The organism is Salipiger bermudensis (assembly GCF_017309175.1).
GTDB lineage: Bacteria > Pseudomonadota > Alphaproteobacteria > Rhodobacterales > Rhodobacteraceae > Salipiger > Salipiger bermudensis.
This window is the reverse complement of record NZ_JAEKJV010000023.1, coordinates 1-56,361: the sequence shown is the minus strand read 5'-3', so window position 1 is coordinate 56,361 and position 56,361 is coordinate 1. Positions and strand designations below refer to the sequence as shown.

The 56,361-nt window shown below is 65.7% G+C and carries 51 protein-coding genes and 1 pseudogene (1 of these 52 only partly in view); 17 read left to right on the top strand and 35 right to left on the bottom strand.

What is annotated here, in order from left to right; genetic code table 11:
- From iolD to JF542_RS22295, 10 genes are all read right to left on the bottom strand, one after another.
- On the bottom strand, nt 1-1,746 hold the 5' portion of the coding sequence (gene iolD, locus JF542_RS22340; protein WP_207077500.1) for a 3D-(3,5/4)-trihydroxycyclohexane-1,2-dione acylhydrolase (decyclizing). It extends 108 nt beyond the left edge of the window; 1,746 of the gene's 1,854 nt are visible here — the first part of the coding sequence; its start codon is at nt 1,744-1,746; the stop codon falls past the left edge of the window.
- A gap of 102 nt (nt 1,747-1,848) precedes the next feature.
- Entirely contained in the window at nt 1,849-3,762 is a 1,914-nt protein-coding gene (locus JF542_RS22335) for a bifunctional 5-dehydro-2-deoxygluconokinase/5-dehydro-2-deoxyphosphogluconate aldolase (RefSeq protein ID WP_207077499.1), read from the bottom strand.
- Nucleotides 3,763-3,815: 53 nt separating this feature from the next.
- Entirely contained in the window at nt 3,816-4,100 is a 285-nt protein-coding gene (locus JF542_RS22330; RefSeq protein ID WP_207077498.1) for an antibiotic biosynthesis monooxygenase, read from the bottom strand.
- 22 nt (nt 4,101-4,122) lie between these two features.
- Nucleotides 4,123-5,064: a sugar phosphate isomerase/epimerase family protein gene (locus tag JF542_RS22325; RefSeq protein ID WP_207077497.1), complete on the bottom strand. Its 942-nt coding sequence runs from the start codon at nt 5,062-5,064 to the stop codon at nt 4,123-4,125.
- 14 nt (nt 5,065-5,078) lie between these two features.
- Nucleotides 5,079-6,101 carry a Gfo/Idh/MocA family oxidoreductase gene (locus tag JF542_RS22320; protein WP_207077496.1) on the bottom strand — a complete coding sequence of 341 codons (1,023 nt, stop codon included), beginning with the start codon at nt 6,099-6,101 and terminating at the stop codon, nt 5,079-5,081.
- Nucleotides 6,098-7,003 carry a sugar phosphate isomerase/epimerase family protein gene (locus JF542_RS22315; RefSeq protein WP_207077495.1) on the bottom strand — a complete coding sequence of 302 codons (906 nt, stop codon included), beginning with the start codon at nt 7,001-7,003 and terminating at the stop codon, nt 6,098-6,100. The genes JF542_RS22320 and JF542_RS22315 overlap by 4 nt, the downstream gene beginning before the upstream one ends.
- A gap of 58 nt (nt 7,004-7,061) precedes the next feature.
- Nucleotides 7,062-8,096: a Gfo/Idh/MocA family protein gene (locus tag JF542_RS22310; RefSeq protein WP_207077494.1), complete on the bottom strand. Its 1,035-nt coding sequence runs from the start codon at nt 8,094-8,096 to the stop codon at nt 7,062-7,064.
- 123 nt (nt 8,097-8,219) lie between these two features.
- Nucleotides 8,220-9,038 (bottom strand): ATP-binding cassette domain-containing protein, encoded by an 819-nt coding sequence (locus JF542_RS22305; protein ID WP_207077493.1) that lies wholly within the window; start codon nt 9,036-9,038, stop codon nt 8,220-8,222.
- 3 nt (nt 9,039-9,041) lie between these two features.
- On the bottom strand, nt 9,042-10,097 hold the full coding sequence (locus JF542_RS22300; protein ID WP_242533893.1) for an ABC transporter permease: 1,056 nt from the start codon (nt 10,095-10,097) through the stop codon (nt 9,042-9,044).
- A gap of 111 nt (nt 10,098-10,208) precedes the next feature.
- Nucleotides 10,209-11,177, bottom strand: a complete 969-nt coding sequence (locus JF542_RS22295; protein ID WP_207077492.1) for a substrate-binding domain-containing protein — start codon at nt 11,175-11,177, stop codon at nt 10,209-10,211.
- Between the two features lie 404 nt (nt 11,178-11,581).
- Between JF542_RS22295 and JF542_RS22290 the strand changes: the two genes are divergently transcribed.
- On the top strand, nt 11,582-12,607 hold the full coding sequence (locus JF542_RS22290; protein ID WP_242533892.1) for a LacI family DNA-binding transcriptional regulator: 1,026 nt from the start codon (nt 11,582-11,584) through the stop codon (nt 12,605-12,607).
- A gap of 12 nt (nt 12,608-12,619) precedes the next feature.
- Here JF542_RS22290 and JF542_RS22285 read toward each other — a convergent pair whose 3' ends face one another.
- Nucleotides 12,620-13,513, bottom strand: coding sequence for a LysR family transcriptional regulator (locus tag JF542_RS22285; RefSeq protein ID WP_207077490.1), 894 nt, complete (start codon nt 13,511-13,513; stop codon nt 12,620-12,622).
- A gap of 185 nt (nt 13,514-13,698) precedes the next feature.
- Between JF542_RS22285 and JF542_RS22280 the strand changes: the two genes are divergently transcribed.
- Genes JF542_RS22280 through JF542_RS22270 form a run of 3 tightly spaced genes read left to right on the top strand, consistent with a single transcriptional unit; the run spans nt 13,699 to nt 15,904 of the window.
- Nucleotides 13,699-14,220 carry a VOC family protein gene (locus JF542_RS22280; RefSeq protein WP_207077489.1) on the top strand — a complete coding sequence of 174 codons (522 nt, stop codon included), beginning with the start codon at nt 13,699-13,701 and terminating at the stop codon, nt 14,218-14,220.
- 1 nt (nt 14,221) lies between these two features.
- Nucleotides 14,222-14,923 (top strand): SDR family oxidoreductase, encoded by a 702-nt coding sequence (locus JF542_RS22275; protein ID WP_207077488.1) that lies wholly within the window; start codon nt 14,222-14,224, stop codon nt 14,921-14,923.
- Between the two features lie 27 nt (nt 14,924-14,950).
- Entirely contained in the window at nt 14,951-15,904 is a 954-nt protein-coding gene (locus JF542_RS22270; protein WP_207077487.1) for an aldo/keto reductase, read from the top strand.
- 51 nt (nt 15,905-15,955) lie between these two features.
- Here the strand turns inward: JF542_RS22270 and JF542_RS22265 are convergent, their stop codons facing one another.
- The 11 genes from JF542_RS22265 to JF542_RS22215 form a co-directional block, all read right to left on the bottom strand.
- Entirely contained in the window at nt 15,956-17,659 is a 1,704-nt protein-coding gene (locus tag JF542_RS22265; RefSeq protein ID WP_207077486.1) for a dihydroxy-acid dehydratase, read from the bottom strand.
- 13 nt (nt 17,660-17,672) lie between these two features.
- Nucleotides 17,673-19,118, bottom strand: coding sequence for an NAD-dependent succinate-semialdehyde dehydrogenase (locus JF542_RS22260; protein WP_207077485.1), 1,446 nt, complete (start codon nt 19,116-19,118; stop codon nt 17,673-17,675).
- Between the two features lie 43 nt (nt 19,119-19,161).
- Entirely contained in the window at nt 19,162-19,707 is a 546-nt protein-coding gene (locus tag JF542_RS22255) for a TRAP transporter small permease (protein WP_207077484.1), read from the bottom strand.
- Nucleotides 19,708-19,709: 2 nt separating this feature from the next.
- On the bottom strand, nt 19,710-20,996 hold the full coding sequence (locus tag JF542_RS22250; protein ID WP_207077483.1) for a TRAP transporter large permease: 1,287 nt from the start codon (nt 20,994-20,996) through the stop codon (nt 19,710-19,712).
- 77 nt (nt 20,997-21,073) lie between these two features.
- Nucleotides 21,074-22,093 (bottom strand): TRAP transporter substrate-binding protein, encoded by a 1,020-nt coding sequence (locus JF542_RS22245; protein WP_207077482.1) that lies wholly within the window; start codon nt 22,091-22,093, stop codon nt 21,074-21,076.
- A gap of 96 nt (nt 22,094-22,189) precedes the next feature.
- A complete protein-coding gene (locus JF542_RS22240; protein ID WP_207077481.1) occupies nt 22,190-23,023 on the bottom strand; it encodes a TIM barrel protein in 834 nt (277 codons plus the stop codon).
- A gap of 91 nt (nt 23,024-23,114) precedes the next feature.
- The gene (locus JF542_RS22235) at nt 23,115-23,558 is read right to left on the bottom strand and encodes a GlcG/HbpS family heme-binding protein (RefSeq protein WP_207077480.1); all 444 of its coding nucleotides are present in this window, start codon (nt 23,556-23,558) and stop codon (nt 23,115-23,117) included.
- A 1-nt stretch (nt 23,559) separates the two neighbouring features.
- Entirely contained in the window at nt 23,560-24,447 is an 888-nt protein-coding gene (locus JF542_RS22230; RefSeq protein ID WP_207077479.1) for an NAD(P)-dependent oxidoreductase, read from the bottom strand.
- 62 nt (nt 24,448-24,509) lie between these two features.
- Nucleotides 24,510-26,414: a thiamine pyrophosphate-dependent enzyme gene (locus tag JF542_RS22225; RefSeq protein WP_224888489.1), complete on the bottom strand. Its 1,905-nt coding sequence runs from the start codon at nt 26,412-26,414 to the stop codon at nt 24,510-24,512.
- Nucleotides 26,415-26,418: 4 nt separating this feature from the next.
- Complete coding sequence (locus JF542_RS22220; RefSeq protein ID WP_207077478.1) at nt 26,419-27,213, bottom strand: IclR family transcriptional regulator; 795 nt, start codon at nt 27,211-27,213, stop codon at nt 26,419-26,421.
- Between the two features lie 343 nt (nt 27,214-27,556).
- Nucleotides 27,557-28,222 (bottom strand): TetR/AcrR family transcriptional regulator, encoded by a 666-nt coding sequence (locus JF542_RS22215; protein WP_207077477.1) that lies wholly within the window; start codon nt 28,220-28,222, stop codon nt 27,557-27,559.
- Nucleotides 28,223-28,351: 129 nt separating this feature from the next.
- Between JF542_RS22215 and JF542_RS22210 the strand changes: the two genes are divergently transcribed.
- The 5 genes from JF542_RS22210 to JF542_RS22190 all read left to right on the top strand — a co-directional run bounded on the left by JF542_RS22210 (nt 28,352) and on the right by JF542_RS22190 (nt 34,087).
- The gene (locus tag JF542_RS22210) at nt 28,352-29,251 is read left to right on the top strand and encodes a shikimate dehydrogenase (RefSeq protein WP_242533891.1); all 900 of its coding nucleotides are present in this window, start codon (nt 28,352-28,354) and stop codon (nt 29,249-29,251) included.
- A gap of 17 nt (nt 29,252-29,268) precedes the next feature.
- On the top strand, nt 29,269-30,279 hold the full coding sequence (locus JF542_RS22205) for a DctP family TRAP transporter solute-binding subunit (RefSeq protein WP_207077476.1): 1,011 nt from the start codon (nt 29,269-29,271) through the stop codon (nt 30,277-30,279).
- A gap of 87 nt (nt 30,280-30,366) precedes the next feature.
- Nucleotides 30,367-30,894 (top strand): TRAP transporter small permease, encoded by a 528-nt coding sequence (locus tag JF542_RS22200; RefSeq protein ID WP_207077475.1) that lies wholly within the window; start codon nt 30,367-30,369, stop codon nt 30,892-30,894.
- Between the two features lie 3 nt (nt 30,895-30,897).
- Nucleotides 30,898-32,172 carry a TRAP transporter large permease gene (locus JF542_RS22195; RefSeq protein ID WP_207077474.1) on the top strand — a complete coding sequence of 425 codons (1,275 nt, stop codon included), beginning with the start codon at nt 30,898-30,900 and terminating at the stop codon, nt 32,170-32,172.
- A gap of 25 nt (nt 32,173-32,197) precedes the next feature.
- Nucleotides 32,198-34,087, top strand: coding sequence for a bifunctional sugar phosphate isomerase/epimerase/4-hydroxyphenylpyruvate dioxygenase family protein (locus JF542_RS22190; protein ID WP_207077473.1), 1,890 nt, complete (start codon nt 32,198-32,200; stop codon nt 34,085-34,087).
- A gap of 369 nt (nt 34,088-34,456) precedes the next feature.
- Here JF542_RS22190 and JF542_RS22185 read toward each other — a convergent pair whose 3' ends face one another.
- The 7 genes and pseudogenes from JF542_RS22185 to JF542_RS22155 all read right to left on the bottom strand — a co-directional run bounded on the left by JF542_RS22185 (nt 34,457) and on the right by JF542_RS22155 (nt 39,735).
- Nucleotides 34,457-34,747 (bottom strand): CcdB family protein, encoded by a 291-nt coding sequence (locus JF542_RS22185; RefSeq protein WP_207077472.1) that lies wholly within the window; start codon nt 34,745-34,747, stop codon nt 34,457-34,459.
- Entirely contained in the window at nt 34,735-34,989 is a 255-nt protein-coding gene (locus tag JF542_RS22180; RefSeq protein WP_207077471.1) for a type II toxin-antitoxin system CcdA family antitoxin, read from the bottom strand. Before JF542_RS22180 ends, JF542_RS22185 begins: the two co-directional genes overlap by 13 nt.
- A gap of 376 nt (nt 34,990-35,365) precedes the next feature.
- Complete coding sequence (locus JF542_RS22175; protein WP_207077470.1) at nt 35,366-36,199, bottom strand: alpha-hydroxy acid oxidase; 834 nt, start codon at nt 36,197-36,199, stop codon at nt 35,366-35,368.
- 43 nt (nt 36,200-36,242) lie between these two features.
- A pseudogene (locus JF542_RS24550) lies at nt 36,243-36,551 on the bottom strand (trimethylamine methyltransferase family protein); the annotation flags it as partial.
- A 21-nt stretch (nt 36,552-36,572) separates the two neighbouring features.
- Nucleotides 36,573-37,661, bottom strand: a complete 1,089-nt coding sequence (locus JF542_RS22165) for an FAD-binding oxidoreductase (RefSeq protein ID WP_207077469.1) — start codon at nt 37,659-37,661, stop codon at nt 36,573-36,575.
- A 3-nt stretch (nt 37,662-37,664) separates the two neighbouring features.
- Complete coding sequence (locus tag JF542_RS22160) at nt 37,665-38,921, bottom strand: aromatic ring-hydroxylating oxygenase subunit alpha (RefSeq protein WP_207077468.1); 1,257 nt, start codon at nt 38,919-38,921, stop codon at nt 37,665-37,667.
- A gap of 181 nt (nt 38,922-39,102) precedes the next feature.
- Nucleotides 39,103-39,735 carry a TetR/AcrR family transcriptional regulator gene (locus JF542_RS22155; protein WP_207077467.1) on the bottom strand — a complete coding sequence of 211 codons (633 nt, stop codon included), beginning with the start codon at nt 39,733-39,735 and terminating at the stop codon, nt 39,103-39,105.
- 157 nt (nt 39,736-39,892) lie between these two features.
- Between JF542_RS22155 and hpbA the strand changes: the two genes are divergently transcribed.
- Together hpbA and JF542_RS22145 are read left to right on the top strand one after the other, a co-directional pair.
- A complete protein-coding gene (hpbA, locus tag JF542_RS22150) occupies nt 39,893-41,929 on the top strand; it encodes an N-methyl-L-proline N-demethylase HpbA (RefSeq protein ID WP_207077466.1) in 2,037 nt (678 codons plus the stop codon).
- A 285-nt stretch (nt 41,930-42,214) separates the two neighbouring features.
- Nucleotides 42,215-42,535 carry a PRC-barrel domain-containing protein gene (locus tag JF542_RS22145; RefSeq protein WP_207077465.1) on the top strand — a complete coding sequence of 107 codons (321 nt, stop codon included), beginning with the start codon at nt 42,215-42,217 and terminating at the stop codon, nt 42,533-42,535.
- A gap of 644 nt (nt 42,536-43,179) precedes the next feature.
- On the opposite strand, the gene JF542_RS22140 is transcribed toward JF542_RS22145, so the two are convergent.
- Complete coding sequence (locus JF542_RS22140) at nt 43,180-43,743, bottom strand: carboxymuconolactone decarboxylase family protein (RefSeq protein WP_207077464.1); 564 nt, start codon at nt 43,741-43,743, stop codon at nt 43,180-43,182.
- A gap of 144 nt (nt 43,744-43,887) precedes the next feature.
- Here JF542_RS22140 and JF542_RS22135 point away from each other — a divergent pair, with 144 nt between their 5' ends.
- A complete protein-coding gene (locus JF542_RS22135; protein WP_007801473.1) occupies nt 43,888-44,502 on the top strand; it encodes a TetR/AcrR family transcriptional regulator in 615 nt (204 codons plus the stop codon).
- 43 nt (nt 44,503-44,545) lie between these two features.
- On the opposite strand, the gene JF542_RS22130 is transcribed toward JF542_RS22135, so the two are convergent.
- The gene (locus tag JF542_RS22130; RefSeq protein ID WP_207077463.1) at nt 44,546-45,433 is read right to left on the bottom strand and encodes a LysR family transcriptional regulator; all 888 of its coding nucleotides are present in this window, start codon (nt 45,431-45,433) and stop codon (nt 44,546-44,548) included.
- Nucleotides 45,434-45,535: 102 nt separating this feature from the next.
- Here JF542_RS22130 and JF542_RS22125 point away from each other — a divergent pair, with 102 nt between their 5' ends.
- The 3 genes from JF542_RS22125 (at nt 45,536) to JF542_RS22115 (ending at nt 47,765) form a co-directional block, all read left to right on the top strand.
- Nucleotides 45,536-46,033 (top strand): lactoylglutathione lyase family protein, encoded by a 498-nt coding sequence (locus JF542_RS22125; RefSeq protein WP_207077462.1) that lies wholly within the window; start codon nt 45,536-45,538, stop codon nt 46,031-46,033.
- A gap of 125 nt (nt 46,034-46,158) precedes the next feature.
- Nucleotides 46,159-46,770, top strand: coding sequence for a TetR/AcrR family transcriptional regulator (locus tag JF542_RS22120; protein ID WP_207077461.1), 612 nt, complete (start codon nt 46,159-46,161; stop codon nt 46,768-46,770).
- A gap of 14 nt (nt 46,771-46,784) precedes the next feature.
- Nucleotides 46,785-47,765: a zinc-binding dehydrogenase gene (locus JF542_RS22115; protein ID WP_207077460.1), complete on the top strand. Its 981-nt coding sequence runs from the start codon at nt 46,785-46,787 to the stop codon at nt 47,763-47,765.
- 300 nt (nt 47,766-48,065) lie between these two features.
- On the opposite strand, the gene JF542_RS22110 is transcribed toward JF542_RS22115, so the two are convergent.
- From JF542_RS22110 to JF542_RS22095, 4 genes are all read right to left on the bottom strand, one after another.
- Complete coding sequence (locus tag JF542_RS22110) at nt 48,066-48,836, bottom strand: sulfite exporter TauE/SafE family protein (protein WP_207077459.1); 771 nt, start codon at nt 48,834-48,836, stop codon at nt 48,066-48,068.
- A gap of 19 nt (nt 48,837-48,855) precedes the next feature.
- Nucleotides 48,856-49,509 (bottom strand): EthD family reductase, encoded by a 654-nt coding sequence (locus tag JF542_RS22105; protein WP_207077458.1) that lies wholly within the window; start codon nt 49,507-49,509, stop codon nt 48,856-48,858.
- 61 nt (nt 49,510-49,570) lie between these two features.
- On the bottom strand, nt 49,571-50,578 hold the full coding sequence (locus JF542_RS22100; protein WP_207077457.1) for an ABC transporter permease: 1,008 nt from the start codon (nt 50,576-50,578) through the stop codon (nt 49,571-49,573).
- Nucleotides 50,575-53,052, bottom strand: a complete 2,478-nt coding sequence (locus JF542_RS22095; protein ID WP_242533890.1) for an ATP-binding cassette domain-containing protein — start codon at nt 53,050-53,052, stop codon at nt 50,575-50,577. The genes JF542_RS22100 and JF542_RS22095 overlap by 4 nt, the downstream gene beginning before the upstream one ends.
- Before the next feature lie 395 nt (nt 53,053-53,447).
- Here JF542_RS22095 and JF542_RS22090 point away from each other — a divergent pair, with 395 nt between their 5' ends.
- The gene (locus JF542_RS22090) at nt 53,448-54,203 is read left to right on the top strand and encodes an SDR family NAD(P)-dependent oxidoreductase (RefSeq protein ID WP_207077456.1); all 756 of its coding nucleotides are present in this window, start codon (nt 53,448-53,450) and stop codon (nt 54,201-54,203) included.
- A 12-nt stretch (nt 54,204-54,215) separates the two neighbouring features.
- On the top strand, nt 54,216-55,925 hold the full coding sequence (locus JF542_RS22085; RefSeq protein ID WP_007801456.1) for an FAD-dependent oxidoreductase: 1,710 nt from the start codon (nt 54,216-54,218) through the stop codon (nt 55,923-55,925).
- Nucleotides 55,926-56,361 lie beyond the last annotated feature (436 nt).

Here is a 56,361-nt window from a genome sequence, read left to right as displayed (position 1 = left end):
ATGCTCGCCGGCGCTGGTCTCGAGACCGGTGCCGGGGAAGTCCTTGGCGACGGTTTCGATCACCAGCACTGTGGGGATGTCGCGGCTTCGCGCCGCCTTCAGTTCCGCCTCGAGCTGGTCGGTGCCCGAGACCTTAACCGCGTGCGCCCCCATCGAGGCCGCGTGCATGGCGTAATCGATCTCGGGCTGCACCTCGACATTGCAGTCGACATACATGTTGTTGAACGGCTCGCCGCCGCAGCCCATGGTCTGCAACCGGTTGATGCAGCCGTAACCGCGGTTGTCGGTCAGAACCACGGTGAAGGGGATGCGCCGCATCACCGCCGTCGCGAGCTCGGAATTGGCCAGCATGTAGGAGCCGTCGCCCACGAAGCAGATCACGTCGCGCTCCGGCGCACCGAGCTTCAGCCCCATGGCGCCGGCAACCTCGTAGCCCATGCAGGAATAGCCGTATTCCATGTGATAGCCGCCCTGGCTCGGCTTCCACAGCAGCTTCAGCGCGCCGGGCATGGTGCCCGCGGCGCACATCGCGACCGCATCCTCGCCGGTGGCGCGCTGTACGGCGCCGATGACCTGCCCGTCGGTGGGCTTGGCGGCCTGATCCTCGGGCCGGGCGCAATAGGCATCCACCGCGCGCAGCCAGTCCTCGCGGGCGGCCGCATCCGGCTCCTCGGCGCGATAGTCTCCGAGCCGCTCCGACAGCGCCTCGAGCGTGACCTTGGCGTCGCCCACCAGGCTCTCCGCGCCGTGTTTGGCGGCGTCGTAGCCGTGGATGTTGATCGAGACCAGTTTTGCGCCCTCGCCGAAGAGGGTGCGCGAGCCGGTGGTGAAATCCTGGAACCGGGTGCCCACGCCGATCACAAGGTCGGCCTCCTGCGAGGCGGCATTAGCCGCCGCCGAGCCGTCGACGCCGGAGGCGCCGAAGTTCATCGGGTGGTCCTGCGGCAGGCCCGACTTGCCGGCCTGGGTTTCGGCCACCGGGATGCGGTGCGCGCTGGCGAACTCGGCGAGGGTCGCTTCGGCCTGCGCATAGACCGTGCCACCACCGGAGATGATCACCGGACGCTTTGCTGCGCGCACGAGGTCGGCCACCCTCTCGAGCTCGGCGAGGTCGGGACGCGGGCGGCGGATGTGCCAGACGCGCGGCTCAAAGAACTCCACGGGGTAGTCATAGGCCTCGCACTGCACGTCCTGGCAGAAGGCGAGCGTGGCCGGGCCGCAATTGGCGGGGTCGGTCATCGTGCGCAGCGCGCGCGGCAGCGCGGTGAGCAGGTGCTCGGGCCGGGTGATGCGGTCGAAATAGCGCGACACCGGGCGGAAGCAGTCATTGGCCGAGACCGTGCCGTCGTCGAAATCCTCGACCTGCTGCAGCACCGGGTCGGGCCGCCGCGTGGCAAACACGTCGCCGGCAACGATCAGCAGCGGCAGCCGGTTCACATGCGCCAGCGCCGCCGCCGTCACCACGTTGGTTGAGCCCGGCCCGATGGACGAGGTCACCGCCATGGCGCGGGTGCGCTTCTTCGCCTTGGCATAGGCGATCGCGGCATGCGCCATGGTCTGCTCGTTCTGCCCGCGCCATGTCGGGAAGACATCGCGATAGGTGTGCAGCGCCTCGCCTATCCCGGCCACGTTGCCATGGCCGAAGATCGCCCACATGCCGTCGATGTAGCGCTCCCCCTCAGGGGTCATCTGCACGCTCAGCCATTTCACCATGGCCTGCGCCGCCGTCAGCCTGATCGTGCTCATCTCGCACATCCTCCCAAGGGCGCCCTGCCCTTCTTTACGTTCCAAATACTCCGGGGGAGTCCGCGCCTGCGCGGACGGGGGCAGCGCCCCCGCACCCCCCTCTCAGGCCGCATTGAGCCGGGCCCCGTCGCGCGCCGCGTCCCAGATGCCGCAGAGCCGCTCGAAGCGTGCCGCCATCTGCGCCACCGCATCCGCATCGTTCATCTCGCCCCGCATCCAGGCCCGCGCCGCGTCGCCAAAGATCGTCCGCCCCACGGCGAAGCCCTTGACCAGCGGCTGTTTTGCGGCAAGCGCGAAGCTCTCCGCCAGCTCGGCCTCCGGCGCGTCGAGGCCGAGGACCACGATGCCCCGGGTGCGCGGATCGTTGCGCTCGATGGCGTCGACCGCCTTCTGCCAGGCTTCTCCGGTGCGGAACGGCTCGAGCTTCCACCAGTCGGGGTACACCCCTGCATCGTAGAACTGCTGGATCAGCACCGCGGTGGTGTCGTCATCCACCGGGCCGACCTTCGAGGGGATCACCTCGAGCAGGAATTCCAGCCCGTTGCGCCGCGCCGCGGTAAACAGCCGCTTCACGCGCTCTTCCTGCAATTCGCGCGTCGCCGCGTCGTCGTCGGGGTGGCAGAAAACCAGAAGCTTCACCACGTTCTCCCGCGCCCATTCGCGGAACTGGCCGAAATCCTCGCCAAGCTCGGGCTCGAACCGGATCGGGCGCGAGCCCGGAAGCTCGGTGGGCCGCCCGATCCAGAGCCCGGTACCGCTGGCCGCCTGCAGCGCAGACCGTCCGATCCGGTTGTCGCAGAGGATGCCGTAGCCGCCCTGCCCGTCCTGCACCCTGAGCGCCGCCTGCAGGCAGAGCTCCTTGAATGCGCCGCCCTTCTCGGGCGTGTAGCCCTCCATCACCTCGAGTTGCATGCGGTGGTCGAAAGCGAAGGTCCGAACCGTCGACCAGTCGCCGTGGCGGTTGGTGGCCCAGTGCACCTGCTCGAGCTCGCCATCGTTGCGCAGGTCGGGTCGGACGATGCCGCGCTCGAAGAAGAACTGAAGCTCCTCCCAGCTCGGATAGGCCGGGGTGCAGCCGTGGCGCGAGACCGCGAAGGCCCCGCAGGCATTGGCGTATTTCAGCGCCACCGGCCAGTTCTCGCCGTCGAGCCAGCCCTTGAGCAGGCCGGACATGAAGCCGTCGCCCGCGCCCAGCACGTTGAACACCTCGATGGGAAAGCCCGGGCCGGTCTGGCCGTCGTCGAGGCTGTGGGGGATCTCGCCCTCGAAAGCCACCGCCCCCATCGGTCCGCGCTTGCAGACCAGCGTCGCGCCCGAGACCGCGCGCACCGCGCGCAGCGCTTCGATCGTGTCCGTTGAGCCGCCGGCGATATGGAATTCCTCTTCGGTGCCGACGATCAGGTCGAAATGGTGCAGCACCTCCTGCAGGCTCTCGGTCACCCGCGCGCTCTCGACAAAGCGGCTCTCGCCGTCGCCATGGCCCGCCACGCCCCAGAGGTTCGGGCGGTAGTCGATATCGAGCGCGGTCTGGCCGCCATGTTTCTTCGCCAGCTCCAGCGCCTTCAGCACCGCCGCGCGCGGCGTGGCGTGGGCGAGATGGGTGCCGGTGGCGACCACGGAGCGGGCCGAGGCCACGAGCGCTTCGTCCACGTCCTCCTCGCACAGCGCCATGTCGGCGCAGTTCTCTCGGTAGAAGATTAGCGGAAACTGCTCCTGGTCCCGGATGCCGAGGATCACCAGCGCGCTCAACCGATCGGGGTCGGTCTTCACGCCGGCGACCTCGACCCCGTGGCGCACCAGCTCCTCGCGGATGAAGCGCCCCATGTGCTCGTCGCCCACGCGCGAGATCAGCGCCGAGCGCATCCCGAGCCGCGCGGTGCCGCAGGCCATGTTGGTGGGCGAGCCACCGATATACTTGTCGAACGAGCCCATATCCTCGAGCCGCCCGCCGATCTGCGCGCCGTAAAGGTCCACCCCCGCGCGGCCGATGGTGATGACGTCCAGTCTCTTGTTCATGGTCTCCCCCTCTCTTCGGGTGCCGCCCAGAGCCTTGGGTGGCGGAAATGGTCTCAGCCCGCGACGTTGATCGTCTCGAAGGTCAGGCTGCGGTGGAATTGCTCGTGAAAGGCGATGAAGTCTCGGGTGTGGGCCTGCTCCATGTGAAAGGCATGCGCCGCCTCGTCGGCCCAGCTCTCGACAAAGACCAGCCGATCGGGATCGTCGGTGCAGGTGAAGAAGTCATAGGCGATGCAGCCCGGCTCGGCGCGCGTGGCGCGCTGCGCCTCGGGCGCCCGCGCGAGGATTTTCGCGCGGGTGCCGGGCTGGCAGTCGATGGTGATGATGAACTTGTACACTTTGTCCCTCCCGGCCTGCCTGTCAGCGGATGATCGTGGCCTGAAGCGCGTCGATCGAGGACTGGATGCCGGCATTGGTCGACATCGTGAAATCCTCCATCTCGAGGCTCACCCAGCCGTCGTACCCCATCATTCCGACCACGGAGAAAAACTCCTTCCACCATTGCAGGTCTTGGCCGGCGCCGACGGCGACGTAGTTCCATGCGCGGTTGGCGACGTCGGTCACCTCCTTCAGCTCGAGAAGGCCGTTCACGTCGCACAGGCCGCGCTCGATGCGGGTGTCCTTGCCGTGCACGTGGTGGATCGCAGGACCGAGCGCGCGCGCCACGGCGATCGGGCAGGCGCCTTTCCAGAACAGGTGGCTGGGGTCGAGATTCATGCCCACCATCGGGCCCACCTCGTCTCGCAGGCGGAACAGCGTCTCGGGGTTCCAGACCAGCATGGCCGAGAAGTTCTCGAGGGCGTATGTCTCGACGCCGACCTCGGTGGCAAGCTTGACCAGATCGTGCCACAGCGGGAAGGCGCGGTCTTCCCACTGGTAGCGGTCGCGCTCGGGCATCTCGTCGGGCCAAGACTTGGTGTAGACCAGCCAGTTCGGCACCATGTCGCCGGGCGCCGCCTCGGGCAGCCCCGACATGGTGACGATCTTCTTGACCCCGATCTCGCCGGCGAGGCGGATGGTGTCTTCCATCTCCTTGCGGTGACGGGTGCCCATGGCACCCGGATCGAGCGGGTTGGCAGAGCAGTTGAGCGCGGCGATCTCGAGACCACGGGCCTCGATCTCCTTGAGGCGCGTCTTCAATTCGCCCCTGTCGGCCAGCAGCGTTTCGGCGCGGAAATGCGGCGCAGGCGACCAGCCGCCGCCGGTCATCTCGATGCCCTCGACGCCAAGCGCCACGCATTTGTCGAGCATGTCGGTGAAGGAGAGATCCCCCATCACGTCGGTGCAGATGGACAGTTTCATGTTCCGACCCTTCCTCAGGCGGCCTGCGACACCGGCTGCGCGTAGAGCGCCGGCTTGTCGCGCATGGTGATGGCTTCGCGCTGTCCGCTCTCGACGGCGCGCAGGGCTGCGTCGGCGACCAGCGTCGCGGCATAGCCGTCCCAAGTGGATGGGCCGGTGGCAGTGCCCTGCCCGGCCGCGACGATCCACTCGCGGAATTCCTGGTCGTAGGCCTCGATGAAGCGCTCGCGCCAATCCTCGGGGATCGCCTGGCGGATGCCATGGGCATCGCTGATCACCGTGGCGGGGCGGTTCGGCAGCGCCGCGATGCCCTTCTCGCAGGAGGCCTCGCCGCGGATGTCGTAGCCGTAGGAGACGTTGACCGAGATCTCGACATCGACGATCGCGCCGCCCGCCATGTGCAGCAGCACAATATGCGGGTCGCGCAGATCGCCTCCCTGGCGCGACCGGCGCGGCAGGCGCACCTCGACCCCGGCGATCTCGTCCGAGAGCAGCCAGCGCGAGATGTCTGCGTCATGCACCAGCGTGTCGTTGAGCGGCATGTCGGACGTGTAGAGCCCGACCGGCACGGAGGCGTTGCGGTGCACCGACTTGTACATCAGCGGCAGCCCCAGCGTGCCGCCGTCGATCACCGCCTTGAGGCGGCGGTAATCGGCGTCGAAGCGGCGCATGAAGCCCACCTGCACGAGACGGCGGCCAAAGGCGACCTCAGCATCCATCACCCGCAGCGCGGACTCCGACGAGGTGACCAGCGGCTTCTCGCAGAACACCGGCTTGCCCGCGTGGATGCAGGCCAGCAGCTGCTCTTCATGGGCAGGGCCCCATGAGCAGATCACCACCGCATCGACGGTCTCGGAGGTGATCAGCGCCTGCGGCGTCTCGAACACCTGGCACCCCTCGGGCGCGGCCGAGGCCGCACGCTCGGGGTCGATATCCGTGACCCCGGTCACGGTGACACCCGACAGCACCTTGGTCAGGCGGCGAATGTGGTCCTGACCGATCATCCCGGTCCCGATGACTCCGACCCTGAGGCTCATTTTCCAACTCCGTACTTGTCGACGAGACGCTGCATCTCGGCGCGCATGAACTTGCCGCTCTCGTCGGCCTTCTCTTCCCAGGCAAAGACGCAGGCGGTCATGATGCCGTCGAAGCCGATCTCGGCCAGGGTGCGGTAGAAATCGTCCCACGGCACTTCGCCCTGCCCGATGTTGAGGTGCTGGTGCACCCGGGCGTTGGTGCCCGGCGGGTTTAGGATGTAGCGCAGGCCAGAGCTGGCCTTGTGGTTGAAGGTGTCGGCGATGTGGACATGCGCCAGCACGTCGGCGCATTCGCGCAGCATCGCGACGGTGTCGTCACCGAAATAGAAGGTGTGCGGCGTGCAGTAGAGGAACTTGACGCGCGGGCTGTTGACGGTGCGGATGAGGTCGACGGACGGCTGCAGGGTCTCGACCCAATCCTCCGGGTGCGGCTCGATATGCAGGTTGATGCCCTCGTGCTCGAACACCGGCACCAGCTCTTCCATCGAGCGCCACCACGCGTCCTCGCAGGCCTCGATCATCGAGCCGGTATGGCAGCAGTAGCAGGTGCCCTTGTCCGGATGCGGACCGCGACCGAATTCCGAGTTCATCGTGTCGACGCCAAGCTCGACGGCGATCTCGATGGCGCGCTTCCAATGCCGCACGGCGGCCTTGCGCTCGTCTTCGTCATTCGAGGCCCAACGATACATCGGCAGCAGTGTGGCGATCTCCACGCCGGAATCCGACAGCGCTTTCTTGAAGCTCTTGATGCGATCCGGGAACACGCGCGGCGCCTTGAACCACTCGAGGAAATCCGCGCGCGGGCTCAGTTCGATATGCTCGTAGCCCAGTTCGGCAACCTTCGACGGAAGCTCTTCGAGGCTCAGGTGGCGATGCATGAAGGGGTCGAGTGCGATCTTCATAGGGTCCTCCCAAAGGTCTTGATGGTCGGCGCCCCTCCTCAGGGCGCGCGCGGGGTGGTCAGGTGAGGGCGACGGAGCGCCCGATGTCTGCGCTGAGCCGCGCCGCGTCGAGCACCGCGATGGTGCGCGAGGCGGCCTCGGCGGTGACGGGCGGCGGCGTGCCGTCGCGCACCGCGAGGGCAAAGGCGGTGTAGTAATCGTGGTAGCGGCCCTGTTCGGAGGGCAGCCGGCGCGCGCCCTCGGTGCTGCGCAGGACGGGCCAGTTCTCCTCGGGCTCATAGCCCCAGGCGGCGGGATCATCGGCGGGGCGCAGCCCGGCGAAAAGCTGCTGCGCCTGGATGTCCAGCGCCTGCGAGGTGAAGCTGCCGCCCGAGCCATAGGCGCGCAGCTCGCGCAGGTGCAGGAAGTTGCATTTGCTGGCGTTGATATGGGAATGCGCGCCGCCCGCGTGGCGCAGCGTCATTGTGAAGCTGGCATCGGTCCGGCCTTCGGGCAGATCGAGGTGATCCATCTGCGCGTCCACCGCCACGACCGGCCCGAGAAGGTAGATCATCTGGTCGACGAGATGGCTGCCGAGGTCGCGCAGCAGGCCGCCGGTGGGGCCGGCCTCGAGCGTCGCGGGATCGTCGAAATCCATCCGGCTGTGGATCCGCCAGATCTCCCCGAGCGCACCCTCGCTCAGCACCTTGGCCAGCGTCTGGAGATCGGCGTCGAAGCGGCGGTTCTGGTAGACGCCGAGGGTGATGCCATTGGCCTTCGCGGCCTTGTCGAGATCGAGCGCCGCCTCTTCCGAAGGCGCGAAGGGCTTGTCGGCGATCACGTGCAGCCCGGCCTCGATGGCCTCGAGCACCAGAGCGCGGCGGGTCTGCGGCGGCGTGGTGATGGTGACCGCGTCGCAGGTCCCGGCCGCGATCATCGCCGTCAGGCTCGGGAACACCGGCACATCGGGCCAGTCGGCCCGGGCGGCAGCCACGGTCGCCTCGGCGCGGGCGACGATCCCGGCCAGCGCGCAGCCCTCGGCGGCGGCGATGAACGGAGTATGGAAATGGCGTCCGCCGGTTCCGTAGCCGACGCATCCGATCCTGAGGGTCATGATCTCGTTCCGTGGGGGTTTGGGTGTTGGGGGCGGTGGCCCGGCGGGAGGAGACAGTGCCGGGCCACCGATGCGGCGATGCAGTCAGGGAGGGAGTGCAGTCACCGTTTCAGAAGGTCATGGTCAGTGTTGCGGGGCCGGGGGATGGCCGTCATGGGTCTCCATGTAGCCCTCGATCGAGGCCTCCAGATCGGCCATGGATTCCCCGCCCGCCATCAGGTCGGCGATCTCTTCGCGGGTCTTTTCGCCCTTGCGGAAATCGGCGGCGATGGCGCCACGGATCAGCACCGCGAAGTGGTCGCCCACGGCCATCGCGTGCATCACCTGGTGGGTGATGAAGATCACCGCCAGCCCACGCCGCTTGGCCTCGTTGACGATGCGCAGCACGTGGGCGGCCTGCTTCACCCCGAGCGCCGCGGTGGGCTCGTCGAGGATCAGGACACGGGCGCCGAAATGCACCGCGCGGGCAATCGCGAGGGACTGGCGCTCACCGCCCGAAAGGCCGCCGACCAGCCGGTCGCCATCGGTGATGCGGGTGATGCCGAAATTCTGCACTGCCTCGACCGCGATGGCGTTGGCCTTCTGGCGGTCGAATACCTTGAAGGGACCGAAGCCCTTGGTGGGCTCCGCACCGACGAAGAAGTTCCGACCAACCGACATCAGCGGGTAGGTGCCGCCGAACTGGTGCACCGTCGCGATGCCAAGCTCTTGGGCCTGCTTGGGGTTGGAGAAGCTCACCGCCTCTCCGTCCATCAGCATCTCGCCGCGAGTGGGCTTGTGGACGCCCGAGAGGGTCTTGATCAGGGTGGACTTGCCGGCACCGTTGTCGCCCAGGAGGCAGAGCACTTCGCCTGCGTTGACCTTGAGAGAGATCTCGTGAAGGACGTCGATCGGGCCAAAGCTCTTGTCGACATTGCGCATTTCAAGAACGGGAGCGGTCATGGCTTACTTCCCCTTTTTCGAGGCGGACATCGTGGTCGCCATGTTGCGGAAGGTGTCGTTCATCAGGACCGCGATGAGGAGCATCACGCCGATGATGAGCGAGCTGAGGTTGCGGTCGAAGGGGGTGTAGCCGATGCCCTGCTGGACGATGGCGAGCGTGGCGGTGCCGAAGAACACGCCGGCCACGGTGCCGAAGCCCCCGGTCAGCAGCACCCCGCCCACGACCACGGCGATGATGCAGTTGAAGATCAGCGCGAAGTTGGTGGTGGTGGTGGCCGAATTCGACAGCACGGTCTCGCAGACACCGGAGAGGGCGGCGGCCATCGCGGTCAGGATGAAGAGCGAGATTTTCAGACGGTCGATCGGGATACCGGCGTTGCGGGCGCTTTCCTTGTCACCGCCGAGGGCGAGGATCCAGTTGCCCCAGGGCGACAGGTGGAGCACGTAGTAGAGCACGGCGGCGATGGCGATCCACCAGAACACCGAGGACTGGAAGCCCCAGAAGTGGTAGTCTCCGAAGAGCGACTTGGCCCAGGCCGGCGAGGTCAGCGCCTGGCTCGTGGTGTCGGTCAGCAGCAGCGACAGGAACAGCGTCAGGCCGGAGACCGCGAACAGCGTGGCGAGGGTGACGATCAGCGAGGGCACCTTGGTCCGGGTGACCAGCATGCCGTTGATCCAGCCGACCACGAAGGCGATGCCGAAGGTGATCAGAAGGCCGACGACGAAGGGCAGCCCATAATAGCCGCAGGCCACCGCCATCGACATCTTGGCCGCCGGCACCATGGCGCCGATCGAGATGTCGAGCTCGCCGGCGATCATCAGGAAGCCCACGGGGATCGCGATGATGCCGATCGTCGAGGCCATGTTGACCCAGGACGAGGTGCCGAAGGGCGACAGGAAGTTCCGGTCATAGCCGAAATAGGCAAAGAAGACGAAGACCAGCACCATGCCCATGAAGGCACCGACTTCGGGACGCCGGAACAGGGCTCCGAGCGAGAACGCCTGGCTGGTCGAGGGCCGCGCCGGCTGCGAGGTTTGTGATGTGCTTTCCATGGTCATACTGTTCTCTCTCGGCAAATGTGGGATCCGGACCTGCGGCAGCGTTGCGACACCGCGGTCAGGGAACCGGAGGCCCCGGGCACGGACGCCCGGGACCACGATTGCTGCGGCTTAGCGGGCGCCCTTCGAGACGCCGGCCAGCGCGGACTCGATGTTCGAGGCGTCGACGATGGCAGGGCCGGTCAGCACCGGATCGGTGGCCAGTTCGGTGCCGAAATCGAGATGCGCTGCGAGCATCGAGGTGGCGAGGAAGCCCTGCAGGTAGGGCTGCTGGTCGATCGCCATCTTCTGGCTGCCGGCCTGGATGCGGCTGAGCGCGGACTCGCTGAGGTCGAAGGAGCCGACCATCACGCGATCACCAGCGCCGATCTGCGCCACGGCGTTGGTGGAGGCGTCTGCGGACCAGGCGGCCAGCGAGATGACCGCGTCGATGGTCTCGTCGGCCACCAGTTCGGATTTGATCGACTCGGCGGTGCCGGTGATGTCGCCATCGAGGTTGGCCGGAGTGCGGAGGATGATCACCTCGGCGCCGCCCTCGGTGCCGCCTTCCTGAACGCCGGCGCAGCGGCTCTCGTGGTTGACCGCGCCGGGGGTGTGGATGTGGCACAGGATCTTCTTGGCGCCCTGCTCGGCCATGTAGGCACCGCCCGCCTTGCCGGCGACGAACTCGTCGGAGCCGAAGTAGTTCACGCCCTGGACATCTTCCTTCACGTCTTGGCCCGAGTTGTACATCATGATGGTGATGCCCTTCTCGGCGGCCGCCTGCAGCGCCGGAACCTGCGCCTCGGGGACCCAGACCGGGATCGCGATGCCGTCGACGCCCTGCGCCACGGCCTGGTTGATCAGGTTCACCAGATCGGGGCCGAAGTTGTCGTAGTTCGGTGTGCGCAGGTAGTTCACCGAGCCGCCATTGGCCTCGACCATCAGCGTGGCGTCGTCGACGCCCTTCTTGATCAGGTTGAAGAAGCCGTCTTCGATCGAGCCAGCGATCACCGCGATGTTGGCGGCCGATGCCGGCATGGCGGTCATCGCGAGCGCGGCGGCAGCGACGGTGGCCTTGAGGGTCTTGGTCAGGTTCATTCGGGTATCCTCCCTTGGGTCGTGATCCGCCTCTGGCGGCTATCGAGCCCGCATCTCCAATTCTGCACCACGTGCAGAGCCCTTTGCGGACATCGTCGTGAAGCGGCAGCTGCCGCGTGCCCGGCGCTAGCGCCCGGCGATGATCGGGGTGCAGGGGGCGTACGGTGCCACGATGCGCAACCACTCCTTGGCGGCGCGGCGGTCTTGATCAGGATCTCGGAACATTCGACACAGCCTCCCAACTCAGTCGATTTTCGGGATGCGGCTATGCGCCCCGGTCATAACGAGATGCCCCATTGACACAGGATGGATCAATATCCGTATTGTGTCTCATTCTGTTTCGTTTCAAAACGTCTCACGCTTCATCCAAAATGAAACAAAATGAGACGCCGGGAGGATGGATGATGCGCCCCACAATTAAGGACCTTGCGCAGGAAGCAGGCGTCTCGGTTTCGACCGTGAACCGGGTGATCAACAACGCCGAGACCGTGCGGCAGAGCACCCGCGAGCTCGTCATGGAAGCCGCTGGCCGGATTGGCTTTTACGGGCTTGGCAGCATCGAGAATTCGGTCATGCGGGCGCGCGAGACACACCGCCTCGCGATCCTGCTGCAACAGGGCAACCGGGTGTTCTATCGCGACCTCGGCAGCGCTTTGAGACGTGCCGCAGAGAGTTTCAAGGGAGCCAACGTTGCACTCGAGTTGGAATATCTCGACGACCTCTCGCCAGACCATATTTCGAATCGAATCCTGGCACTCGCCGAGAAAAACGAGTCGCTCGGACTGGTGGCGGCAGAGCATCCGATGATCTCGGACGCGATCACCTCGGTGCTCGACCGCGGCACCCCGGTCTCGGCGCTGATCGGGCCGCTCTCCGCCCGAGGAAATGTCGGCTATATCGGCCATGACAACTGGAAGAAGGGCCGCACCGCCGGCTGGGCGTTCCACCGCGTCTGCCGCAACCCGGGCAAGATCGGCGTGCTTCTGGGCAACCACCGCTTCCGCAACCAGGAGATCAACGAGAGCGGCTTCCGCTCCTATCTCCGCGAGCAGGATCTGCCCTTCGTCCCGCTCGAACCGCTCTCGACTTTTGAGTCCGCCGCGGTGGCGCGCGAGATGACCGAGCGGCTCTTCGAAGAGCATCCCGACATGTGCGGGCTCTTCGTCTCTGGCGGCGGCATCACCGGGGCGCTGGCGGCCCTGCGCGACCGCAAGCTCGACCGCAATTTCGTCTGCGTCGGCTACGAGCTCTTCGATGCCACCCGCGCGGGGCTGATCGACGGCACCCTCACCATGACCCTGTCCTATCCCTTGCAGCACTTCGCCCGCGAGATCATCGAGACCATGGTCAAGGCCAAGAAGGCCGGGCCCGATGCGGGCGCCCAGCGGGTCAACATCCCGATCGAGATCCACACCTCGGAGAATGTCTGAAGCGGGTGCCTGTCAGGCTGTCTGCCGGGCCAGTTCCGTGGTCAGGAAGTCGATGAAGCCCCGCACCCGCCGCGACTCGTAGTCGCGCGGCGGGGTCACCGCGTAGAGATTGGTAGGCTCGGCGGTGAATGCCTCGAGCGCCGTCTCCAGGCGCCCCTGCACCAGATCCTCCGCGATGTCGAAGCTCGATTTCTGCACCACGCCTGCGCCGGCGATGGCCCATTGCCGCAGCGCCTCGCCGTCGTTGACCTGCCGGTCGCCGCTTACCCGGACACGGAAGCGGTCCCCGCCTTCGCGGAACAGCCAGAAATCATGCCGCATCCCTGGCGCAGCCAGCAGCAGGCAGGTGTGAGCGGCCAGTTCGCGCGGATGTTCGGGCTTGCCGTGTCTGCGCCAGTACTCCGGTGAGGCGCAGACGCTCTTTTCCCCGCGCAGCAGCAGTCGTGCCTTCATTTCGGAATCCTGCAGCGGCCCGGTGCGGATCGCCAGATCGAACCCGCCCTCGACCAGATCCACCAGCGTGTCGGCAAAGAACATCTCCACCGTCAGACCGGGATGCCGGCGCATGAAGGCATCAACCAGCGGCGCGATGCGCTGGCGGCCGAGATCGTTGGTGGTGGTCATGCGGATGTTGCCGGTCAGCGGCCCGGCCTCGGCAAAACCGCTCATCACCTCGTCCACATCCGCCAGAATGCGCTGGCTGCGCTCGAGAAAGCGCTTGCCCTCGGGCGTGAGCGACAGCTTGCGCGTCGTTCGAACCACGAGCTGCGCCCCGAGCTGCTCCTCGAGCGCCTTCAGCCCGTAGGTCACGGTCGAGGGCGCCACGCCCCAATCCCGGGCCACCGACGAGAGATTGCCGCTCGCCGCGATGGCTCCGAAGAGGCGCATGGCCCGGATGGCATCCATTGTTCGATCCAATCGAAAGGTTTCTGCAGAATCCTATCCATTCCAATTACCTGGCGAAAGCTAGTTTGATGGCCAACAGCAATCAGGGCGCTCACGTCACGCCGCAAGAGAGAACTACGCCCCGCGTCGCAGATGCGCCCGGGTGCGCGTTGGCGGGGTGAGCTCCGGAACCGAAAGGCCCTTTCATGACCACCATTCGAGGCATCGAGCATATTGGCATCACCGTGCCGGACCACGACGCCGCCATCGCGTTCTTCAAGGCCGCCTTCGGTGCCGAGGAGATGTTCTCGCAGACCAAGACCAATGGCGGCCCCTTCCCTGCCGAACAGATCGGCCCCAAGAACGGCCTGCGTCCCGGCACCGCGATGATGAGGGTCACGGTGCTGCGGCTGCAGAACGGTCCAAACGTCGAGATCTTCGAGATCGACCGGCCGGGCGGCACGCCGGAGGCCAACATCTCGGATTTCGGCATCAGCCATTTCAGCGTCAACGTGACCGACATCGACGCCGCGATCGCGGCCTTCTGCCGGGCCGGTGGCGCGCTGCTCGAAGGCCCCTACCATCTTGCCGCGCCCGAGGATGGGCCGGGCAACAAGGGCATCTTCGGTCGCACGCCTTGGGGCCTGCTCATCGAGATCCAGCAACTGCCCGCAGCGATGACCTATTTCGACGCCGCCAGCGCCGAGCGCTGGATCCCGGAGGACTGAGATGACCTTGCAGAACAAATCCGTCCTCGTCATCGGCGGCACCTCGGGCATCGGCTTTGGCGTCGCCAAGGCGGCGCAGGAGGCCGGCGCGCATGTCACCGTCGCCTCGCGCTCCGCCGAAAAGGTGGCGAACGCGTCCACCAGGCTCGGGACCGAGGGCGTCGAACTCGACACCGGAGACGCCGCGATGCTTGAAGGCTTCTTCGCCGGGCACAGCTTCGACCACATCTTCTGCTCGGCGGCGAGCACCCGGGTCGACGCGATTCGGTCGCTGCCGCTCGAAGACGCCTACGGCTCCTTCGACTCGAAGTTCTGGGGCGCCTACCGCGTGGCGCGCGCCGCCAGCGTCAGCCCCGGCGGGTCGCTGACCTTCGTCTCGGGCTTCCTGTCGGTCCGTCCCAAGGCGGGCGCGGCGATCCAGGGCGCGATCAATGCCGGCATCGAGGGGCTGACGCGCTGCCTCGCGCTTGAGCTTGCGCCGACCCGGGTCAACTGCATCTCGCCCGGTCTGATCAAGACCGAGATGTACGACACGCTCGACGGCGACGGACGCAAGACGATGTTCGACGGCGCCGCCGAGCGCCTGCCCGTGGGGCGCGTCGGCACACCTGAGAACATCGCGACGCAGGCGCTCGCCCTGATGGCCAATCCCTACATGACTGGCAGCACGATCTTCGTCGATGGCGGCGGCGCCATCGCCTGACACACCGATATTGGAAAGGACAGCAATATGAAACGCACCACGCTTGGCACCACCGGCTTCGACATCGCCCCCATCGTCTTCGGCGGCAACGTCCTCGGCTGGACCACCAATGAGGCCGAGAGCTTCCGCGTGCTCGATGCCTTCATCGATCACGGCTTCGACACAATCGACACCGCCGATGTCTACTCGGCCTGGGCCGACGGCCACTCGGGCGGAGAGTCAGAGACCGTGCTCGGCAAGTGGTTCGCCGCCCGCCCCGGCATGCGCGACAAGGTAAAGCTCTTCACCAAGGTCGGCTCCGACATGGGCGGCCCCGGCGAAAAGGGCCTCTCCGAGGCTTGGATCACCAAGGCGGTGGAGAAGTCGCTTGCGCGGATGCAGGTCGAGACGATCGACCTCTATTTCTCGCACTGGCCCGACCCCTCGGTCAGCCACGAGGAAACCCTTGGCGCTTATGACGCGCTTCTGAAGGCCGGCAAGATCCGCGCCATCGGGGCGTCCAACTATGACGCGGCGCTGCTCACGGCGGCGCTCAAGGCATCGGAAGAGGCCGGCCTGCCCCCCTACCAGGTGGTCCAGCCGGAATATAATCTCTTCGACCGCTCGGGCTTTGAAGGGCCGCTGCAGGATCTCTGCATCGAGAAGAACATCGGCGTGGTGACCTATTTCTCGCTCGCCGCGGGTTTCCTGACCGGCAAGTACCGCAGCGCCTCCGATCTTGAAGGGCGCAAGCGGGCGGGAATGGTCGAGAAATACATGACCGAGCGTGGCATGCGCCTACTCGATGCGCTCGAGGAGGTTGCCTCGGCCCATGGCGCCAAGCCCGCCGAGGTCTCGCTGGCCTGGCTGATGGCGCAGAAGGGCGTGAGCGCCCCGATCGCCAGCGCCACCTCGGTCAGCCAGGTCGAGAGCTTCGCCAAGGCGGCGGCCCTCGATCTCTCGAGCGAGGACCTGGCTCGCCTGACCGACGCGGGCGCCTGAACTTGCGCGCCGCCCCCAAGCAAACGGGGGGCGGCGCCGCATATAGCGGACTTACTCCCGGTCGACGAGGAAGTCGAAATCGCAGCCGTCCTCGGCTTGCAGGATATGCTTGGCGTAGAGCCAGTCATAGCCGCGCCGCGCCTCCGGTTTCGCATCCGGCATCGCGCCGCGCCGCGCGTCCAGCTCCTGCTCTGACACCAGCAGCTCCAGCGTTCGGTTCGCAACGCTCATGCGAATGCGGTCCCCGGTGCGAACCAGCCCGATGGCGCCGCCCGAGGCAGCATCCGGCGAGACGTGCAGCACGATGGTGCCATAGGCGGTGCCGCTCATCCGCGCATCCGAAATCCGCACCATGTCGGAGACCCCCTGCCGCGCCAGCTTCTTCGGGATCGGCAGGTAGCCCGCCTCGGGCATCGCCGCCTTGCTGGTCGGCCCGGCGTTCTGCAGCAGCAGGATGTCTTCGGCGGTGACGTCGAGATCGGGATCGTCGATACGCTCTGCCAAATCCTCAAGCGACGAGAACACCACGGCGCGGGCCTCTGTCTCGAAGAGGCTGGGGTCCGCAGCCGAGCGCTTCAGGATTGCGCCGTTGGGCGCGAGATTGCCATAGAGCGCCACCAACCCGCCAGTCTCGCGCACGGGGGTCGAGGCGGGCGAAATCACGTTGCGATCAACCCAGTCATCCGCCGCCTTGATGCGATCGCCGATGGTTTCGCCGGTCACCGTGGGCACATCGAGATGCAGGATGTCGCGCAGCTCGCGCATCACCGCCGGAATGCCGCCCGCGTAGTGCAGGTCTTCCATGTAGAACTGCCCGGTCGGCTTGAGATCGACCAGAACCGGCGTGCGATCGGAGATCTCGTTGAGCTTGCGAAGATCGAGGTCCAGCCCGACCCGCCCGGCGACAGCCGCGAGATGCAGCACCGCGTTGGTCGAACCGCCGAGCGCCAGCAGCACGGTCACCGCGTTCTCCAGCGCTTGCTGTGTCAGGATGCTGCGCGGGCGCCGCTCGGAGCCGATCAGCTCGACCGCCAGCCGGCCGGTCTCTTCCGCAATGCGCAGGCGGTCGGCGCTGACTGCCGGGATCGCAGCGCCGTAGGCGGGCATCATGCCCATCGCCTCGGTCAGGCTGGCCATGGTCGAGGCGGTGCCCATCACCGCGCAGGTGCCGGCGGTCGAGGCGAGCTTGCGCTCGACGGTGTCGATCTCCTCCTGCTCGATCTGGCCGGAGCGGAACTGCTGCCAGAAGCGACGACAATCGGTGCAGGCCCCGAGCCGGTGCTCCTTGTGGCGCCCGGTCGACATCGGGCCGGCCACCAGCTGCACCGCCGGAAGGTTGGCCGACATCGCCCCCATGAGCTGCGCCGGGACGGTCTTGTCGCAGCCGCCCAGCAGCACCACGCTGTCCATCGGCTGCGCCCGCACCATCTCCTCGACATCCATCGACATCAGGTTGCGGAACTTCAGCGAGGTCGGCGATACGAAGACCTCGCCAAGGGAGATCGTCGGAAAATCGATTGGCAGCGCGCCGGCGGCCAGCACGCCCCGCTTCACCGCCTCGATCATCTCGGGGAAGTGGCGGTGGCAGTTGTTGAAGCCGGAGCCCGACTGCGCGATGCCGACGATCGGCCGGTCGAGCATCTCGCGGCTGTAGCCCATAGAGCTCGCGAACGAGCGGCGAAGATATTTCGAGAAGGCCGCGTCGCCGTAATTGGTCAGTCCGCGCGCGATCCCCTGCGCCTTGTCCTTGGTCATCTGCCTCTCCTGCTCAGCTGTAGCGGTATTTCACGTATTTCGGTTCGAGGTATTCGAGGATGCCGAGCTGGCCGCCCTCGCGCCCCATGCCGCTGTCCTTGATGCCGCCGAACGGCACCTCGGCGGCGGCGAGCAACATGTCGTTAACCCCGACCATGCCGGTCTCGAGCGCCGCCGCCGCGCGGTTCGCCGTGGGCAGCGAGCCGGAAAACACGTAGGAGGCCAGCCCGAAGGGCACGTCGTTTGCCCTCGCCATGACCTCGTCGAAGTCGCGGAAGGTGGAGATCGGCGCCACCGGGCCGAAGGGCTCCTCGGTCATGATGCGGGCATCCTCGGGCACCCGGCCCAGCACCGTCGGCTCGATGTAGAAGCCGCGATTGTGCGCTTTGGGTACGCCGCCGCCCGCCAGCAGCTCGGCGCCGCGATCCTGCGCGTCGCCGATCAGCTCGAGCACGCGGTCGCGGCCACGGGCGTTGGCCATCGGCCCGAAATCGACTCCGTCGTCGAGCCCGCGCCCGATGCGCGCAGCCCTCGCGACCCGCGCCATCGCTTCCGAGAACGGCGCGTAGATATCTTCGTGCACGTAGAAGCGGCTGGGTGAGATGCATACCTGGCCGGCGTTGCGGAACTTGGTCTTCGCGCAGATCTCGCCGACCGCGTCGGGATCGGCATCGGGAAACACCAGCACCGGTGCGTGGCCGCCCAGCTCCATCGAGACTTTCTTGAGCCCGCGCGCGCTCTGCTCCGCGAGCAGCCGCCCCACCGGCACCGAGCCGGTGAGCGAGACCTTGCGGATCACCGGCGAGGCAATGAGATGGGCCGAGATCTCGGCCGGGTCGCCGGTTACCACGTTGAGCACACCCGCGGGCAGCCCGGCCTCGGCGGCGCAGCCCGCGATGTGGAACATCGACGAGGGCGCCTCCTCGGAGGGTTTGATGACGATCGGACAGCCGGCGGCCAGCGCTGCGGCCACCTTGCGCGCCGGCAGCAGCGCCGGGAAGTTCCAGGCGGTGAAGGCTGCGACCGGCCCGACCGGCTCATAGCGCACGTCGAGCGTCACGTCGGCCTCGCGACCGGCCAGCGTATGGCCCCAAATGCGCCGTGCCTCGTCGGCATACCAGTCGAACTGGTCGACTGCGGCCTGCCATTCGCCCTTCGCCTCGGCCAGCGGCTTGCCGGTCTCCTCGCTCATGTCGCGCGCCGCCTGTTCGGCCCGCGCCGCCATGAGGCGCGCGGTCTCGCGCAGGATCGCGCTGCGAGTCCAGCCCGGTGTTGCACGCCACTCCGGCGCGCTGCAGGCGAGCGCGGCCAGCGCCCGGTCGAGATCTTCGGTGCCGGCGCGCGGGATGCGGCCGATGCGATCCTCGGTGGCGGGGTCGATCACGTCGAGCTCGGCACCGGCCACCGCCGGCTGCCAGTCGCCACCGATGAAGAGGCCATACCTGTCGTATAGGGTCATGAGTGTTCCCTTGATCTGAGATGTTGTGGCGATGAAGGCGCGGTCAGAGATGCTCCACCGCCGCCTTGCTGATCGGGCGATCGCTCCGGTGTTTGTGCGGCGGCTTGCCGCGGAAGAGCACGCAGACCGCCTCCAGCAGCGCCGCGGCGCTGTAGAGCGCCATCACGGCCCCTGCGGCGGGGATCGCACCGTAGTAGTAGATCTTATCGATCTGCATGAAAGCGGTGACCTCGCGGTTCATCACAGTGAAGCTGCCGCCGACCCAAACCAGCATGACCGCGAAGGCCAGCATGATGACCTGGATCGCCACCTCGGCGGGTCGGCCCAGCTTCGTAAGCGCGGCGGTCACCACGTCGACCCGATAGAGCGCGCCCTCGCGCCAGAGCGCCACTGCGCCAAGGATGATCAGCCAGACCGTCGCCAGCTCGACGATTTCGTCATAGGCAGCGAAGGGGATCTCGACGGTACGGGCGATGACCCGCGCCAGCAGCAGTGCAAAGAGCACGACAAGGCAGAGGATCACGCCGAACTTGGTCACCCGCGCGACGCAGCTGTCGAGGAAGGAAAGGGTTTTCTTGAGGATGTCCATGATCAGAACCCGAAGAGTGTGGGCACCCACATCACGAGGCCCGGAAAGAAGGTGATGAGAAGCAGCACGACGATCAGACCGACGAGGTAGATCCAGACTTCGCGAATGATCTCGAGCAGGTCGACATTCGCCACCTGCGAGACGGTGTAGAGGCAGAGCCCCACCGGCGGGGTGATCAGGCCGATCATCAGGTTGAGCACGACGACGACGCCGAAATGCACCGGGTCGATGCCCATCTGCGTGGTCAGCGGCAGCAGCATCGGCATGCAGATCACCATCACGGCGATGCCCTCGATGAACATACCCAGCACCAGCAGGATCACGTTGATCAGGATCAGGATCACCCAGGGCTGCTCACTGAGGCCAAGCAGGCCCTCGACGACGGCGTTGGGCACCTGCTGCTGCACCAGCACCCAGGAGAACGGTGCGGCGGCGGCCATGATGAACAGCACCTGCACCGCCTGGCGGCCGGTGACCCACAGCACCTCGGGCAGATCCGAGAGCTTGAGCTCGCGATAGACGAAGATGCCGATGAAGGCGGCATAGGCGGCGGCGAGCACGGCGGCCTCGGTCGGTGTGACGATCCCCATCAACAGGCCGCCGACAACAAAGATCGGCATCGCCAGTGCCGGGATGGCGCCGGCCACGGTCCGCACGCTCTCGCGCAGGTCCGGGCGCTCGGACAGCACCGGCAACCCCTTCGAGCGGGCGGTCAGCGCGATGATCACCATCATCGAGAGCCCCATCAGGAGGCCCGGCAGAATTCCGGCGAGGAAGAGCGCGCCCACCGAGACATTGGCAAGGCTGCCGTAGATCACGAAGGGAATGCTGGGCGGCACGACGGGCCCGATGGTGGACGACGCGGCGGTGATCGCGGCGGCGTAGCCCGGCTTGTAGCCGGCATCGCTCATCGCCTTGACCTCGACCACCCCGAGCCCGGCGCTGTCGGCCACCGCCGAGCCCGACATGCCCGAGAACAGCATCGAACCCACCACGTTGACATGGCCGAGCCCGCCGCGCACCCGGCCGACAAAGACCTGCGCGGTGTGAAAGATCCGGTGCGTCATGCCGCCGGTGTTCATGAGGTTGCCGGCCAGGATGAAAAACGGGATCGCGAGGAGCGAAAACGCGTTCATGCCGGAATAGAAACGCTGGATGAAGATCACCAAGAGGTCCGGCCCCGCGGCCCACCACATGGTGCCGGCGGCCAGCATGGCGAGGGCCACTGCGATGGGCAGACCCACGAGGATCAGCATCACCAGCGATGACATGATGACGAAGACGGGCATCTGGGCTCTTTCTGTCTGGCGTGAACGGATCCCCGGCGACCGCTCAGGCCGCCGGGAAAGATGGCGCCGGTCCCGGATCAGGCGACGCGCGCAGCGTCGACGAAGCCCATCCAGGTCTCCCAGGTCTCGTTGCCGATGCGTTCGCGCATCGCGGCCCAGGCCGGATCCATCATGGCACGGAACGGGGCGGGATCGGGATTGGTGATCTGCACGCCCTCGGCCTCCATCAGCTTAAGCATCTCCTCCTCGCCGGTCTTGACCTGCTGCTGGCACCATTCGCCTGCAGTCTTGGCCTCCTCGCTGACGATGGCCTGCAGCTCGGGAGAGAGTTTCTTCCAAAGCCGCGGCGAGCTCACCAGCATGAAGGAGGTGTAGATGTGCCGGGTGGTCGCGATATGCGACTGCACCTCGTAGAACTTGTTGGCGTAATCCACCGCGACCGGGTTGTCCTGCCCGTCGACCACGCCACTCGAGAGCGCCAGGTAGAGCTCGTTGAAGGCGATGGTCTGGGTATTGGCGCCGAGCGCGTCGAAGGTCGCCTTGATCGACAGCTCCGGCGGGACCCGCAGCTTCAGCCCGGCCACGTCTTCAGGAGTGTTGACAGGGCGGCGGCTGTTCGACAGCGCGCGGAAGCCGTATTCGAAATTGGCCACCCAGTTCAGCTTGTTGCGGGCAAAGAAATCCATCAGCCACTGCTGCGCGGTGCCGCCCAGCACGCGGTGCACATGTTCGTAATCGTCGAACTGGTAGGGGATCTGGATCACGTTCGCGGTCGGATCCTGGCTCTCGATGTTGGGCGGGTTAAACATCACGAAGTCCAGCGCGCCGAGCTGCGCCTGCTTCACCATGTCCGGGGGCGAGCCGAGGGCTGCGTTGGGGAACACGCTGATCTCGACCTCGCCGTCGGTGCGGGCGCTGATCTTCTCGGCCATCTGGTTCACCGCCTGGTAGGCCGGGTGGGTCTCGCCGAGCTGGTGGCCGAGCTTGAAGCTCATCGCGGCGCGGGCCTTGATCGGCACGAAGCCCATGCCGGTGGCCAGCGCGGCGGTGCCGGCGCCCTGCATGAAGGTTCTGCGGTTCAGGTTCAGTTTGGTCATGGTCGTCTCCTCCCTGGTTGGGTCGAGGCGCCGGCACGGCCCGGTCGCCTCCTCGTTATCCCCTCCGGCGCGTCCTCCCGGCCGGATGGGCAAATCTCAGGCCACGGGCTGCCTCCCGAGCGCCGCCTCGCAGAGCCGGCGGATGTCGGACAGGCCGTCCTTCAGCACCTGCGCTCCGGAGCGGGTGTCACCCGCGAACCAGTGGCTTTCATGTTCGATCGAGACCGGGCCGTCATAGCCGCTCTCGAACAGCGCGCGCATCATCGCGGGCAGGTCGATCTCGCCCTGCCCGATGGGCACGAAGCGGAAATCTGCGGGCGTGCCGGTGACGTCCTTGAGGTGCATGTGCACCGCATGCGGCGCCAGCTTGCGCGCCGCTTCAGTCACATCGTCGCCCATCGGCTTCAGGTGCGAGGCATCGAAATTGATCTTGAGGCCCGGTGCCGCCTCGATCGCGGCGAGCGCACTGGCCGCAGTGCCGATCTCACGGCCCACGATAGGCTCGAGCGCGAAGGTCAGTCCCTTGGCCTGCGCGACGTCGGCACCGCGGGCCAGGGCCCCGTAGAGGGCCGAGAGCTCGGTCTGCTCGCCTGGGATCACGTGCACCACGTCGATCCCGAGATCGACGGCGCGCGCCATCATCGCATGGGTCCAGAGCTGCGCCGCATCGCGCCGGTCGGCATCCTTCGAGCCAAAGTCGCGGTGGTGGATGCAGAGCGCGGAATACGGCCCCATCCCCGCCAGTTGCGAGATCACCGAAGCGGGCGTTTCGATGCCCAGATGGGCCTCGCCCCAAGGCAGCGTCTCGCCGTTGATCTCGGCCATGTCGTAGCCATGGTCGCGGATCATCCGCACCGCCTCGGTCACCGGCATGTCGGCCAGGAGCCCCGTGTGGAACGAGGTCTTGGGCATTTGAGACAAAGCTGTCACGGGCCATCCTCCTTGCGGTCTGGCTGGGGGTGTCGTGTCGGTTGTCTGGGGGCGGGGCGGAGCGCCCGGCGCTCCGCCCCGCCGTCCCGGCTCAGTCGAAGAGCTTCAGCGCCTCGGTGGTGATCTCGGTGTCACCTGTCCAGTGACCGCCCGAGCTGCCGATGGCGCCGGCGATCTGCCCATCGATCACGATGGGCTGGCCGCCGCCGAAGGTCATCAGCCGGTGCACCACGCCCGGCGCGCCGATGCGCAGCGGCTCGTCGTCCTTCATGATCTCCTGCCACTTGTGGGTGGCGATATGCGACACCGCCGCGGTGTAGGCCTTGTCGATGGCGATCTGGGCCGCGGCCGGGTTGGCGGCGTCCATGCGCGAGAAGGCGATCAGGAAGCCGCCATCATCAACCACCGCAATGGCGACCGTCTTGCCGATCTTCTCGGCATGGTCGAAGGCGCGCCGGATCAGTTCCTCGGCCGCCGCCTTGGTGACGACAGGCTTGCTGCGGCTCAGGGCCACGGGGCTCATGTCTTCAGGCATCTCAAGCACTCTTCTTCGCCGGAGCGGGCGCATAGGTGTCGGCGGAGAACTCGATGCGCTCCTGCATCGCCGCCTTCATCAGCTGGCTCGAGGTCGCGGTGAGCGGCAGCTCGATGCCGGCCTCGCGTCCGACCACGACTGAGTTGAACAGATCCTTGTCAAACATCCGGTAGAGATCGTCGCTGCCGGCCAGCGGGTGGTTGTGCAGCAGACGATCATAGTTGCCCCACATCTGCGCGACCCAGCTGTCGGCGGTGGTGTCGGTGGCGAAATTGGCCAGCGTCTGCTCCTCGAGCCCCAGCGCGCGGGCCAGCCGCATGCTCTCGATCGCAGCCATCCAGTTGCCGAAGGTCATCATCTGGATCGCGAGCTTGGCGCCGGCCCCGGAGCCGCGCGGGCCCATATGCTCGGTGCGGCGCGAGATCGCGTCGAAATAGTCGCGGTTGGCCTCGATATCGGCCGGATGGCCGCCGCACATAATGGCAAGATCGCCTTCACGGGCCCGGAGATCGCCGCCCGAGACCTGTGCATCGACCATCTTGATGCCGCGCGCGTCGGTTTCTTCGCCGAGCGCCTTGATGGTGTCGGGCATCACGGTCGAGTGCACGATCAGCGTGGTGCCGGGCTTGACGACATCAAGCAGGCCGCCCTCGCTGCGAAACAGCGCGTTGAGCTGCTTGTCGTTGACCACGGCGACACCGATCGTGTCGCACTCGGCCGCGAGCTGCTCGTTGCTCTCGGCAAAGCGGGCACCCGCGCCCAGGCACTCGCTGGCCTGCTCCTTGCGCAGGTCGCGCACAAGGACGTCGAGCCCTTCGCGCAGCAGCGACAGGACCATCGGCGTGCCGATATTGCCGACGCCTACGAAACCTACGGTTCTCTTGGTCATTTCTTCCTCCTCTCGTGCGGGCAACAGGCCCGCGAAGTGATAATCAGGTGTCTGGCCGGCGGTCAGAGCGACTGCCGCACCCAGCGCGATTGCACGTCCTCGACCCAGTTGCCGACGTTCCACGACCCCCAGCTGCCCATGCCGCCACGCGGATCCTCGCCGCTGTAGACCGGCACGTGCAGGACGCTGAGACCGGCATGGGCGTGGCCCTGCGCAAGCGCCTCGCGCAGCTCTTCGGCGCTGCCGCCGACGGTGATCGGAAGCACCCCGCTCACCGCGCCGGCCATCGCCGCGTAATCCACCGCGACACCGTCATTGGTGCGGAAGTCCCGGCCATATTGCGCCAGCTGCAGGCTGCTGATCGCGGCCATGCGGCGGTTGTCGAAGATCACCACCATGCCGCGCAGCTTGTGCTCTACCGCGTCGATCAGCACCTGCGGGTTCATCATGAACGACCCGTCGCCGGTGAAGGCGATCACGTAGTCGGGCCGGTCGGCCAGCGCGGAGGCAAGGATGCCACTCGAGGCAAAACCCATGTAGCTCGCGCCTGTCTCGGTATAGGTCTGGCCCGAGCGGTCGTCCTCGACCACCTGGAAGCCGTTGGCCTGCACGTCGCCGGCATCAAAATACTTCACCGCACCGACCTCTCGGGCAAAGGCATCGACGATGCCGATCGCCGCGGGCTGGGCGAGTACGTCGCGCTTCCAGACCGTGTCCTGCACCGGCGGCAGGGCAAGGCGCTCGGCCTTGAAGGCCTGCCACTCGGCCTTCTTCGCGGCGCAGGCCTCGAGCCAGCCGGCCTTGCCGGCGGCGGCGCTGCGGGCCTCGAGCGCCGCGGTCAGCCGGCGTGCTACGGCGCCGAGATCGCCGACCAGCGACAGCGTGTCATTGTAGTGCAGCGCGTCAGCCCAGTCGCCGTTGAGGTTCACCACCCTGCGCACCTTTGGGTAGCCGGTTCCCGAACAATCCGCCTGACAGACCGCCCGGGAGCCAGCCACGATCAGCAGCTCGGCCTCCTCCATCGCGTGGTTGCCGCTGATCGACCCCTTGGACCCGCCCACATGCATGTTGAGCGGATCGTCATCGGCAAGCACGCCGGTCGAGCCGGGAGAGAGCACGACCGGCGCGCCCGCCGCACGGGCCAGGGCCCGGATCTCGGCGTCGAAGCCGCGGGTGCCGCCGCCGGCCTTGAGAACGACCTTGCCCGCCGCAGCGATCTGCTCGGCCGCGGCCTCGATGAGCGCATCGCCTTCGGGCGAGAGCGGCACCGGCGCCAGGCGCGACGGCAGGGCATCGAGGTTGAACATTGCCCGCGCCGGCTGTGTGTTGATCGGCAGGTGGAGGTAGAACGGCCCGGCCTTGACGGGGTCGAAGACCCGACGCGTGCCGCGCCGCATCGCCTCGCGCAGCGCCTCGGGCGTGTGCAGGAAATAGCTCTCCCCCATGAGCGCCGTCATGCGGGCGTAAAGCTCCTGTTGCGGCTTCGGGATCTGCTGCATGTTGTAGCCTTCGCCGAAGGTGGTCTCGTCGCCGTAGACATGCCAGACGCCAACCCCGTTCGATGCCGCGGCGAGCGAGCCTGCCATGGCCTGCAGCGCTCCCGGCCCGATCGAGGTGACCAGTGCCGGCGTCTCGCCGTACTGCCAGGCCAGCGCTGTGGCGGCGTGGGCCATCTCGACCTCGTTGCGGAAGTTGAAGGTCCGCGTCACGCCCTCGCCGTCATAGATCCTGAGCACCTCGCCAAGATCCGTCGAGCCGTGGCCGAAGATCGCCAGATACTTGCGCGTGCCCTGCTTGAGCAGCGCCAGCACCAGCGCCTCGGAGAGCGTGAGCTCCAGCGTTTCGGGCAGCATCTCCGCCGCACGGGCCTCGGCCAGTCCGCCGGCGGCGGCGATCACCGCGGCGCGGGCGCGCATACCCTGCGTGCCAGAGCGGGTGACATGCGAGGAAAACTCTTGAAGGTTCATAGGCTCAAGCCTCCGGACTGTCGGAAACGTTCAGGGAAAGCGTGCGACCGGCGTCCATCACCTCGTCTCGGACGAGGGCGAGATGCTCTGGGGTGGCACGGTTGATCGGGGTCGAGACACTGATCGAGGCGATGATGCGCCCGGTGGTGTCGCGCACAGCGGCTCCGAGGCAGACGACGTAGAGCTGGAACTCCTCGCGATCCTCGGAATAGCCCCGCTCCCGGGTCTCTTCGAGCTCGGTGATCAGCGCATCGACATCGGTGCAGGTGTTGCCGGTGAATTTCTGCATGCCGTGCTCGGAGGTGATGCGGCGGATCTCGGTCTCGGGCAGCTCGGAAAGCAGGATCTTGCCCGTGGCGGTGGCGTGCATGGCGCGCGATTTTCCGATCGAGCCGCTGTCGACGCGCAGGGCATGGCGTGCCTCGCGCTTGACCAGGGTGATCATCTCGCCGCCCTCGAGCACCGCCAGATGCACGGCTTCCTCGGTGATCTGGTTGAGCGCATCGAGCACCGCCTTGGCGCGGCCCGGCAGCTCGGCCTTGACGTTCACGGCGTCGGCCAGAACCACCAGCTGAGAGCCCAGCATGTAGCGGCCGCGGGCGGTGCCGGGGCGCACGTAGTGGCGCGCCATGAGGGTCTTGATGATGTGGTGGCAGGTGGAGGCGTTGAGCGACAGCGCCTCGCTGATCGTCGCAAGTGTGACCTCTCCGCGGTGGCGCGCCATCACCTCGAGAATGGCCAGCGCACGATCCACCGACTGGATCGTCTTCTCGCCTTTCGTGTCTGTCTGAGTGTCCATCATCGTCTCCTCCGTGTCAGCATGCTTGGAGGAGGACCTGCCCTAAGACAAAAGTTTTTTCATATTGCCGTGCTGATTTCACATTGTGAAAAATGAAAGGGGCCTGGGACAAATTTCAGGATTTGCCGACCCCTGATGCGCATGACCCTGTCCTGCACCGATACCCGGCATGGGTCTCGGTTCCAGTTCGCGATCTTGTGGTGCCTTTGCACGCGTGATTGGCCCTCGCGCGCATCAGACGCATCCGGTCGATCGCCCCATGAGCTTTCTCGGCGCGCTGGATGACGCGTAGAAGGAGCCGCTACGGTCTTTGTGGCGGGCTCAGTGCGAAAGACCGCACGGTTTAGGCCCGATCCATCGTCTCAGGGTGGACCAGCACCGAGCACAGGATGCTGCGCACCGCGGCATCCTTCAGGAGCGCCTGCCCTGCCTCCTCGAACAGCGCCGCGCCGAAATTGCTCGAGAAGGTCGCGCGGTTGGCGACGTTGAAGAAGCTCACCGCCGAGATTTGCCAGTGCAGCGCCACCGGCGAGACATCCTCGCGAAAGAGTCCTGCCTCGAGCCCTGCCTCGCAGATCTTCTCGACCACGCCGATGGCGCGCAGATTCTGCCCGTGCAGCCGCGCCATCCGGTCGAGATGGCGCGCCTCGTGGATGTTCTCGATCATCACGAGGCGGATGAATTCCGGGTTGCGGCGATGGTGGTCGAAGGTGAATTCGATCAGCGCTTTGAGCGCCTTGTCCGGCGCCAGCCCCTCGAGATCGAGCTCGGCCTCGCCGGCTCGCACCTCGGCATAGCAATCTTCCAGCACCGCTTCGTAGAGCGATTGTTTGTCCCCGAAATAGTAGAAGATCATCCGCTTCGAGGTCTTGGTGCCCGAGGCGATGTCTTCGATTCGGGCACCCGAGAGGCCGCTCCGGGCAAACTCCGTCCGGGCGACACGCAGGATATCCGATTTCACCGCCTCGGGATTCTGCTTCCAGCGCCGTGATTTGGTTTCTTTTTCCATCGGATAACCCCGCCTCCCTCTCCACGCTCATTCTACCTTTTTAACCCGGCGGTTCAATTGTCTTGACGAATTTAACCGCACGGTTCATTGTCAGCGACAGAACGACACACCGCCAGGGGAGGGGCCGGTTTGGAGACCATCACCACATCCGAAGACGCTCTGCTTGCCGGCCTGATCGGCCGCGGCATCATGCTGTCGCGCACCCCCCTGATGCACATGCGCGAGGCGCAGGCGCAGGGGCTGTTCACGGTCTACGAGAAGCTCGACATGGATGCGCCCGAGCGCGCGACACTCTCGCTCACCGACATGGTGGCCGCCGCCGAGGCCGCCGGCTTCGACGGGCTCAACATCACCTACCCGTTCAAGATCGAGGTGATCTCGCTGCTCGACGAGCTGAGCGAGAACGCCCGCGCCGTGGGCGCGGTCAACACCGTGGTGCTGAAGGACGGAAAGCGCATCGGCCACAACACCGATCTCTGGGGCTTTGCCGAGAGCTTCCGTCGCGGGCTCGACGGCGCCGACACGCGCCACGCGGTGCTGCTGGGCGCCGGCGGCGCTGGCGTCGCTGTGGCCCATGCGCTGGCCGATTGCGGCGCGCAGAAGCTCTCTATCTTCGACACCGATCTGGCCCGCGCCGAGGCGCTGGCCAAGCTGGTCGCGGGCAACCGCCCCGGCACCGAGACGCAGGCGGTCTCCGACCTTGCCGCGCTTTTCGCCGCGGACCGCCCCACCGGCATCGTCAACGCCACCCCGATGGGCATGGCCAAGCTGCCGGGCATGGCGATCGAGGCCGATCTCATCGCCAGCGACCTCTGGGTCGCCGATATCGTCTATTTCCCGCTCGAGACCCAGCTCATCGCAACCGCGCGCGCCAAGGGCTGCCGCGTGCTGCCGGGCTCGGGCATGGCGGTCTACCAGGCGGTGCGCGCCTTCGAACTCTTCACGGGCCGGCCCGCCGACCCGAACCGGATGAAGGCAACATTCGACGCCTTCGATAAGGCCCCGCTCGCCACCGCGGGCAACATGTAACGCAAAGGGAGGACAACATGCGTTCCATCACCACTTCTCTGCTGGCCGTCACCGCGCTCTGCGGCAGCCTCGCAGCCACCTCGGCCATGGCCCAGACGATCCGCGTCGCGCACGTGGACCCCGACGAATGGACCGGCTCCAAGAAGGGCGCCGCGGCACAGATCTTCAAGAACATCGTCGAAGGCCAGTCGGACATGACCGTCGAGGTCTTCCCCGCCGGCGCGCTCGGCAACGAGGACGAGCTGGTCGCACAGGCGCAGGACAACCTCACGCAGGTTGTGCTGGTCTCGGGCGCGATGTCCAAGGTCTGCCCTGCGGCCTCCGTGCTCGACATCCCCTACACCTTCTCCTCGGCCACCGTGGCGTGGGACGTGCTTGACGGTGAGTTTGGCGACGCGCTCGCAGAGCACTGCCTCGAAGAGACCGGCCTGCGCACGCTGGCCTATGGCGAGACGGGCTTCCGCAACTTCACCAACGGTGTCCGCGAGATCAAGTCGCCCGCCGACATGGAAGGGCTGAAGTTCCGCGTCCAGCCGATCCCGCTCTATGTCGAGATGGTCAAGGGCCTCGGCGGCGAGCCGACCCCGATCGCATGGACAGAGCTGCCGAACGCGCTCTCGACCGGGGTGGTCGACGGCCAGGAGAACCCGGTCGGCGTGATCTACAACAACGGCCTGCACAAGCTGCAGAAATACATGACCCTCGACGGGCACGTATATGCCGCCGACTTCATACTGATCTCGGACGAGTTCTACGACATGCTCGAGCCGGCACAGCAGGAAGTGGTGGCCCGCGCCGCACGCGTCGCCGGCAACATGGGCCGTGCGATCCAGCAGTGGAACACCGCCGAAGGCGTCGGCAAGGTTCAGGAAGAGGGCATGGAAGTCTACGCCCCGACCTCTGACGAGATCGCCGCCTTCGCGGAGAAGGCACAGCCCGCCGTGGTCGAGTACCTGCGTGGCGAGCTCGGGGATGACGCAGAGTGGATCGACCGCCTGCAATCGGCCGTGGCTGACGCCACCCAGTAAGAGGCAAGCATTGCCGGGGCCGGGCCTCTGCGAGGGGGCCCGGCCTCGTTCAATTTCGCCCGTCTGTTCAATTCCGGAGGAGCCGACATGACCGCTCTTACCCGCGCCGCAAGATGGCTGTTCGGCTTCGGAGCCGGTCTATCGATGGCGCTCGTCTTCCTGATCATCTTCGTCAATTCGCTGCGGCGCTACACTATGGGCCGCTCGGTGCCGTGGGGCGAGGAACTGCCGATCTACCTGACGATCTATGGCGTCATGTTCGGGCTCGCACTGGCCTATCTCAACGACCAGCACATCCGCTTTACCGTGGTCACCGACACCCTGTCGGGCCGGGTGCGCCACGTGCTGTTCATGATCGCCGACGTGGTCACCATCGCTTCAGGGCTAGCGCTGGCCTATGCCGGCCACGTCTTCGCCCTGCGACGCGGCGGCGTCGACAGCTCCGGCCTCAAGAGCACGGCGGACTGGCTCGCCACCTCCACCGGCATCGACTGGCTGGTCTGGATCGGCAAGGTCGGGCCCTATCAATACGCCATTGCCTTCGGGGGCGCCCTCTTGGCCGTTGCCGGCGCCCTGAAGCTGGCCGAGCGCCTCACACAGAGACGGGAGTTCTGAGCCATGGTCTATGCCATCCTCATCGTGGGCCTGCTGGCGGGCGCGCCGATCGCCATCGCGATCATCGCCGCACTGCTCTACTTCATGGCCACTGGCGATGCGCCCTACACGTTGCGCATCGTGCCGACCGAGATCTTCAAGGGGCTGAACTCCTTCCCGCTGCTGGCCATCCCGCTTTTCGTGCTGGCCGGCGAGCTGATGAACGAAAGCGGCATCACCGGCCGCATCATCGCCTTCGCCAACGTGCTGGTAGGCCGCCTGCGCGCGGGCCTCGCGCTCGTGAACATCTGGGCCTCGGTGATCTTCGCCGGCCTCTCGGGCTCGGCGGTCGCCGACACCTCAGCGATCGGCCGGGTGTTCATCCCCGAAATGGAGAAGCACGGCTATGACCGCAGCTTCGCCGCCGCCCTGACCGCCGCCTCCTCGGTGATCGGCCCGATCATTCCGCCCTCGATCCCGGTGATCATCTACGCGCTGATCGTCTCAGGTGTCTCGGTGCCGGCGCTGTTCCTCGGCGGCGTGGTGCCGGGCCTGCTGCTGGCGGTGTTCCTGTCGGGCTATGTCATGCTGACCGTGAAGGTCGACCACGGCGACCAGACCGGAGACCTCGGCGGGCCGTCCAACGGCCAGGCGCTTCTGCAAGGCATCCTGCCGCTGCTGATGCCGGTGCTCGTGGTCGGCTCGATCCTCGCAGGCATCGTGACGCCCACCGAGGCCGCAAGCTTTGCCGTGGGCTACGCGCTGATCCTCGGGGTCTTCGTCTACCGCAAGATCAAGCTCTCTGCCCTGCCCCGCATCTTCTCGGGCGCGATGCGCGACAGCGCGGTGATCCTGATCATCATCGCGGCGGTGGCGGCGGCAAACTGGCTGCTGACCTACAACCGCATCCCCAACATGCTCACCGACTGGGTGCTGGGAAATGTCGACAGCAAGACCGCCTTCCTGCTTGCCGTCATCGTCCTGTTCCTCTTCGTGGGCCTGTTCCTCGAGGGCATCGCGGCGATGCTGGTGCTGGTGCCGATCCTGCACCCGATCGCGGTGAGCATGGGGGTCGACCCGACCCATTTCGGCATTCTGGTGATCTTCAACCTGATGATCGGCCTGATCACCCCGCCGCTCGGCCTCTGCCTCTTCGTGGCCGAAGGCGTGGCCAATGTCGGGATGGCGCGGCTGATCCGGTCGATCATGCCCTTCTTCCTCGTCGAGGTGCTGGTGCTGATCATCCTGACCTTCGTGCCGCAAACCGTCACCTGGCTGCCGACCCTGCTCGGCTTCTGATCCGCAACCCGTGGGAGACTCCGCCATGAAGACCTCGATCGCCACCGTCTCGATCTCGGGCGCCCTGCCCGAGAAGCTCGACGCCATCGCATCCGCCGGGTTCGACGGGGTCGAGATCTTCGAGCAGGATTTCATCGCCCATGATGGCGGCGCCCGCGAGGTCGGGCGGATGATCCGCGACAAGGGGCTGGACATCACCCTGTTCCAACCCTTCCGCGATTTCGAATGCCTGCCCGAGCCGCTGCGCGCCAAGGCCTTCGACCGCGCCAAGCGCAAGTTCGACGTCATGCAGGAGCTCGGCACCGACCTGATCCTGATCTGCTCGTCGGTGCATCCGCGCTCGCTCGGCGGCATCCAGCGTGCCGCCGATGACCTTGCCGAGCTCGGCGAGATCGCCGGCGCGCGCGGCCTGCGGGTGGGCTTCGAGGCGCTGGCCTGGGGCCGGCATTTCAACGATCACCGCGACGCATGGGAAATCGTGCGCCGCGCCAACCACGACCATGTCGGGTTGATCCTCGACAGCTTCCACACGCTGGGACGCAAGATCGACCCGGAATCGATCCGCGCCATTCCCGGCGACAAGATCTTCTTCGTGCAACTCGCGGATGCGCCCGCCATCGACATGGACCTGCTCTACTGGTCGCGCCACTTCCGCAACATGCCGGGCGAAGGCGATCTCGAGGTGCGCCGCTTCATGCAGGCGGTGATGGCGGCGGGCTATACCGGACCGATCAGCCTCGAGATCTTCAACGACCAGTTCCGCGGCTCCAACGCCAAGGCCACCGCGCAGGACGGCTACCGCTCTCTGGTGGCCCTGATGGACGATGTGCGCCGGGTCGAGCCGGAGACGAAGATCGACCTGCCCGCAATCCCGCCCCGGGTCCGCGCGGAAGATGTCAGCTTCATCGAGTTCACCGCCCGCGACGGCGAGGTCGAGACGCTGTCTCAGCTCCTGCGCACGCTGGGCTTCACCCACGCCGCACAGCACCGCAACAAGCGGGTGGCGCTCTGGCAGCAGGGCGACGTGCGCATCGTCATCAACTCCGAGACCGAGGGCCATGCCAGCCATGTCTGGAACACCCGCGGCCTCTCGGTCTGCGACATCGGCCTGCAGGTCTCTTCGGCGGAAGACACCGTGACCCGTGCCAAGGCGCTCGGCTCCACGCCCTTTTCCCAGCCCACCGGGCCGGGCGAGCTCGCGATCCCGGCGATCCGCGGCCTCGGCGGCTCGGTGCTGCACTTCATTGACGGCACCAGCGGGCTCGATAGCGTGTGGGATGTGGAGTTTGCCAAGACCGACGCCACGCCCCGCAATGACGTCGGCATCACCCATATCGACCACCTCGCGCAGACCATGTCCTACGAGGACATGCTGAGCTGGACGCTATTCTACTCGACGCTGTTCGACATGGACAAATCGCCGATGGTTGACGTGATCGACCCGGACGGTCTGGTGCGCAGTCAGGTGGTGGAAAGCGAGGACGGCCGCTTTAAGATCACCCTGAACGGGGCCGAGACACACCGCACGCTGGCGGGCCGCTTTCTCGCCTCGACCTTCGGCGCCTCGGTGCAGCATATCGCGCTGGCGAGCGACGACATCTTCGCCACCGCCGAGCAGATGGCCAAGAACGGCTTCGAGGCGCTGCCGATCCCGGCCAATTACTACGATGACCTCGCCGCGCGCTTCGACATGCCCGACGGCCTGCTAGACCGGCTACGCGCCGCGAATATCCTCTACGATCGCGACGGCGAGGCGGAGTTCTTCCAGCTCTACTCGCGCGCCTTCGCCAGCGGCATGTTCTTCGAGATCGTGCAGCGCGGGCCGGGCTACAAGGGCTTCGGCGGTCCCAACGCGCCGTTCCGCATTGCCGCACAAAAGCGCCTCGGGCCGGGCAAGGGCATGCCGAAGACCTGATGCCAGCACTGATTTTTCATGAAGTGCGCGCTCTCTCGAGCGCGGCGACCCGGTGCTACCATCCCGGTCAAATGACATGCTGGCTCCATGCTGTGGAGGTCTCCGAGCAAGGCGATGACTGTCGCGATTCTTGAGCTCGATCTCCGGCTCGTGCGCAGTCAGCCGAGAGTGTCTGCCGGCTCCCCACGCGTTCCAGCCGTTCAATAACCCTCTTGGGCGCCGAAATCCCACCGGATTTCACGCATCGTGGTTGGACCACCTCAAAGCGGCTGGCAGAGCCTTATGCTTCACATGCCAGCATGCGCCCCGAGAGCGTGTAAGCCTTGATTATCGATAGATTATGTCCGCAAGCCGTGTTGGCTGGGTAGACTAAACACCTGACATCAGGACATCGACAGCTTTCGTAACGAGATCGCCTTGATGTGCGACCGTTCCGTCTCGGCGCAAACTCGACCGTCGAACAGCCGCAATCAGCCTTGTGGCAAGGATCAGACGCTTGCCGTCATGTTGGAGCTCGGGGTTAAGATGCCGAACCGCAGGGTAGTCGGGAAGAAGGGGGATGACGACGACCGCAGGATCAGGCGGTAGAAGTTCGCTTTCGACGACGACCATGAGAACGCCATTGTATTCCGCGACATCGAAACGGCTCAACCCTTCCACGAAGATCCTCCAGGAGCGACGATGATGTCAGCCAAGGGGTGCCCGTTTCGCTCATGCCAGTCTGACTGGGCAGTGAACGCATCCGCGTTCTCGGCAAGCCATTTCTCACGTTTTGCGGCGGCGACGGCCTTGACCAACGCCGCCTCGGCGACGGCAGAGATATTGAGACCGAGCTCCTTTGCAAGGTCGAGCGCTTCAGCATCAAGGGTCAGAGACGTCTTGCGCCGGTTTTGCAATACCATCCAATCATACTCTCTTTTGATACCTTAAATATATACCGCCTCGGCCCTGACACAAGACCTCGAATGCCGACACTTCAAGTCAGCCAACACGGCATGCGGACATCCCCTTATGTGTAAGAGGCCGTGGCTTTACTCAGCAGCACGTGTCGCCTCTGCTCGGACATTTATCGTCTCAGTACACCCGTGACGCTCATGTCGCACGAGCGATAGGAGGGGCCCGGCGCTGCAAGAGCTCCGAGGCCGGGGTGACCGGACATCGGAAGCGCGCCAGAGACAAGGCCTCTGCACTCATCTCAGGGATGGTGGTCAGCCCCAGCATACCCATGTCGGCGCGCAGCTCGTTCACCAGGAGTCGGATCGCGTGATCCACTCCGGGCTACCCGGCCACCGTTGCGGCGTAATTGAAGGGCCGGCCAAGAAACACGAAAGCAGCCCCAAGGCCGAGCGCCTTCAGGATGTCGGTGCCGCGCCAGAAACCGCCATCAATCATGACCGGCATATCCGGCACCGCCGCCACGACCCTGGGCAGCGCCCGCATCGGGGACAGCGCATGGTCGAGCTGGCGGCCGCCATGGTTGGAGACGACAATCGCGTCGGCCCCGGTGTCACGCGCCCGGATCGCATCCTGTGGGTGCAGGATCCCCTTGAGAACAAGCTTGCCCGTCCATTCCCGCCGCACCTGTTCGAGCTGCGCCCAACTGAGGCGCTCGCGACCGGAAAAGTCCCGAACCGCCAGGCTCGAGAGCAGCGGCGCGCCACGCCCGGCATCGGCGTTTTCGAAATACGGCATGCCGTGCTGTGCGAAAGTCCGAAGGAAAGTGCCGATCGCCCAGCCGGGATGAGTGATCCCGTCCCAGGCCAGCTTGAGACTGGGCCGCAACGGTGTCTTGTAGCCATTGCGCACGTTGTTTTCGCGGCTCGGCACGACGGAGCTGTCGACGGTAATGACGAAGGTGCCTATGCCGGCGGCGGCCACCCGCTTGAGCAGGGCCGAGACATCCGCCGCATCCGGCGGCAGATAGGCCTGATACCAGACGCCCGGCGCAGCCTCGGCGATCTCCTCCATGCGGATCAGGGAGGCGGCGCTGATGGCCATCGGTATGCCTGCGGCCTCTGCCGCTTTCGCCAGGGCGAGATCTCCGCGATAGCCACTGAGCGAGGAGACGCCCATCGGCGCGATGCCGAACGGGCCTGAGTAGGTTCGGCCCATGAGCCAGCCCCTTTGAAGTGGTCCACCCAGGATGCGTGAAATCCGCCGGAATGGTGGCGATCAGGTCACGCACCAGCCCACGATCAAGGTAGACCCGCTCTCCAACGACCTTCGCACCGATCGCGCTCCAGTCCGCAAGGGCCTGCGGGTCACGAAAGACCACGCCAACCTGCTCAAGGATGTCCATGGAGGCCGCATCGATCCGTTCGACCATCTCGTGATCGAGGACCTCGCATGGCGGCAAGGTGTTGTGCAGACCGGGCAGCATTGCAACATCGTGCTTGCTGCGGCGCGAGCGCCGTGCGGCGCGCCCTCCGCTCCGCCCCCGATTTGCCGTGACCTCTGTCTCCATGGTTGCGCTCCGGTCTATCCCTCAGACATCGACTTCGACTTGTCCAACCGGCTTCGAGCAGCAGGCAAGGATGTAGCCGTCCACGATGTCGTCTTCCGAAATGCCGCCGTTGTGGACCATGTGCACCTCGCCCTTGGTCTTGCGGATCTTGCATGTCCCGCAAAACCCGAAGGTGCAGCCCGAGGGGATGTTCAGCCCCGCACCACGGGCGACGGCCAGGACCGTGTCCGTCTCGGTGCAGTCGGCCGTGACATGGGATCCCGCGAAGGTGATCTGCGCCGCTGCCGACTCGTCCGGCGTAACGTCATCAAGGTCCGGCAGGTCTTCGGCCGTTTCCACCGGGGCGGCAAAGCTCTCCTGACTGTAACGCGCCATGTCATAGCCGAGGCCGATCAGCATCTCGCGCACGGCATCCATGAACGGCTCCGGTCCGCAGCAGTAGATGTCGCGCTCCAGATAGTCGCCGGCGACGATACCGATCATGATCTGGTTGAGCCGGCTACGCAGGCCCGTCCAGACCTGGAACGGGTCGTCCTCTTCCACGATGAACGTGAGCTTGATTGACGGCACGCGCGACGCCATCGCGGCCAGGGAGCGCCGTCCTATGATCTCACCGGGCCGACGGGCGCAGTTGATGATACTGACGTCGATATCAGTCCCTCTGTCGTAGAGGTACGTCGTCATCGCCAGCGTTGGCGTCACGCCGGACCCGGCCGAGATGAAGAGGTACTTCTTCTTCCTTGCGGTCGTATCCAGCGTGAACTGGCCGGCCGGGCCGATTGCCTTGACCCGCATTCCGGGCATCAGTTTCTCCAGCATCCAGCGCGTCCCGATGCTGCCGGGCTGTGCTTTCACCGTGATCGACAAAGACAGAGGTCGCGAAGGTGAGGAACTGATTGTGTAGGTCCGGTAGAGCGGCCCGCCGGGCACCGGCAGTTCCAGCGTCAGGAACTGCCCGGGCTCGTACTTGAACAGGTTTCCGGAGGGAGAGACGAAGCTTATGGTGACCGTGTCCGGTGCCTCTGGAACAACGGCACAGCACTCCAGCATCTCGCTATCGGTCCAAATGCCGCTGTTCGCGGTGGCAATGAGATCAGACGTGATCGACATGGCTTATTCTGCCGCCACGGTCAGCTTGCCGCGCCGGTCCGGCCCGGTGATGGCGCGGACGATGGTCTCGGCGTACCAATCGGTGAACTGGATGTTGCCACCTTCATGGGTCGGCGAATAGGGGCCCGGTCGGTAGGCAGGGCTGAGAATGCCGCGCTGGTTATTCTCAACCACTTCGCGGTCCTCATCGTTGGTCGCGAGCCAGACCTCGGTCAGGCGCTTGACATCGTAGTCCTGGCCCTCGACCGCATCCTTGTGAACCAGCCACTTCGTGCAGACCTCGGTCTCCGTGGCACTGATCGGCGTGACGCGGAAGATCAGGGCATGGTCAGACAGGAAATGGTTCCAGCATCCCGGGTATTTGTACTTCAAGAGACTGCCGGCATCTTTGAAGGGGATCGAGCTGTTCGGTTTCGTGACAGCGACCTTCCCATCCAGAGTGTAGCTCTCGCCCGCGCCGAGCAACGGGGTGCGAACGAACCGCCAGTTCCCCCGGACCGGATCTTCCTTGTGCGCGGAGGGAGCGCCGACCGCCTCGCAACGCGCGACATGGGTCTCGAGAAGCCCTGAAAGCTGTCCGGAGTCGTCGTTGCCGATGGCCCGCGGATCATCCGGGAAGGTCAGGCACAGCGAAGGGTGGTTGCCCGAGCAGTGATAGCATTCGCGGTTGTTTTCCCAGACGAGCTTCCAATTGCCCTTCTCGATGATCGTGCTTTCGAAAGCGACCTTGGAATTCTCCAGATCATGCGGGGCGAGATAGCGTGCTGCCTCGGCCTCAAAGTCCTCGAACTCGGGCGCCTCGTCCGGAAGGCAGATGTAGACCATTCCCGAGACATTGCGGCAATGAACGAACATCAGCCCGTGATCCGAAGCGACAAAGTCGGGGCCCATGTCACGCGCCCAGAGACGCGAGCCATCCAGCTCGTAGGTCCACTGGTGGTAAGGACAGACCAGCTTCGGCCCCCTGCCCTTCTTGGTCTTGCACAGGACCGAGCCGCGGTGCCGGCAGGCGTTGTGAAATGCGCGGATCTCACCATCGTTGCCGCGCACGATGACGACAGAATAGGCGCCGATCTCGTGCACGACGAATTCACCGGCCTTCGGGATCTCGCAGGCCGGGATGGCAAAGACCCATTCGCGGTACCAGATCTTCGCCATGTCGACCTCGAAGACGCCTGCGTCGCAATAGAGGTCCTGTTCCAGGGAATGGGCGGGGGTGCGGCGCATCAACAGCGACAGCACTTCGGATTCGCGCAGCATATGCGTACTCCTCTGAGCGGGCCGCAGAACACTGGCGGACAGGGTCATCTGGGGAAGAAATTTGAAAGAAGAGCGGGCGCTCGGCGTCTCCTCTTCTCTGCATTTCTGCACGGGATCAGGGGGGGCGTACTTCGCAAATCGCGACATGCCGGCCGGGATGTCGCGACATGATGACTGGGATTCAGTCGGGGACGGTCACTCTTGCGCGGAAACGTGCCATCTCGTCCGCTGAAGGCCGATGGCCGGAGTAGACTTCCACATAGTAGGGAACGCGCTGAATCCGGTCCTCGACGCTTTCCGCGATCCGCATCGAGATATAGCCGATTTGCACGAGGTAGATCGTCCGGGCGCGCACGTCGGCATCTTCTTCCCCGTGGCCCCAGCGGAGCAGCAGCTCACGCAGGGCCGACAGCCGCTTGGCGTCCGCCTCCTGCAGCATGTCCGCGACGTCCGTGTCTTGCTGCGCCCAGGCGCGAACCGCCAGTTCCAGCTGCCGATCGAAGCCAATGTCGCCCAGGAAGATCGAGATCACGCCAAGAATGGCTTCGGCCTCGGTCGCTGCATAGGCCCTGGTGATCTCGAGAAGCGGTTCGGTCGTTGTCGCCTCCCAGCGCTGCAGCAGCGCGAGCAGCAATGCGCGGCGGTCCTTGAAGAACCAGTAGTAGCTGGTGCGCGACAAGTTCAGGGAATTGGCCAGCGGCAAGATCTTCACGGCGTCGACCCCCTTGTCGATCAACGCGTCATAGGCTGCATCAAGCCACAGTTCCGGCGAGCCACGCCAGCCGCGATCGGGAAGAGGGGTCTTGTCGGTCATCGCGCCATTTTCCATGACCCTTACGGGATGTCCAGAGATTGTACAGTGGTGTCGAATTTTCACATGGTCCCGTCGCATTCTGCTTCCTGCCGGACACGACATAGCTGTACATTTTTCCGTATCGTTTCTTACCCGGCACCCTCGGAGGCACCCGCACATGTCGAACGACCCGCTTCTCCAGCCCTATCAGCTCAAGCATCTGACGCTGAAGAACCGCATCATGATCACCAGCCACGAGCCGGCCTATCCCGAGGACGGCATGCCCACGGACCGCTACCGCGCCTATCACGTGGAGCGCGCCAAGGCCGGCGTTGCGCTGACCATGACCGCAGGATCGGCCAGCGTGTCGCGCGACAGCCCGCCGGTGTTCAACAACATCCTCGCCTGGAAGGACGAGGTCGTGGGGCACATGGCCAAGCTGGCGCAGGAATGCCATGACGAGGGCTGCGCGGTGATGATCCAGCTGACCCACCTCGGCCGCCGCACCCGCTGGGACAAGGCCGATTGGCTGCCCGTCGTCTCGCCGGGCCACGAGCGAGAGGCATCGCACCGGGCCTTCCCGAAGAAAATGGAAGACTGGGACATCGCCCGCATCGTCGAGGATTACGTGCAGGCGGCCGAGCGCATGAAGGCGGCCGGGCTCGACGGGCTCGAGATTCAGGCCTACGGGCACCTGATGGACCAGTTCTGGTCGCCCCTGACCAACGACCTGGATGGTCCCTACGGCGGCAGCCTCGACAACCGCCTGCGGTTCACCTTCGACGTGCTGCGCGGAATACGGGAGCGCTGCGGCGAGGATTTCCTGCTTGGCGTGAGATACACCGGTGACGAAGATCTGCCTGGCGGGTTCGATGCCAAGGACGGGCTAGAGATCTCGCGCAAGCTCAAGGACAGTGGACTGGTCGACTTCCTCAACGTGGTGAAGGGCCATATCGATACCGACGCAGGTCTGACCGACGTGATCCCGGTGCAAGGCATGCGCAACGCCCCGCACCTCGATTTCGCAGGTGAGATCCGCAAGGCCACCGACTTCCCGACCTTCCACGCCGCCAAGATCCCCGACGTGGCCACCGCGCGCCACGCGATCGCCTCTGGCAAGCTGGACATGGTGGGCATGACGCGCGCCCACATCGCGGACCCGCATCTGGTGCGCAAGATCGTCGAGGGCCGGGAGGATGACATTCGTCCCTGCGTGGGCGCCAACTATTGCCTCGACCGGATCTATCAGGGCGGCATGGCGCTTTGTCTGCACAACCCCTCGACCGGTCGCGAAATCGAACAGCCACACATGATCGCCAAGGCCGACACGCCCAAGCGCGTCACCATTGTCGGCGCGGGCCCCGCAGGCATGGAAGCCGCCCGCGTTGCGGCTGAGCGCGGCCACAAGGTGACCGTCTTCGAGGCCGCGGACCAGCCCGGCGGCCAGATCCGCCTGACCGCCCTGCAGGAACGGCGGCGCGAGATGTCCTCGATCATCGCCTGGCGTTTCGATCAGTGCGAGAAGCTGGGCGTGACCTTCAACTTCAACAGCTTCGCCGATGAGGCCGACGTGCTGGCAACCGAGCCCGACGTTGCAATCATCGCCACCGGCGGCCTGCCCCACACCGAGGTTCTGACCAGCGGCGACGACCTTGTGGTCTCGGCTTGGGACATCCTCTCAGGAGACATGAAGCCGGGCAGCAACGTCCTGATCTTCGACGACGCCGGAGACCATGCGGGCCTGCAGGCGGCGGATATCATCGCGGCCACCGGCGCCCGGGTCGAGATCGTGACCCCCGACCGCGCCTTTGCCCCCGAGGTAATGGCGATGAATCTGGTGCCCTACATGCGCAGCCTCCAGGCGAAGGACACCACTTTTACCGTCACTTGGCGACTGACGGACGTGCAGCGCGACGGCAATGGGCTAAAGGCGGTTCTGGGGTCGGATTACGGCGGCGTGACCCGTACCCGCGAGGTCGACCAAGTGATCGTCAACCACGGCACCCGGCCGCTGGATGACCTCTATTTCGACCTCAAACCGAAATCGGTGAATCTTGGCGAGGTCGATCACGAGGCTTTGGTGGCTGGCGCCGCACAGAAGGTCGCAACCGGGCCGACTGACAGCTTCCAGCTGTTCCGCATCGGCGATGCGGTCGCGGCGCGAAACACCCATGCCGCCATCTACGACGCACTGCGCCTGGTGCGCACCGTCTGAGACACGCCATGTCCTGAAACGGAAAAGGGGCCGGCATTTGTCCGGCCCCTTTTCTGTTGTGTCTCTGCCTTGGGTCGGCGGCGGGATGAAAACTCTCGGCAGCAGGTCGCGCTGGAGGGGCTCGCATCTGCCCCGCCGGGTGTTGCCCGGACGATCCGAGCATCCACCGCACGGCCGCTGCCTTCGCGCGGGCACCCGCCTGTCGCGACGGCAAGGACACGCCGTGGAACTTCCCGTCGCCCCGTTGGTTTTGCGAACAGACGCAAGCAATTAGACGGAGATACCATGCCCCGCGCAATTCTTCCCGCCATCGCACTGACCTTCGCCGCTGGCACCGCACTGGCCCAAGGCCTTGATGTGGATGTACTCAGATCGGTGGACGATGCAAAGATCCTCGGACCGAACGGCGATCAGGTCGGCGAGATCGAAGAAATTCTCGTAGACGACTCCGGCACGCCGACCGCAGCGGTGGTCGAGGTCGGTGGCTGGCTCGACATCGGTGATGAGGACGTGGTGATCTCGTTCGACAATCTTCAGTATGACAACGGGACCTACACGGTCTCGATGACCGCCGAGGAAATGGAAACGCTTCCCAAGTGGGATTGATCGGCGCTCGCGAGACGAGACCGACTGACACATCCGCGGCGCGCCTCGATCTGGGGCGCGCCGTTCTTGCTTTGCGTCGCCACGCAACGCCACGGGCAAATGAAAGCCGATGGAGGTGGACACTTGCAGGCATAGTTACTGACGATCCGAGCCGTCCCGCAAGATCCACATGATGCTCTGCCGGCGTACTCACGGGGGCTCCGCGCCCGGCGCGCCTGCCCAGAAGGACCGTCCCGACTACCAATCTCAAATGCTCTGCCGATTGGGAACTGGACCGTTTGCAGCTGGAGCTTTCGGCTGGGCTGCCTCGGCTGGGATAGAAGCGGAAACGCATCAAAGCATCAAGCTTCGCGGAGGTGCAGGAGGCCTTCATCCTGATGAAGCGGGTCGCGCAAGAAGCTGGCCCCTAGGCAAGCCTACAAGGGCACCGAGAGGCTTGCAGGGTCGATCTTCGCAACACGTCGCAGCGTTGCCACGCGCTGCGAGCGGCGCGCAGATGGGGCCGGATTCGTCCTACTTAGCTGCACGACAGAGGCCGACCCGCCGTCCGGCACAATCGCCCGCAGAACGAGAGCATCGGGCAGCGTAGATGGGAGAAGAGGCACCCAGCGATGTGGGCGCCTCCGTCGGTCTGGGTCCGCCGCTCAGCGCTGCGCCTTCGGGGTCCAGGAGAATTTCTGCATCGGCGCGTCCACCGGCGTATGTGCCACGTGGTTGGTGTAGTTGCTCATCACCTTCTGGGCAAGGCCAAGGATGATATCGAGCACCTGCCGCTCGCCGTAGCCCGCCGCGTAGAACGCCTCGAATGCGTCCTCGCTCGGGTTGCCACGGGTCTCCAGCATCGCCAGTGTGAAGAGACGCAGCGCCTCGAGCTTGTCGCTGGGCAGCGGGGTCTCGTCGCGCAGCGCATCGGAGATCTCGTCGCTCACGCCCATCATCTTGGCGATGCCGGTATGGGCCGGCACGCAGTAATGGCATTCGTGGTAAACGTTGATGGTCTGCCAGACGACAGTCTTCTCGTCAGCATCAAAGGCCGTCTCCTCGGCAAAGAGCCGGTGCAGCGTCTGGTAGCCGTCGAGCAGCGGCGGCGAGCCCGCCATCACCGAATGCAGCCCCGGCAGGCGGCCGAAAGCCTTCTTGGATTTCTCGATCAGCGGCAGCGACTCCGCCGGCGCGTTGCTGACGTCGAAGCGTTCGAACTTGGTCATGAGGTCTGGCCCTTTCTCTTGGCTCTGAGGTGCGATACGGCGAACCTGACCATTCTTGAGCGATCACTCAAGTAATATTAGAGTGATCGCTCAAAAACTCCTCCGCCCCTTCTGTTCGCCCCGACGAACGCCTAAGGTGCCGGCATGGCACGCACCGCTTCCTATGACCGCGAGGCCGCGCTCGACGCGGCGATGACCCTGTTTTGGGTCAAGGGCTACCACGCGACCTCGCTGAAGGATCTCGAGCAGGCACTGCAGATGCGGCCGGGCTCGATCTATGGCGCGTTCCAGAGCAAGGAGGCGCTGTTTCGTGCCACGCTCGACCGCTACGGCGCGCGCATGGCGAACGATCTCGAGACCCTGCTGGCCCATGCGGACTCGCCGCTCGAGGCGCTTCAGGGCCACCTGCGCAGCCTCGCCGAGCTACGTCCCGGCGATCGCCCGTCGACCGCCTGCATGCTGGTTAAATCGCTGCTCGAAGTGCCCGACGAGGCGGAACTGCGCGCCGTCGTGCTTGGGCATCTCGACACCGTGGAGCACCTGCTGGCCGAGGCCCTGCACCGGGCGCAGGCGCTTGGCGAGCTGGCGCCGGGCAGCGATCCCGACCGCATCGCGCGGCGGATACAGACCTATATCTTTGGCCTCAAGATCCAGGCGCAACGCGAGCGCGACCCCGAGCGCATGCGCCTGCTCTGCGCCGACCTCGCCGACGAGCTCGGCCAGCTGCGCCGACCGCAGGCGGCGTCCTCCGCAAGCTGATCCAGCGCCAAGCCGCCTCGGAGGCGGCGCTGAATCTCTGACGCTAGAGCCGCTGCGCCGCCTCGCGGATCAGGCTTGCGGCATGAGCCGCGCGCGCCGTCGCGGCGCGTCCCTTGCGGTTGACCAGCCAGAGCTCGTGCCAGCGACGCTGCGCCATTGGCACCACGCGCAGAGCCTGCTTGCCGGCAAAGGCCTCGACCCCGCTGCGCGGCAGCAGGGTATAGCCGATCCCATCCGCGACCGGCGCCGGGATCTGCCCGATCTGATTGAGAAACCCCCGCAGCCGCAGCCGGTCGGCCCCGGGATAGGCGTCGGGAAAGTTCAGCCCTAACAACTCGTCGGCATAGGCAAAGCCGTCCGGATGCGCGATGAAGCCGAGCGCCTCGAGATCAGTGAAATCCGGCATCCGGTCCGGCGCCTCCTTCGGCAGCACCAGGCAGAGCTCCTCGCGTCCGAGATACTGCCCCTCCAGCCGCGCGTTGCCTGGATCGGCGCCCAGCACGCCCAGATCGAAGCGCCCCTCGAGAAGCCCGGTCCGGATCTCGCCCTGCGGCGCCGCAACCAGCCTGATCGTCAGCGCCGGGGCCGATGCCATCCAGTCCAGCAGCAGCGGCGAGAGCAGCATGGCAAAGCTGCCGGAACAGCCGATGCAGAGCGTGCCGGCATCCCGGTCATCGGTCTCGATCGCCTCGCGCAGCCGCGCCTCCGCGCCGCGTCGCGACAGGCCGAGCGCAAACACCGCGTCTCCGGCGGCGGTCAGGGTGAAGCGCTTACCCTCGCGCGCAATCAGCGGCTGGCCGACCTGATCCTCAAGCTTCCTGAGATGTTGCGAGACGCCCGGCTGGGTCATGTTCAGCCGCTCTGCGGCGCGGGTGAAATGCCCGGCTTCGCAAAGCGTGGTGAAGGTCTCGAGCCAGGTGGCGTTCAGCATGTTATATAACACAGAATTATCATTTATATGCCATATGATAATTTCATATGCAGGTACGGGATGTCTACCTCCGGGGCATACAGCCACCCAAGGAGACACCCAATGCAACAGACCCCCCGCACCTTCTCGCATATCGGGCTTTCGGTTTCCGACCTCGACGCCGCGGTCAAATTCTACTCGGAGGTGCTCGGCTTCTATGTCGTCATGGCGCCCTCAGAGGCGGTCGAGGATGAGAGCGCCATCGGCGTCATGTGCACCGACGTCTTCGGCCCCGGCTGGGGCTCGCTGCGTATCGCGCATCTCACGACAGCCGACGGGATCGGCATCGAGATCTTCGAGTTCCCGGGCAATTACGCGCCCGAGGAAAAGCTCGAGCACAAGCGTCACGGCACCTTCCACTTTGCGGTGCAGGATCCCGATGTCGAGGGTCTGACGCAGCGCATCGTCGAGGCCGGCGGCCGCCAGCGCATGCCCGTCCGCGAGTATTTCCCCGGCAAGAAGCCATACCGCATGGTCTATGTCGAAGACCCGTTCGGCATCGTCTTCGAGCTTTACAGCCACAGCTACGAGCTGACCTACTCCGCCGGCGCCTATGAGTGACGAGTGGCACTCCGCGCGGCCCCGCCCCCCTCGCGGGGCCGCGTGATCCGGCCCGGATCCTAGGCCGGTCACAGCTTCGCGAGCGTTACTAGACGACCGGTCTATTATTGCCTATCTCGCTGCGCATGACAGAGGAAAGCAAATCGGATCTGACGCGGAAGCGCATTCTCGACGCCGGACGCGGCCTGCTGCTGCGTCACGGCTTCTCGGCGGTGGGGCTGTCGCGCATCCTCGCCGAGAGCGGCGTGCCGAAGGGGTCGTTCTACTATTACTTCGCCTCCAAGGAGGCCTTCGGCGCCGCCCTGCTCGAGGACTACGTCGCGGGCTATCTCGCGCGTTTCGATGCCCTCATCGACAGCCCTGGCAGCGCCGGCGACAAGCTCGCGCGGTTTTGGGATGCGTGGCTGGCCGAGGCCGGGCGCGCGGGCATCGCCGGCGAATGCCTCGTGGTGAAGCTCGGCGCCGAGGTCGCCGATCTCTCAGAGCCCATGCGCGAGATCCTCGACTGCGGCGTCGACGCACTCGTGGCGCGCATCGCCCGCCTGCTGTGCGACGGCGCAGAGGATGGCAGCGTCGCCCGCTTCGACAATCCCGACGCCACCGCCCGGATGCTCTACGCCAGATGGCTCGGCGCCGCGGTGCTCGCCAAGCTCGCCCAGAGCGATGCGGCCCTGCGCATGGCGCGCGAGGAGACCTCTGCCCAGCTCGCCCCCTCCGGGGCTGAAACGACCGACTGAAAGGAAGAACCAGCATGTTCGCTGCCATCCACGACACCTTCGGCGAGCCCGCCGATGTTCTTGACGCGCGCGAGATCGAGCGCCCCGAGCCCGGGCCCGGCGAGGCGCTGATCCGCATGGTGCTGTCGCCTATCCACAATCACGACCTGTGGACGATCCGCGGCAGCTATGGCTACAAGCCGCCGCTGCCCGGTGCCATCGGCGGCTCCGAGGCGCTAGGCATCGTCGAGGCGCTTGGCGAAGGCGTCGATCCCGAGCTGCTCAGCAAGCGCGTCGCCGCGGCCGGGGTGCACGGCGCCTGGGCCGAGTATTTCACCGCCCCCGAGGCCGCGCTGCTGCCCCTTCCCGACGCCATCCCCGACACCGCTGGCGCGCAGCTCGTGGCCATGCCGTTCAGCGCGCTATCACTGCTCGAGACTCTGAAGGTCGGTGAAGGCCAATGGCTGATCCAGACTGCCGCCAACGGCGCGGTCGGCAAGATCATGTCCGGGCTCGCCAAGGCGCGCGGCATCCAGCTGCTCAACCTCGTGCGCCGCGACGAGGCCGCCAACGAGCTACTCAAGGCCGGCATGACCAACGTGCTCTCGACCGCTGATCCCGACTGGAAGTCAAAGGCGCGCGCGCTGATCGGCGAGGACGGCGCGTTCTCGGCCATCGACTCGGTCGGCGGCGAGATGGCCGCGAGCCTCGTCGACCTGCTGGGCACCGATGGCGAGCTGGTGGTCTTCGGCACCGCGACCGGCGCGCCTCTGGCGCTGTCCTCGGGCGATCTCATCACCAAGCACATCACGGTGAAGGGCTTCTGGGGCGCGCGGGTCAGCCAAGAGATGGCGCCCGACACCCGCCGCCGCCTCATCGGCGAGCTGGTCGAGCTGGCCGCACGTGGTGAGCTGCCGCTCGAGACCGGCGGCAGCTACTCCCTGTCGCGCAGCGCCGACGCGATGAAAGCCGCGCTGACCCCCGGTCGGGCCGGAAAGATCATGCTGCGCCCCTGAGCCCGGTAGGTGTCTTGCGCGGCTCTTGGTAAGGGGAAAAGCGCCTACAAACCCAGGGCCTGCCTCACCCCGGAACTCGGCACCCAGCTCAGTGGGCGTGTGCTGACCATGCCGGACACTTGGGTCAGAGTCATTCCGGCTGAACAATCCCCATGATCCGCCTGAGCGAAGCTTTGTGGCGGGCAACCACCTTGTCACGGCTCGTCCTTTGACGCGCTTGGCGCAGATTATCCAACTTTCCCAGATAATCCGCCAGCGCGCTGCGGTGCAAAGCGCAGTGACACCGGTTGCGCCATGGCCTCAGCCCAGACTGGCGCCGGCTGCGGCCTGCCAGAGCAATGCGAGGCCGATCAGCAGCAGGATGCCGTTTATCACCCGGCGAAAGCTCTGCGGGTCGATCCGCCGGATCAGCCAAGCGCCCGCCCAGCTCGAGCCGATGGCGAGGGGAAGGAAGAGCGCGCTGGTCTTTAATGTCCCGAGGCTGAACAAGCCGAGGGCGACGAAGCTTGGCAGCTTCATCAGGTTCACCGCGGCGAAGAACATCACGCTGGTGCCGACATAGACCTCCTTGGGCAGCCGCTTCGGCATGACGTAGATCTGGAACGGCGGCGGCCCGGCATGGGCGATGGCACTGGTGAATCCGCTCGCCGCACCGGCTGCAAGGCCAAGAGGCCAGTCGAAGCGGCGCGCGCGCGCTATTTGCGGGACACCCCGCCGGTCGACCGCCACCTGCCAGAGCGCGAAGGCGACAGAGACCATGCCCAACACCGCCTTGACCGTCCATTCCGGGACTTCCGTGGCCAACACGTAGGCCGCAAGCACCCCAGCCGCGCCGCCCGGCAACATCCGCCGGATCACCCGCCAGTCGATGCTGCGGCGATAGATCGCCACCACCAGCGGGTCCTGCACCAGCAGGATCGGCAGCATGAGGCCTGCCGCGGTCAGCGGGTCGGTGATGGCCGCGACCATCGGCGTGCTTGCCATGCCGATCCCGGCAAAGCCGCCCTTCGACAGGCCGAGGATCACAACCGCCAGTGTCATCACGGCAAGCAGCAGAGGGTCGGTCAGCATGGCGTCCTGTCAACGTCGCTCAGTGCAGCCCGCGCAGGGCAGTCGGCTCGACCACGAAGCTCGAGCTCTCCGCGATGAACTCCTGCGCGTGGCTAAGAACCGTGCGCCCGGCACCCGAGGCGAAGGCGGCGTCGAGGTCCGTGGCATCCTTGGCCCAGATCTCGACGACGCCGTCAGCCATCATCCGCCCCTCGTCATCACGCGGGCCGTCCAGCACGAGATTCTGGCGATAGCCAAGCAGCCCCGGCATCCGCTTGACCAGCGCCGCATGTAGACCGAACCATTCTTCCTGAAAGGCCTCCGTCGACAGCTCCGCACGTTTGCGCAGCAGCGAAATGCGCTTGAACCCAGCGTCGCGGTCCGGCGCCAGGACGCTGTTCTGCAGGCACAGGATCGGGTTCATCTCACGGATCAAATGCCCCGGAACCCCCATCGCGAGATCAAGTTCACCGCTGGCGGCGGCAGACATCCCGGAAGAGATCGTCGGGCAGAAGAACTGCGCGATGCCATCCAGCGGCGCGGTTTCGTCCTGCGGTCCGTGAATCCGGTTGAAGACCATCCCCCGGATTTCCTCCGCAGAGGCCCCGCCCGAGGCGAGCTTGGCCAGTGGCCCACGCATGGTCTCGGCGCAGAGTTCGTTGGCAGTACGGATCAGGGCCATGACAGAAATCATGTCGTCTCCTCTTGAGCAAAATAGGACGAACGGCCCCGGCGTTTGGCCGGGGCCCGTGGAGTCAGCCGCGCGCGATCCAGCGCAGCAGGTCCGGGAGGTGGCGCACACTCACCGCAACGATGATGGCGCCAGCCTGCACCAGCAGCTGCACCGAGGTTTCGGCCCCGAGTGCGAGCACCATCTGACCGAGCAGCGCCATGAACAGCGCTGCCGCCCCGCTGGCGATGACGCTCCCGCGCCCGCCGCTGAAGGGGGTGCCGCCAACCACCACCGCTGCGATCGCAGGCAGTAGGTAATCGATGCCCGCAGTCTGCGAAGCAGAGCCGATAAAGCCGGTGAACAGCATCCCGGCCACGGCGAAGCACAGCGCCGCCACCGCGTAGGTCGCCACCTGGTAGCGCAGGATGGGGATGCCCGCGGCGGTCGCGGCGGCGGGGTTCTGCCCGACGGCGACAAAGCGTCGACCGGCGATCGAACGCTTGGTCACGACGCTGATCACGAGGATGAAGAGCAACGCCAGCACAAGGGTCATCGGCACACCGAAGAGCTTAGAGTGCGAGAACTCGGCCAGCTCCGCAGGTGCGGTCATCGGGCTTCCGCCCGACACCGCGCGCACCGCACCCATCAGGATGGCATTCGTCGCGAGCGTGACCACGATCGGGGTGATGTTCACCTTGGCCACCAGAAGGCCGTTCACGATGCCGATGCCAAGCGCAATGAGCAGCGTGAGCGGCACCGCAAGCAGCGTCGATCCGGTCATGAAACCGATCTTGGCGAAGAGAAGGCCGGCGATGGTCATGGTGCCCGGCAGCGACATGTCGAGGCCCCGCTGCTGGATCACCACCGTCATCCCCACCGCGGTAATCGCAAGGATCGCCGCGAAGGGCAGAAGCGAGCTGAGTGCGGCGGGCCGCACCACGCCGGGTGCGACGACCGAGCAGATCAGGAACAGCGCGAACAGGCCTCCCCAAATCCACGAGAACTCGTTGAAGAGCGTCGCCGAAAGCCGGGCGAAGCCAGCGTTGCCGGCCGGTGCGTCACCGGCCTTGTTGAGCGTTGTCGTCGTCATGCCTGCACCACCTTTTCACGGCTCTTGGAGTAAAGCGCCACGGACGCGAGAATGAGGAAGCCAAGCAGATACTGCTGCCATTCCTGGCTGAGCCTCAGGAAAACGGTCACCGAGTTCACCTGGGTGATGAAGATCGCCCCGAGCAGCGCGCCGACGAAGGATCCGCGCCCCCCGAAAAGGCTCGCGCCGCCGATGACCACCGCCGCGATGGAGCCGAGCGTATAGGTCAGACCGGCCCTCGGGTCCCCAATGCCCACCTGGGCAATCATGGTGATCGCGGCCAGACCTGCGAGGAAAGAGCAGCCAACATAGGCCACGAAGCGGGCAAACTTCGGTCGGATGCCGGCGGTTCGCGCCGCTTCCTGCCGCGAGCCGAGGCCGCGCATCGATACGCCCATCTCTCGCCGATAGAGCCAAAATTCCAGCACTAGCGCCAGCAGGACGGCTGCGATGAAGGTCATCGGCACGATGCCCACCTTCATCGAAAGCGCCATCATCACGTCACCGTCGATCATGCCACCCGGCACCGGGCGCAGGATCAACGAGATGGCTTGGACCGCCATGAAGGTGGCCAGCGTCGCGACCATCGGGTGCATCCGAAGGCCTTCGACAAGGATCCAGTTTACGACGCCAACCGCCATCGCCACCAGCAAGAGCAGCACCCAGCCGGCGACATGTGAGCCCGGCCCCAACTCCTGCAATAGGAAGAATGAGCCGACGACCTGACAAAGCCCCATCGTTGGCCCTACTGACAGGTCGATGCCGCTGACCATCATCAGGAACTGCTGCCCATAGGCGACCAGCGCCAGCGTGGCGGCAAAGGTCATCATTCCGGTCAGGCTGCGAGGCGAGAGGTAGAACGGGTTCCACATCCCGGCGATCGCACCCAGAAACAGGATCGCGGCGGCGACCATGACCAGCGGCGCGCTGTTGCTCGCCGCCCATTTCCAGAACGCCGCGACGGGGCGATGATGACGGTCGCGCTGTTCGGTGGATTTCAAGACCGAAGACGTGATGCGATCTTCGGTCACGTCGTCGCCCGAGAGCATGTCGACCACGCGACCACGGGAGAAGATGGCGACATGGTCGCTCAGCCCAGCCACCTCCTGCGCGTCCGAAGACACGACGATCACAGCGACACCGCTGCGGGCGGTTTCACGGATGCTGCGGTAGATCTCCGCCCGCGCTCCGACATCGACGCCCTGCGTCGGCTCGTCGACCAGCAGCACCTGCGGCTTGGCCGCAAGGACGCTCGAGAGCACGACCTTTTGCTGGTTGCCGCCGGAGAGGGACTGGATCGGCGTCTCGCCATGCGGCGTCTTGACTGCGAACTGCCGGATCGCATCGACCGTGCGGCGCTGTTCGCTGCCGCTACGGATCAATCCGAGGGCCGCGTCCTCTTGCGGGCTGCGGATCGAGAAATTCTCGCGGATCGAAAGCTCTGGGAAGATCCCTTCGCGGTGCCGGTCCCCGGGCAGGTACGCGATACCGTGTCGCTTCGCGCCCTGACTGTTGCGGATCGAGATTGGCTTTCCAAGAAGGGTCACGTCGCCCGCCCCGCGATGGATGCCGGCCAGTGCCCGCATGAACTCGCGCTGCCCGTTGGCATCAATGCCCGCGAGACCGAGGATCTCGCCCGCGCGTATGTCGAGATTGACGTTGCTGAAGCCCGGCCCCGAGAAGCCGCGGGTGGACAGCACTGTACGCGTGGAGGCCTCGGACGCCTTCGCGGGGAAGGTCCGGTCGAGATCGCCACCCACGATCAGCGAGACGATCTGATCCTCGGACATGTTCCGGGCATCGAAGGTCCCCTGCCCTTCACCATCGCGCAGCACGGTCAGCCGGTTGGCGATGGCCTGAACTTCGCGGATCCGGTGCGAGATGTAGATCACCGCTGCACCGCGCGCCGTGACCGCGCGCACGCGTTCGAAGAGCCGTTCGACATCCTCCGAAGCGAGGTGCTCGGTCGGCTCATCCAGCACGAGCACTTTCGGCTCGCATTCCAGGGCCTTCACGATCTCGACGATGAAGCGCTGTTCCGGGTTCAGCGTGGACACGTGGTCGCGCGGGTCGATCGTGACGTCCTCGCTCCAGTGCTTGAGCAGTCCACGCGCCCAGGTGTTGAGCGCAGACAGCGAGGGCCGCTTGGCATGTGGCATCCCGAGGAAGAGGTTCTCGGCCACTGACAGGTCCGGCATCAACGCCGGCTCCTGCCGCACGATGGCAAGACCGAGCTCACGCGCGCGATCCGGGTCGCCCGACATCGGGTCGCTGTCGATGTGGACTTCGCCCTCGGTCGCGACCAGCGCCCCCGAGGCTACCCCCATCAGGGTCGATTTCCCTGCGCCGTTCTCACCTACGAGGCCGTGAACCTCTCCGGCGTAGACGTCGAAGGTAATGTCGTGCAGAGCCCGGACGCCCGGAAAATGCTTGGAAACGCCGCGCATCTCCAGAAGTTTTCTCGCCGAACTCATGCCTGCCCCCTCGTCGCAGCACGACCACAGGCGGCGGCTCGCACCACAGCGGTGCGAATGGCTTCGCCATTCTTTGTCATGATCTCTCTCCCTTTAGAGACCCAACGGCATCGCCGCAGGTCTCGCTCCTCGGCTCAAAGTTTGTCGACGAATAATACATATGTCAATATAGTATGACATGATGGGCCCCATCCGCCATGGCATTTGGAAGATAAGACATTGCTATCGCGACACTTTTCTCTATGTGCGCGCATGCGTCGGCTCAGATTGACAGCTTGGAAGCAGAAATTCTTCTTGGATTCGCGAATTCGTTTGTTAAGTTTAAATCGTTTCGTTATTGCCAAATCACGTAGGCCGGAGAATCTCCGGCGACCGAGACGACCGAGGGAGGAATCATGCTGGGAATCAAAGGTGCGGTGGCGGTGGTCACCGGCGCCGCTCAGGGCAATGGCAGGTCCATCGCCCTTGGGTTGGCGGAGGCCGGGGCGCGGGTTGTGGTCTGCGACCTGCAGGAGCAGGCCTGCTCGGACGTCGCCTCCGAAATCTCCGCGGCCGGAGGCGAGGCCATCTCGCTTGGGCTTAACGTTGCGGAAAGGGCCTCCTGTGAGGCGCTCGCGCAGGAAACCGAAAGCCGCTTTGGCGCGCCAACTGACATTCTGGTCAACAACGCCGGCATCATCCGCCGCACCCCGCCGGACGCAGAGAGCTTCGAAGACGACTGGGATGCGATGATGCGGGTCAACGCGACCGGCTGCATGAACATGGTGCGTGCCTTTCTGCCCCAGCTCAAGCGAACCAAGGGCCGGATCGTGAATCTCGGCTCGATCATGTCCGTCTCGGGCGGACCGGGGCTCGTGGCTTACGCGGCCTCCAAGGGGGCGGTGCTTCAGATGACCCGCGCTCTCACCCACGATCTGTCCGAGCACGGGATCCGTGTGAATGCCATCGCGCCCGGTGTCATCGAGACACCAATGACCGCGGCCACGCGCGAGAACCCCGAGGCGATCGGGCGCTTCATGGCACACACGCCGATGCGTCGGCCCGGCCAGCCCTCGGAGCTGGTCGGCCCGGTGCTGTTCCTGGCCTCGGAGGCCTCGAGCTACGTGACCGGCGCTCTGCTGCCGGTCGATGGCGGATATCTGACGGCATAAAGGGGAGAACCGATGAAACGAGAAGATGTAGACGTGCTGGTCGTTGGCTCTGGTGCGGGAGGGCTCGCCTCGGCGGTCTCGGCGGTGCACCGAGGTCTCAAGGTGATCGTGGCGGAAAAGGAAGCTGTCTTTGGCGGCACAACCGCGCGCTCGGGTGGCTGGAGCTGGATCCCCAACAACGCCCCCGCCAAACGCGCCGGGGTGCAGGATAGCGTCGACAAGGCGCGGACCTACCTCAAGCACGAGGCCGGCGAACACTACGATTCAGCAAAGGTCGAGGCATTCCTGGAGGCCGGGCCGAAAGCGGTGGATTTCTTCGAGAGCCAGACATCGCTTCAGTTTGACCTCGGCCCGACCTTTTCCGATTACCACCCGACCGCGCCGGGCGGGATGGATGGCGGTCGCTCGATCGTGGCTCGGCCCTTCGACGGGCGAGAGCTGGGAAAGGAGATCAAGCGCCTGCGCCCGCCACTGCGCGAGATCACCGTGCTGGGTATGATGATCGGCTCGGGCAAGGAGCTGCTGCATTTCTTCAATGTGACGCGCTCTCCGATCTCGGCGCTGTTCGTCACCGGGCTGGTTGCGAAATTCGCCCGTGACGTGACCTTCCACGGCCGCTCGATGCGACTGATGAACGGCAATGCTCTGATCGCGCGGCTGGCGAAATCCTGCTTCGACAAGGGCGTCCCGATCTGGACCTCGGCTCCGGTGCGGACGTTGATCCGCGACGACAGCGGCCGCGTCACCGGTGCCGTCGTGAACCGGCCCGATGGTCCGGTCGAGGTGCACGCGCGAAAGGGCGTGGTGCTCGCAGCGGGTGGCTTTCCGCAGGACTCGGTGCGCCGCAAGGAGCTGATGCCGCATGCCCCCTCGGGTCACGAGCATGTGTCGCCCGCCCCTCCGGGCAACACGGGCGACGGCCTGCGCCTTGGCGAGGCTGTGGGCGCCACGGTCAACACCGAGCTGCCGAACTCGGCGGCCTGGGTGCCGGTGTCGCGCCCGCCGATGGGCAACGGCCTACTCGGCACCTTCCCTCATTTCGTTGACCGCTCGAAGCCTGGGGTGATCGCTGTGACGCGCTCGGGCAAGCGGTTCGTGAACGAAGCGCAGAGCTATCACGATTTCTGCCAGGCCATGGTCAAGCGCTGCCAGGAAGAGGGCGGCCCGGATGCCGAACTGGCAGCCTGGTTCGTTGCCGATCATCGGACCTTCCGCAAATACGGTCTCGGCTTCGCCAAGCCGTCGCCGGTGCCCTACAAGAGCCTGGTCAAGCAGGGCTACCTGATCCAGGGAAAGACCATCGCCGATCTGGCGCGTCAGATCGGCGCGGACCCGGCGCAGTTGGAGCAGACCGTGGCAGAGTTCAACAAGCACGCGGTCAAGGGGGAGGATCCCGAGTTCGGCAAGGGTTCGACGGCCTACAACCGGTCGCTGGGCGATCCGCAGCACAAGCCCAACCCCTGCGTCGCACCGGTCAAGAAGGGACCGTTCTACGCGGTGCGGCTGTATGTGGGTGATCTCGGGACTTTCGCGGGCCTCAAGACCAACGAGTACGCCGAGGTGCTGAACGGCAACGGCCAGCCAATCGGCGGGCTCTATTCGGCAGGCAACGATGCGGCCTCCATCATGGGCGGCAACTACCCCGGCGGCGGCATTACGCTGGGACCAGCGCTGACTTTCGGCTACATCGCCGCGCGGCACATGTCCGGCGCCAACGCCTGATCCCGGTACACACCCACGAGAGAGCGGCCCCGCAGCACGACGCTGCGGGGCCGTTCCTGTCTCTTGCCGAGGCCGGTTCGGAAGCGCTGAGCAGACAGCGCGGAGAGCAGGTTGTATCCTGCGAAGACAGGGATGGGCGCCGACGTGCCGCGGGCACCCACGGAACCGACTGTTCGCTCGGAGGGCTTATGTGCATTCCCTTGCCCGCGAGAGCGAAAGACCTTCCCTGCCCAAGACTTTTTTTGGGGGGGGAGCGCATCATGGCTCCTCCCTTGTGACGATCAGCCAAGAGGCCGTCGGCTCTGGGGCGCACCTATCAGGCCGCTGAAAAGGTCTGCCTTGAGGAAGGGTTTCCCTTGAGCAGGAGCTCGATGCGGCCTGGTTTGCGAACCGGCAGTCCGAGTAGCCGCTTGCCGGCTCAGTTGGCGAGCAGTTT

What these genes read in the sequence shown, in the direction of transcription:
- JF542_RS22335 (WP_207077499.1), bottom strand. Translation starts at nt 3,762, where the DNA reads ATGAACAAGAGACTGGACGTCATCACCATCGGCCGCGCGGGGGTGGAC.
- JF542_RS22325 (WP_207077497.1), bottom strand. Translation starts at nt 5,064, where the DNA reads ATGAAACTGTCCATCTGCACCGACGTGATGGGGGATCTCTCCTTCACC.
- JF542_RS22320 (WP_207077496.1), bottom strand. Translation starts at nt 6,101, where the DNA reads ATGAGCCTCAGGGTCGGAGTCATCGGGACCGGGATGATCGGTCAGGAC.
- JF542_RS22315 (WP_207077495.1), bottom strand. Translation starts at nt 7,003, where the DNA reads ATGAAGATCGCACTCGACCCCTTCATGCATCGCCACCTGAGCCTCGAA.
- JF542_RS22310 (WP_207077494.1), bottom strand. Translation starts at nt 8,096, where the DNA reads ATGACCCTCAGGATCGGATGCGTCGGCTACGGAACCGGCGGACGCCAT.
- JF542_RS22305 (WP_207077493.1), bottom strand. Translation starts at nt 9,038, where the DNA reads ATGACCGCTCCCGTTCTTGAAATGCGCAATGTCGACAAGAGCTTTGGC.
- JF542_RS22300 (WP_242533893.1), bottom strand. Translation starts at nt 10,097, where the DNA reads ATGACCATGGAAAGCACATCACAAACCTCGCAGCCGGCGCGGCCCTCG.
- JF542_RS22295 (WP_207077492.1), bottom strand. Translation starts at nt 11,177, where the DNA reads ATGAACCTGACCAAGACCCTCAAGGCCACCGTCGCTGCCGCCGCGCTC.
- JF542_RS22290 (WP_242533892.1), top strand. Translation starts at nt 11,582, where the DNA reads ATGCGCCCCACAATTAAGGACCTTGCGCAGGAAGCAGGCGTCTCGGTT.
- JF542_RS22285 (WP_207077490.1), bottom strand. Translation starts at nt 13,513, where the DNA reads ATGGATGCCATCCGGGCCATGCGCCTCTTCGGAGCCATCGCGGCGAGC.
- JF542_RS22280 (WP_207077489.1), top strand. Translation starts at nt 13,699, where the DNA reads ATGACCACCATTCGAGGCATCGAGCATATTGGCATCACCGTGCCGGAC.
- JF542_RS22275 (WP_207077488.1), top strand. Translation starts at nt 14,222, where the DNA reads ATGACCTTGCAGAACAAATCCGTCCTCGTCATCGGCGGCACCTCGGGC.
- JF542_RS22270 (WP_207077487.1), top strand. Translation starts at nt 14,951, where the DNA reads ATGAAACGCACCACGCTTGGCACCACCGGCTTCGACATCGCCCCCATC.
- JF542_RS22265 (WP_207077486.1), bottom strand. Translation starts at nt 17,659, where the DNA reads ATGACCAAGGACAAGGCGCAGGGGATCGCGCGCGGACTGACCAATTAC.
- JF542_RS22260 (WP_207077485.1), bottom strand. Translation starts at nt 19,118, where the DNA reads ATGACCCTATACGACAGGTATGGCCTCTTCATCGGTGGCGACTGGCAG.
- JF542_RS22255 (WP_207077484.1), bottom strand. Translation starts at nt 19,707, where the DNA reads ATGGACATCCTCAAGAAAACCCTTTCCTTCCTCGACAGCTGCGTCGCG.
- JF542_RS22250 (WP_207077483.1), bottom strand. Translation starts at nt 20,996, where the DNA reads ATGCCCGTCTTCGTCATCATGTCATCGCTGGTGATGCTGATCCTCGTG.
- JF542_RS22245 (WP_207077482.1), bottom strand. Translation starts at nt 22,093, where the DNA reads ATGACCAAACTGAACCTGAACCGCAGAACCTTCATGCAGGGCGCCGGC.
- JF542_RS22235 (WP_207077480.1), bottom strand. Translation starts at nt 23,558, where the DNA reads ATGCCTGAAGACATGAGCCCCGTGGCCCTGAGCCGCAGCAAGCCTGTC.
- JF542_RS22230 (WP_207077479.1), bottom strand. Translation starts at nt 24,447, where the DNA reads ATGACCAAGAGAACCGTAGGTTTCGTAGGCGTCGGCAATATCGGCACG.
- JF542_RS22225 (WP_224888489.1), bottom strand. Translation starts at nt 26,414, where the DNA reads ATGAACCTTCAAGAGTTTTCCTCGCATGTCACCCGCTCTGGCACGCAG.
- JF542_RS22220 (WP_207077478.1), bottom strand. Translation starts at nt 27,213, where the DNA reads ATGGACACTCAGACAGACACGAAAGGCGAGAAGACGATCCAGTCGGTG.
- JF542_RS22215 (WP_207077477.1), bottom strand. Translation starts at nt 28,222, where the DNA reads ATGGAAAAAGAAACCAAATCACGGCGCTGGAAGCAGAATCCCGAGGCG.
- JF542_RS22205 (WP_207077476.1), top strand. Translation starts at nt 29,269, where the DNA reads ATGCGTTCCATCACCACTTCTCTGCTGGCCGTCACCGCGCTCTGCGGC.
- JF542_RS22200 (WP_207077475.1), top strand. Translation starts at nt 30,367, where the DNA reads ATGACCGCTCTTACCCGCGCCGCAAGATGGCTGTTCGGCTTCGGAGCC.
- JF542_RS22195 (WP_207077474.1), top strand. Translation starts at nt 30,898, where the DNA reads ATGGTCTATGCCATCCTCATCGTGGGCCTGCTGGCGGGCGCGCCGATC.
- JF542_RS22190 (WP_207077473.1), top strand. Translation starts at nt 32,198, where the DNA reads ATGAAGACCTCGATCGCCACCGTCTCGATCTCGGGCGCCCTGCCCGAG.
- JF542_RS22180 (WP_207077471.1), bottom strand. Translation starts at nt 34,989, where the DNA reads ATGGTATTGCAAAACCGGCGCAAGACGTCTCTGACCCTTGATGCTGAA.
- JF542_RS22175 (WP_207077470.1), bottom strand. Translation starts at nt 36,199, where the DNA reads ATGGGCCGAACCTACTCAGGCCCGTTCGGCATCGCGCCGATGGGCGTC.
- JF542_RS22165 (WP_207077469.1), bottom strand. Translation starts at nt 37,661, where the DNA reads ATGTCGATCACGTCTGATCTCATTGCCACCGCGAACAGCGGCATTTGG.
- JF542_RS22160 (WP_207077468.1), bottom strand. Translation starts at nt 38,921, where the DNA reads ATGCTGCGCGAATCCGAAGTGCTGTCGCTGTTGATGCGCCGCACCCCC.
- JF542_RS22155 (WP_207077467.1), bottom strand. Translation starts at nt 39,735, where the DNA reads ATGACCGACAAGACCCCTCTTCCCGATCGCGGCTGGCGTGGCTCGCCG.
- hpbA (WP_207077466.1), top strand. Translation starts at nt 39,893, where the DNA reads ATGTCGAACGACCCGCTTCTCCAGCCCTATCAGCTCAAGCATCTGACG.
- JF542_RS22145 (WP_207077465.1), top strand. Translation starts at nt 42,215, where the DNA reads ATGCCCCGCGCAATTCTTCCCGCCATCGCACTGACCTTCGCCGCTGGC.
- JF542_RS22140 (WP_207077464.1), bottom strand. Translation starts at nt 43,743, where the DNA reads ATGACCAAGTTCGAACGCTTCGACGTCAGCAACGCGCCGGCGGAGTCG.
- JF542_RS22135 (WP_007801473.1), top strand. Translation starts at nt 43,888, where the DNA reads ATGGCACGCACCGCTTCCTATGACCGCGAGGCCGCGCTCGACGCGGCG.
- JF542_RS22130 (WP_207077463.1), bottom strand. Translation starts at nt 45,433, where the DNA reads ATGCTGAACGCCACCTGGCTCGAGACCTTCACCACGCTTTGCGAAGCC.
- JF542_RS22125 (WP_207077462.1), top strand. Translation starts at nt 45,536, where the DNA reads ATGCAACAGACCCCCCGCACCTTCTCGCATATCGGGCTTTCGGTTTCC.
- JF542_RS22120 (WP_207077461.1), top strand. Translation starts at nt 46,159, where the DNA reads ATGACAGAGGAAAGCAAATCGGATCTGACGCGGAAGCGCATTCTCGAC.
- JF542_RS22115 (WP_207077460.1), top strand. Translation starts at nt 46,785, where the DNA reads ATGTTCGCTGCCATCCACGACACCTTCGGCGAGCCCGCCGATGTTCTT.
- JF542_RS22110 (WP_207077459.1), bottom strand. Translation starts at nt 48,836, where the DNA reads ATGCTGACCGACCCTCTGCTGCTTGCCGTGATGACACTGGCGGTTGTG.
- JF542_RS22105 (WP_207077458.1), bottom strand. Translation starts at nt 49,509, where the DNA reads ATGATTTCTGTCATGGCCCTGATCCGTACTGCCAACGAACTCTGCGCC.
- JF542_RS22100 (WP_207077457.1), bottom strand. Translation starts at nt 50,578, where the DNA reads ATGACGACGACAACGCTCAACAAGGCCGGTGACGCACCGGCCGGCAAC.
- JF542_RS22095 (WP_242533890.1), bottom strand. Translation starts at nt 53,052, where the DNA reads ATGAGTTCGGCGAGAAAACTTCTGGAGATGCGCGGCGTTTCCAAGCAT.
- JF542_RS22090 (WP_207077456.1), top strand. Translation starts at nt 53,448, where the DNA reads ATGCTGGGAATCAAAGGTGCGGTGGCGGTGGTCACCGGCGCCGCTCAG.
- JF542_RS22085 (WP_007801456.1), top strand. Translation starts at nt 54,216, where the DNA reads ATGAAACGAGAAGATGTAGACGTGCTGGTCGTTGGCTCTGGTGCGGGA.